Here is a 56874-nt window from a genome sequence, read left to right as displayed (position 1 = left end):
GTTTTGAAACTTTAGGTTCAAAACTAAGTCATGGAACTTCAAATAAGTTCGCTGACGTCCGTACTCACCTAAGGAAAGTTTTAAAGAAGACTTTATATTCAATCTGAAATCCAGCTCAAAAAAACTGGATTTTTTATCGTATTTATAGAGAATATTAATATATTTAAATAAAATAGGTCTAGACCATTTACAAATGCAGTACAAAGGATTATAATGTGTATGAATATATCGGTAGAAAAAGAAAGGAAATCACCATGACAACCTATATACAAGCAGATCAATTCTTTTATCCCCATGGCATTCGTAAGGGAGGATATCTAGAAATTGTCGATGGCAAATTTGGGAAACATGTAGATCAGCTACCAGAGGGAGCTACTGTTTTGGACTATACAGGCTATAGTATTGCTCCTGGTTTGGTCGATACGCACATCCATGGATTTGGTGGAGTTGATGTTATGGACAACAACATCGAGGGAACTCTTCATACTATGAGTGAGGGTCTCTTGAGCACAGGGGTCACTAGCTTTTTGCCAACAACCTTGACCTCTTCTTATGAGCAATTATTGGCAGTAACTGAAAACATTGGAGCACGCTACCAAGAAGCATCTGGTGCTAAGATTCGTGGCATTTACTTTGAAGGACCTTACTTTACAGAGAAGTACAAAGGGGCACAAAATCCAGCCTACATGAAAGATCCTCGAATGGATGAATTCCGTGCATGGCAAAAAGTAGCCAACGGCTTGCTCAATAAAATTGCCCTTGCTCCTGAGCGAGATGGTGTCGAAGACTTTGTCCGCACAGTGACAGGAGAAGGGGTAACGGTTGCGCTTGGTCACTCCAATGCAACCTTTGACGAAGCTAAAAAAGCAGTGGATGCTGGGGCTAGTGTCTGGGTGCATGCCTATAACGGAATGCGCGGTTTGACGCACCGTGAGTTGGGAATGGTTGGGGCTATGTACCAACTTCCTCATACTTATGCAGAGTTAATCTGTGATGGCCATCACGTTGATCCAAAAGCCTGCGACATCCTTCTCAAACAAAAAGGAGTGGAAAATATCGCCTTGATCACCGACTGTATGACAGCTGGTGGCTTGGAAGATGGCGACTACATGTTGGGTGAATTCCCTGTTGTCGTAGAAAATGGAACAGCCCGTTTGAAATCGACAGGGAATCTGGCTGGTTCGATCTTGAAGCTTAAAGATGGATTGAAGAATGTTGTTGAGTGGGGCATTGCCAATCCTCATGAAGCGGTCATGATGGCGAGTCTCAACCCTGCTAAATCTGTCCATATTGATGATGTCTGTGGCCAAATCCGTGAAGGGTATGACGCTGACTTTATTGTATTGGATAAAGATTTAGAGTTGGTAGCAACCTTCTTAGACGGTCAAAAACGATTTGAAGCTTAATGGTGAAAAAGAGGTTCAACTACGAATCGCTTGCTTTCGCCAAACTAAAAATTGAATGTATCCCATAAGCTGAGATGAAAGTCTCAGCTTATTTGAATAGGATTCCTTGATCTAGCCATTTGTCTCTTTGCTCTGATACATGGTATAATGAAAGTAATTGAATCGCGAGGTAGTTTTATGAATAAGATAAACGTACGTTTTTTATTGATGGGCTTGTTTTTCTTTATCTACGGTATGTTGCGCCGTAGTCCCGTCATTTTAGTGGCAGGTAGTGCCTTTTTACTCTATGCCTTTTTTAGTAAATCGATGGTGCAACCGAAGGAAAATATCTTTAAGCCAAAGTTGCGCTTGAATGCGAAGACTTCTAAGTCTGGTGAAAAAACAAAGGAAAGTGACGGGAAATAAGATGAAGAGTTACAAACTAAATGACGGACGCCACATTCCTGTACTTGGTTTTGGTACTTGGAAGGCGAAAGATGGCGAGGAAGCTTATCAAGCAGTAAAAGCAGCCTTAGAAGCGGGCTATCGCCATATTGATACGGCAGCCATCTATCAAAATGAAGAAAGCATCGGAAAGGCTATCAAAGACAGTGGTATTCCAAGAGATGAGCTTTTTGTAACGACCAAGTTGTGGAATAATCGTCACACCTATGAGGATGCTGTCAATGGTCTAGAAGAATCTTTGCACAAATTGGGACTAGATTATATCGATTTGTACCTCATCCACTGGCCGAATCCTGTGACTCACCGAGAAAATGAGGCCTGGAAAGAACGGAATCGTGAGGTTTGGAGAGCCATGGAAGATATGCAGGCAAAAGGAAAGATTCGCTCTATTGGTGTGAGTAACTTCCTGCCCCATCACCTGGATGCTTTGTTGGAGAGTGCAAAAGTTCTTCCGGCAGTCAATCAGATTCGCTTGGCCCCTGGAGTCTATCAAGAGGAAGTAGTCCGTTATTGTCGTGATAAAGGAATTTTATTGGAAGCTTGGGGGCCATTTGGCCAAGGAGAGTTGTTTCAAAATGAGACAGTCCTTACATTGGCTAAACAGTATGACGTGACACCAGCCCAGCTTCTGTTGGCCTGGAGTCTAGCAGAAGGATTTTTACCTCTGCCCAAGTCAGTGACTCCTGAACGCATTGCAAGTAACCTACAATGCTCTGCGATTGCATTATCCCCAGAAGATTGTGACCTTCTTCGGAAGATCCCAGTAGAGGCAGGAGCACCGAATCCAGATACCAAAGACTTTTAGGATTGTTTGTTTTTAATAGACAGTGAGAATTTGCTCTTACTGTCTTTTTTTGTGTAACGAGATGAAAAACGAATGATTTGTTTTAAATATCTAAATATTTGGATATCAAAACCATTAAAAAGCAAACAAAAAACAACTAATTAAAGATATTGTACGGGAATATTACAATTTGATAACAAAGTTAATGTTGAGTGAATTTTCTGAAAAATTAGGAGTATAATAAGAATAATTTAGTATATAGGGGGAATTTTATGAGTAAACAGCGTTTCTCATTGAGAAAATATAAGTTTGGTGTTGCATCGGTGCTGTTAGGATCTGTTCTTGTCTTTGGAGCAGGGAATGTAAGTGCTGATGAAGCGAAACAGCCTGAGACTGCAGTCGTTGCATCTGCAGAAGCAAATCCAATATCGCCAAGTGAGTCTGCGTCTCCTGTAACGAATCAGGCAAGTGAGCAGACTACAGGCTCAGTAGTTGAAAATGGTAAAGTTGTTGACGAGCTAGCTTCCTCAGACAAAGGGGCAACAACTCCATCTGTCGAATCAGACAGCCAAGTCCTTGCGCAGGAAGCAAAAACAGAGGCTCAAGCTACTGAAAAGCAAGCGGAAGTCGTAACTAAAACCGAAGAAAAAACTGCAGAAAAAACATCCGAAGGACAGGAAAAAACAGAAGCAAAACCTTCTTCAACAGAGGAGAAGAGTGAGGCTAAACCTGTAACGGAAGCAAGAACCGAAAAGAAAGCTGAAGATAAACCATTAAGTATTAGCAGCAATACGATTATTAATGTGCCCCAAACTTGGGAAAAAGGGTACAAGGGTGAAGGGACTGTTGTTGCGGTCATTGACTCTGGTTTAGATGTCTACCACGAAGTATTGCGGATTTCAGACCCTACAAAAGGGAAATTCAAAAATCAAACAGAATTAGAAGCTGCCAAAAAAGCAGCGGGAATTGACTACGGAAAATGGTACAACGATAAGGTTGTCTTTGCCTATGATTATATGGATGGAGATGACAATATCAAAGAAAAAGACCATGATTCACACGGTATGCACGTAACAGGGATTGCGACTGGGAACCCTGACAAAAAAGCTGGGGATGGCAACTACGTATATGGAGTTGCTCCAGAAGCCCAAGTGATGTTTATGCGGGTTTTCTCTGATCGTAGTGGATCCACCAGCGATGTTGTCTATGTAAAAGCGATTGATGACGCAGTGGCATTGGGAGCCGATGTCATTAATATGAGTTTAGGATCTGGGACAGGATCTACAGTGAATGCTAGTCCTGCTGTCAGAGAAGCGATTCAACGAGCACGCGCCAAAGGGGTTAGTGTCGTCATCGCGGCAGGTAATAGCAATACTTATGGATATGGTTATAACAACCCAAGTGCTGAAAACCCTGATTATGGTGTCGTGGGTAGTCCTTCAACCGTAGAAGAGTCTATTTCAGTTGCCTCAGTAAACGATTCATTCGTAACAGAAGAAGTCTTTACAGTTCGTGGTTTGGAAGACAATGCTGACTTGGATAAAGGAAAGTTCACCTATACAGCAGCTGAAACAGATGCCAATTTTGAAAATGGGAAAGAATATGACTATGTGGATGCTGGCTTGGGGCGTGAGAGTGATTTAGAGAGTCTCGATTTGACTGGTAAAGTCGCCCTCATCAAACGTGGTGAAATCACCTTCTCAGATAAGGTCGCTAATGTCTATAAAAAAGGAGCGATTGGTGCCCTCATTTACAACAGTGTCGAAGGCGCAAATGTCAAAATGGGTCTAGAAGGTGATGCGAGAAAGATTCCTGCGGTATTTATTTCCAAGCGCTATGGAGAAGCCATCAAAGACAAAGACTACAAGATAGTCTTTGATGGTAGTCTGGATAACCGTCCAAACCCTGACGCTGGGAAGATGTCTGAATTCTCTAGTTGGGGAGTCTCAACGGATGGACAATTAAAACCGGATGTCACAGCACCTGGTGGATCGATCTTCTCTTCACTAAATGATAATAGCTATGGCAGTATCAGCGGAACCAGTATGGCCTCTCCTCATGTGGCTGGGGTATCAGCTTTGGTGAAGGAATACCTTCAAGCTCATCATCCAGAACTTTCACCAGAGGAGCTATCTGCAACGGTTAAGGCCTTGATCATGTCGACTGCAAAACCGCACTTCAACAAAGAAACGGGGGCCTACACTTCGGTACGTCAACAAGGGGCAGGGATTGTAGATACTGCTGCAGCTGTCTCGACAGATTTATATGTAACGAATGAAGATGCTTACCCAAGCGTAACCCTTGGTAATGTAGAAGATCGATTCAGTTTTGATGTGACCGTTCATAATATTTCTGATACTGACAGAGAGTTGAAGATGATTGTGAATACCACTACCGACGATGTAAAAGACGATCACTTTACCTTGAAGCCACGGAAATTAACAGAGACAGTATGGCCAAATGTCACCGTAAAAGCCCATAGTAGTCAGACAGTGACGGTGACTGTCGATGCATCTAAGTTTGCGGAAGAATTGACTAAATTGATGCCGAACGGTTACTTCCTAGAAGGATTTGTTCGCTTTGTGGATCCAGCAGATGATGGCGATGTGGTTAGCATTCCATTTATGGGATTCCGTGGTTCCTTCCAAGATATCCCTGCGGTTGAAAAACCAATCTACAACTTGGTAAGAGAAGGGAAATCAGGATTCTACTATGATGTCCCAGAAACCAAACACGTGCCATCCAATGCGAACGTCACCTCTTTAGTTTCAAACGCGAATGATGTGCTCTATACGACTGCTAAGAAGGAAACAGCAGAACGAAGTCCAATCGTTCTTGGAACAGTGGAAACATCAGAAGGGTTGAATGTCCTTCATTTGGATACTGACGGCAATGTCCGTCTGGCTATTTCTCCAGATGGAGATGGGAACAAAGATTATGTGCAGTATCGTGCAGTCGTCTTGCGAAACCTAAAAAATATGAAAGCAGCTGTCTACAAGGCAGATGATCAAGCATTTGCTAATCCAATTTGGTCAAGTACAGGATCTTTCTCTGCTCGTAAGAATTATTTTGACGGACGTGGGAAACGATCTTATCTAGTCGACAATACGGCTTGGGAAGGAACGGATGCCAAGGGTGAAAAGGTAGCGGATGGTCACTATGTCTATGAAGTTCGCTATACGCCAGCCGTTCCAGGAGCAGAAGAGCAAGTTGTTCGCTTTAATCTCCAAATCGACACCCAAAAACCAGTCTTGACTTCAGGTTATACGACCAAGAAGGATGGGGTAGAAACCTTCTATGCTCGTAAAACAAAAGATATTGGCAATGGTGGAATCTTACGAGAGCAAGTCTTCTATGTCAAAGCCTTTGATGAAGAAGGAACCCTGGTTAAGGAGGGGAAAGACGCCCTAGGGAAGACCAGTCGCTTTGAAAACCGTGTCTATTTAACGGCGAATGAAGATGGTGGCTATACTCTTCCAGAAGGAATCAGTAAAGACTTACTTTACTATGTGGTAGAAGACTACGCTGGAAACCGCGACTTTGCCTCTCTTGCTGATTTTGCTGGTAGTGAAGATAGTGGCCGGATTAAGGTGTCAGTCCTAGATGCCGATACACATAAAGAATTAGATACCGATTTTGTCTACCGTATCAAGGATGATCAAGGACAGTATGTCAACTTAGACAAAGGGAAAGAAATCAATTTCCTTAAGTTTGGTAGCTACGTGGCAGAACTCTTTGCCTATGACAAATCAGATCTGAAACTCGTCAGCGAACGAACTCAGAAATTTGAAATCACTGCAGAGGACAGCTTTAAGACCATCGAATTCTTGGCCAAAGAGATTGTCACTGCACCTTTGAGCCTGGTCTTTGATCAAGCAGTACCAAGAACAACACCAGTTGTCTTGAAAAATCAAGCTGGTGAAACCTTTGTTCTTCCAGTTCAACGCTATGGCAAGAATGCTTTTGGAAAAGATGTCCCAGTTGGAACATACACGATTTCTGTCAGTCTACCAACAGGTTATGAGTTGTTTGAGGATGCACCGACTGTGACCGTTCTAGCAGACCAAAACAATCTCACAAAACTATCTGTTGTCATTAAGACCCAATTGTTGCAATTGTTGGCCCAACAAGCTAACTTGACCAGCACTCCTCAGTACTTTAATGCAACAAGTGAAAAACGTTTAGCCTATGATGCAGCTTATCAAGAAGCTCAGAAAGCTCTTGCGACTAAGTTATCACAAGCAGAAGTTAACCAAATCTTCTCAAATCTTGGATTGGTTACAAGTCAATTAGACGGAAAAGAGTCTGATTTTACAGCGCTAAAATCAGCCATTGCTGCCTATGATGTAACCTCAAAAACAGGTCGCTATGCCAACACTAAGGATTCCGCTCGACGTGCCTTTGACCAAAGCTTTAAGGAATTGGCTCTCTTGCTCGTCCGTGAAGGTGTGACACAAGAGCAAATCAACCAAGCACTTGCGAATTACCAGGCAGCTGATCAACAGTTAAATGGAAAAACAACCGATTTTTCAAGTCTAAAGAAATTGATTGAGGCAGAACTCCAGTTCCAAGCTAAGAACGCTAAGTTTATCTATGCAGCAGATAAGGTGAAGGTAAACTACCTGCAAGCCTTTATCCGCGCTCAAGCTGTATTGGCTAATCCTGGTGCTAGTCAACAGGAAGTCAAGGCGGTATTAGCTGAGGTTAAAGCTGCTAAGAAAAAATTAAATGGGAAAAAACCAAAGATTGTAAAACGCCCATAACAGTCACCTTTCTTTGAAAGGATTTGCAACAAGTCTGAAACACCTGTTTCGGACTTGTTTTTGGTTTACACTAGAGTAGAAATCTGCTATAATACTAGTCAAGAAAGAAAGGCTTATGGCGTTTTTTAAGCGAGCTTGGGATAGTGAAAGCCAAGCAGAACAAGATAAGCAAGTGGCGCTTTCTCTCAGTAAAAAGCTGAGTACAGTAGAATAAAATGAAGTAATAAATTAGGGTGGAACCGCGTTTTTGACGCCCCTAGGTCACTTGACTTAGGAGCAAAGACACGGTTTTTTTGTATCCAAAGTCGCAAGAAATTATAAAAAGGAGAAGAAGATGTCTAAAAAACTAACCTTCCAAGAAATTATTTTGACTTTGCAACAATACTGGAATGACCAGGGTTGTATGCTCATGCAGGCGTATGATAACGAGAAGGGTGCGGGAACCATGAGTCCTTATACCTTCCTTCGTGCCATCGGTCCTGAGCCATGGAATGCGGCTTATGTAGAGCCATCACGTCGTCCAGCTGATGGACGTTACGGGGAAAACCCAAACCGTCTTTACCAACACCACCAATTCCAAGTGGTCATGAAACCATCGCCTTCAAATATCCAAGAACTCTACCTCGAGTCTTTGGAAAAATTGGGCATCAACCCATTGGAACACGATATTCGTTTCGTTGAAGATAACTGGGAAAACCCATCAACTGGTTCAGCTGGTCTTGGTTGGGAAGTTTGGCTTGACGGTATGGAAATCACTCAGTTCACCTACTTCCAACAAGTCGGTGGTTTGGCAACTGGTCCTGTTACCGCTGAGGTCACTTATGGGTTGGAGCGTTTAGCTTCTTATATCCAAGAAGTAGATTCTGTTTACGATATTGAGTGGGCTCCAGGGGTAAAATACGGAGAAATCTTCCTTCAACCAGAATACGAGCACTCAAAATACAGCTTTGAAGTTTCTGACCAAGATATGTTGCTTGAAAACTTTGAGAAATTTGAAAAAGAAGCAGGACGTGCTTTGGAATTGGGCCTTGTTCACCCAGCCTATGACTATGTTTTGAAATGCTCACACACCTTCAACTTGCTAGATGCACGTGGTGCTGTTTCTGTTACAGAACGCGCTGGCTACATTGCACGCATCCGTAACTTGGCCCGTGTTGTAGCCAAAACCTTCGTCGCAGAACGCAAGAAACTCGGTTACCCACTGCTCGACGAAGCCACACGCGCAAAACTCCTAGCAGAAGAGGAAGAATAAAGAGAGCGTATTAGATGGGATTGGATGATAGAGCAATCCTACAGAACCAGTTGCCACAGTGATAAAGGTATCGTTAGAGAAACTAACGATACCAGGCAAAATTGGAGACCTTAGGCTCCAATTTTAGCAATGAAACGACGAAGTCGGTTGCTTGCGTGCCAATCACATAAGCCAAACTGGAAAAAAAGATATTTTTCGGAGAAAAAACATGACAAAAAACTTATTAGTAGAACTTGGACTTGAAGAGTTGCCAGCCTACGTTGTCACACCAAGTGAAAAACAACTCGGTGAGAAAATGGCAGCCTTCTTGGATGACAACCGTCTTTCATATGAAAGCATTCAAACCTTCTCAACACCACGTCGTTTAGCCGTCCGTGTGATTGGTTTGGCGGATCAACAATCTGATTTGACCGAAGATTTTAAAGGACCTTCTAAGAAAATCGCCTTGGATGCTGATGGAAACTTCTCAAAAGCAGCCCAAGGATTTGTTCGTGGAAAGGGCTTGACCGTTGACTATATCGAATTCCGTGAAGTCAAAGGGGAAGAGTACGTTTACGTGACGAAACACGAAGCTGGAAAACCTGCCAAAGAAGTTTTGGCTGGCATTCCAGAAGTGCTTGCTTCATTGACGTTCCCTGTCAGCATGCACTGGGCTAACAACAGCTTTGAATACATTCGCCCTGTTCACACCTTGACCGTCCTTTTGGGAGACGAGGCGCTTGACCTTGATTTCTTGGATATCAAGTCAGGTCGTGTGAGCCGTGGTCACCGTTTCCTCGGACACGAAGTGGAAATCACCAATGCGGATTCTTATGAAGAAGACCTTCGTACCGTTTACGTGATTGCAGATAGCAAAGAACGTGAAAACATGATTCGTGAGCAAATCAAAGCTATCGAAGCAGAACAAGGTGTTCAAGTCCAAATCGAAGAAAGTCTTTTGAATGAAGTCTTGAACTTGGTGGAATACCCAACTGCCTTTATGGGAAGTTTTGATACTAAGTATTTGGATGTTCCAGAAGAAGTTTTGGTGACCTCAATGGAAACGCACCAACGTTACTTTGTCGTACGTGACCTTGATGGTCAGCTGAAACCAAATTTCATTTCCGTCCGGAATGGGAACGCTGAGCACTTGGAAAATGTTATCCGAGGAAATGAAAAAGTCCTGGTGGCCCGTCTTGAAGATGGTGAATTCTTCTGGCGTGAAGACCAAAAACTTAAAATTGAAGACCTCGTGGCTAAATTGGCACACGTGACCTTCCATGAAAAAATCGGTTCTCTCTCAGAACATATGGCCCGTGCTGGTGTCATTGCCGCGTCATTGGCCGAGCAAGCTGGTTTGACTGCTGAAGAAACGGCAGCCGTAGCGCGTGCAGCTGAAATCTATAAATTTGACCTCTTGACGGGTATGGTCGGAGAGTTCGATGAATTGCAAGGAATCATGGGTGAAAAATACGCCCTCCTTGCTGGTGAGGATGCTGCGGTTGCGACAGCTATCCGTGAGCATTACCTTCCTGATGCAGCAGATGGAGCCCTTCCAGAGACTAAGGTTGGTGCTATCCTTGCCCTTGCAGATAAATTGGATACCCTCCTTTCATTCTTCTCAGTAGGCTTGATTCCATCAGGTTCCAATGACCCTTATGCGCTTCGTCGTGCAACACAAGGGATTGTTCGTATCTTGGATGCCTTTGGTTGGTATATCCCGATGGATGAGTTAATCGACAGCCTTTACGGACTTTCATTTGCTAGTCTTTCTTATGACAATCAAGCAGAAGTGCTCAACTTCATCAAGGCGCGTGTGGACAAGATGATGGGACGTACACCAAAAGATATCAAGGAAGCTGTACTTGCTGGTTCAAACTTTGTCGTAGCAGATATGCTTGAAGCAGCAGATGCTCTCTCAGAAGCTGCTAAGACGGATGGCTACAAGGCAGCTGTTGAATCACTCTCACGTGCCTTCAACTTGGCAGAAAAAGCAGATGCTTCAGTAGCAGTCGATGCTAGTCTCTTTGAAAATGATCAAGAAAAGGCCCTTGCTAAGGCGATTGAAGAATTAGAATTGACTGGTTCAGCTAGTGATAAATTGGCACAGCTCTTTGCTCTTAGTCCAGTCATCGATGCCTTCTTTGACAACACGATGGTAATGGCTGAAGATGAGGCTGTTAAAAAAAACCGTTTGGCCCTGCTTGCAGGTCTTGTGTCTAAAGCTAATGCTGTTGCAGCCTTTAATCAATTGAATACAAAATAAGTACCTGTTGACAGGTAGAAAGTAGGTCTGATAATGACACCTGAAAAAATTGCTCGGATCAATGAGCTGGCAAAAAAGAAAAAAACAGAAGGTTTGACTCCTGCTGAAAAGGTAGAGCAAGCCAAACTCCGTGAAGAATATATTGAGGGTTATCGTCGCTCAGTTCGTCACCACATCGAAGGAATTAAAGTGGTTGACGAAGAAGGTAACGATGTGACGCCTGAAAAACTTCGTCAAGTCCAACGAGAAAAAGGCTTGCATGGCCGTAGCCTTGATGATCCCAATTCATAAATAGACAATAGAAAACTCGATCAGATGTTGAACTGATCGAGTTTTCTTGTTCTATATGGGCTACTCTGAATCCTTATCTTTATTTTTGTAGTTTTTCCATTGATTTTTAAATATCCAAATGGAGACGGCAAGAACGAAGGTTGCTGTCCAAAAAATCCAAGGAACAGGGGTGCGTAGGAAAAAGTAGACAGCAATTAGGTCGGCCAATAGCAGACCAAGGAGTTGGTATTTCTTATCTTTCATGGAATTATTGTATCATAATTTGCTTCTCTAGGTCTATTGGTTGATAGGATGAGCTTTTAAAGAATAGGAACTTTTTATCCGAAAATGATGAGTGGATAGAGGAGAGAATCTCAAGTGCATCTTGGTCAGATTTGTGGTAAAATAGATAGGATATGAGTAAAGAATTTCATCATGTAACGGTCTTGCTCCATGAAACGATTGATATGCTGGATGTAAAGCCAGATGGAATCTATGTGGATGCCACTCTAGGTGGAGCTGGCCATAGCGAATATTTATTAAGTCAATTAAGTGAAAAAGGACATTTATATGCCTTTGACCAGGATCAGCATGCGATTGATAATGCGGAGAAACGATTAGCTCCTTATGTTGAAAAAGGCATGGTAACTTTCATCAAAGACAATTTCCGGAATCTTCAAGCGCGTCTCCAAGAATTGGGAGTCAGTGAAATTGATGGTATTTGTTATGACTTGGGAGTCTCTAGTCCTCAGTTAGATGAGCGGTCTCGTGGTTTTTCTTATAAAAAAGACGCTCCCCTTGACATGCGGATGAATCAAGAAGCTTCTTTAACGGCTTATGACGTAGTCAATAACTATGATTACCACGATTTAGTCCGAATCTTTTTCAAGTATGGGGAAGATAAATTCTCCAAACAAATTGCCAGGAAGATTGAACAAGCACGTGCGGTGAAGCCAATTGAAACGACAACGGAATTGGCTGAAATCATCAAATCTGCTAAGCCAGCGAAAGAATTGAAGAAAAAAGGCCATCCAGCCAAACAGATTTTTCAGGCTATTCGAATCGAAGTCAATGATGAATTGGGAGCGGCTGATGAATCAATCCAGCAGGCTATGGATTTATTGGCCGTTGGTGGTCGTATTTCAGTCATTACCTTTCATTCATTGGAAGATCGTTTGACCAAGCAACTATTTAAAGAGGCTTCTACAGTGGAAGTCCCTAAAGGCTTGCCCTTTATCCCAGATGACTTAAAACCAAAGATGGAATTAGTCTCTCGAAAACCGATTCTTCCAAGTCAGGAAGAGTTAGAAAGTAATAATCGAGCGCACTCTGCGAAACTGAGGGTTGCTCGAAAAATTCATAAGTAAGAGGAAACAACGAATGGCAGATCAACCATCACAATCCCGTAGTAATCAACTCCAAGAACGAATTCGTCGCTTTTCAAGAGTGGAAAAAGCATTTTATGGTTCTATTATCCTAACAGCGATTGTTCTGGCGGTTAGTATTATTTTTATGCAAACGCGGATTTTACAAGTTCAAAGTGAATTAACCAACCTCAATACAGAATTAAAAACAAAAGAGACTGAACTAGAAGATATCCGACAAGAAGTCAATGAGTTGACTCGATATGAACGCTTGTCTAAGTTAGCTAGTTCTCAGGGGATGACCCTCCAAAAAGAAAATCGAAAAGTGGTGAGTTCAAGTAGCGATGAGTAAATTAAAGAAGAAAATCATTCGTTATTCCCTTAAAAAAAGGAAACTTCCAGACCAAAATCGTCGGCAAGTAGCTAAGAATTTAAGTTTGCTTTCCATTCTTGTTTTCTTCATATTTCTCATTAATTTTGCAGTTATTATAGGCACAGATAGCAAATTCGGAAAAAATTTATCTGAGTTATCCCATCAAGTCCATCAGAAAACAGAGATTGTTCCAGCCAAACGAGGAACAATTTATGACCGAAATGGAGCTGTTATTGCTGAAGATGCGACGACTTATAATGTTTATGCGATCATCGACAAAACCTATAAATCGGCAAAAGGTGAAGTTTTATACGTTGAAGAAAGTCAATACAACCAAGTAGCAGATGTTTTTAATCGTTATTTGGGCATGGAAAAAGACTATGTCGTCCAACAACTGTCGCAGAAGAAGCTCAACCAGGTTTCTTTTGGTGCAGCGGGGAACGATATTACCTATAGCAATATGGATGCTATCCGGAGTGAACTAGAAGCTGCCAACATTAAAGGTGTTGATTTTACGACGAGTCCAAACCGGAGTTATAAAAATGGGACCTTTGCCTCTCAATTTATCGGTCAAGCTCAATTGATAGAAGATAAAGAAGGCAATAAAACCCTGCAGGGAACAACGGGAATCGAAAAGTCTTTGGATCGCATCCTAGGTGGTCAGGATGGCGTCGTGACCTATGAAAAGGATCGCAACGGAAATATTGTGCCGGGATCAGATAAGGTTGCCGTGAAGACAGAAGATGGGAAGGATGTCTACACAACCCTTTCTGCGGAACTTCAAACCTATCTCGAAACGCGTATGGATGTCTTCCAAGAAAAGGTGAAAGGTAAATATGTCAGTGCGACCCTGGTCAGTGCCAAAACAGGGGAAATCCTTGCAACGACGCAACGTCCAACCTATAATGCAGATACCAAAGAAGGCTTGGATATTAAGAATCTGAGAACCTGGAATACCATCCTTTATCAAGATCAATATGAACCGGGTTCAACGATGAAGGTCATGTTATTAGCTTCGGCGATTGATCATGGAACCTTCCCAGCCTATAATGAGGTATACTACAATAACGAACTACAAGTAAAAGATGCAACGATCCGTGACTGGGATGTCAATAAGGGCTTGTCAGAAGGTCGCTATATGAATATTGCCCAAGGTTTCGCCTATTCAAGTAACATTGGGATGACCAAGCTTGAACAGAAGATGGGCAATAATGTCTGGATGAATTACCTCAAACTCTTTAAGTTCGGACTTCCTACACGTTTTGGAATGGGAGACGAAGGTTTTGGAGGCCTACCAGGAGATAACTATGTCACTCAAGCCATGTCTTCTTTCGGTCAAGGGATTTCGGTGACCCAAACGCAGATGTTGCGTGCATTTTCTGCCATTGCAAATGATGGGGAAATGTTGGAGCCTAAATTTATCAGTGCGATTTACGACGGCAAGCATGAAACTGCTCGTAAATCACAAAGAGAGATTGTCGGCAATCCAGTACCCGCTTCGGTTGCCCAACAGACCCGTAATTACATGATTACGGTAGGGACTGATCCTCAATTTGGTACCCTCTATTCATCGGATGGTCCCATTATCCAAGTAGCTGGACAAAATGTTGCTGTTAAATCGGGGACAGCCCAAATTGCGACGGCTAACGGGTATTTGGATGGAGAAAATAACAATATCAACTCCATTGTAGTCATGACGCCTGCCGAGGATCCAGATTTTATCATGTATGTGACGGTTCAACAACCTGAGATCAGCTTTAGTCCGACCAGTTGGCAAGAACTAGTCAATCCAGTCTTGGAAGATGCGGTTGCTTTGAAGGATGAGTTGAATCTAGTAACGGAAACCAAAGCCTTGGATGGGGTCACGAAAGAGGACACCTATAAGATGCCGTCGGCAGAATCCTTGTCGAAAGAATTGAACTTGAAGCAGACCATCAGCCCAGGTGGCTTCGCAGATGAACTGCGTCGCAATCTGATCCAGCCTGTTGTCCTAGGAACTGGAAAGAATATTAAAAAGATGTCTGTATCAGCAGGAACGAAATTAAAAGCAAATGAGCAAGTGTTATTATTAACAGATGACTTGGATTCAGTTCCGGATATGTATGGATGGACCAAGGAAAATGTTGATAAATTTGCGGAATGGACGGGCATTGAGATCACCTATAAAGGGGAAGGTTCTCGTGTGAGCAAACAAAACGTCAAAGTAGAAACTGCTTTAAAGAAGACGAAGAAAATAACAATTACATTAGGAGATTGATATGTTACTTGCTACCCTAGTAGTATCATTTATTCTAACGGTTATTGGCATTCCTGCCTTTATCCGTTTCTATCAACGGGCCCATATTTCGGGCCAACAAATGCACGAAGATGTGAAGCAACACAAAGCCAAAGCAGGCACTCCAACTATGGGGGGAGTGGTCTTCTTGATCACTTCAGTTTTTGTCACCCTTGTCTTTAGCTTCCTAACTGGGAACTTTACGCGTCCTGTTCAATTGATCCTCTTTATTTTGGTCTTGTATGGAATCGTCGGTTTCTTGGATGACTTCTTAAAGGTCTTTCGTAAGATCAATGAAGGGTTAAATCCCAAGCAAAAATTAGCCTTGCAATTGGTGGGAGGAATCATTTTCTATCTCTTTTCTGAACGCCATGGAGGCGGTAGTCTTCTCAATGTCTTTGGTTGGGATGTCTATTTGGGACATTTCTATATTATCTTTGCCTTGTTCTGGTTGGTTGGTTTTTCAAACGCAGTCAATTTAACGGACGGGATTGATGGCTTGGCAAGCATTTCGGTAACCATCAGCTTGATCGCTTATTCCATCATCGCTGTTTGGCAAAGACGAATCGATATCCTTTTTGTGACCATCAGTATGATTGGAGCTCTATTAGGTTTCTTCGTCTACAACCACAAGCCGGCCAAGATTTTCATGGGAGATGTTGGAAGCCTAGCACTAGGTGGGATGCTTGCGACTCTATCCATGGCTCTCCACGTAGAGTGGACCTTGCTCTTGATTGGGATTGTCTACGTCTTTGAGACTAGCTCTGTCATGCTCCAAGTGTCCTATTTCAAATGGACCAAGAAAAGGACAGGGGAAGGACGCCGAATCTTCCGCATGACGCCTTTCCATCACCATTTAGAATTAGGTGGTCTGTCAGGTAATGGTCCTAAATGGTCTGAGTGGAAGGTCGATGCCTTTCTCTGGAGTGTCGGTGCAGGAATGAGCGCCTTGACCCTCTTGATCTACTATCTGATCAATTCATAAGACATGAATCATAAAAGGTTGGGATTTCTATCTCAGCCTTTTTGGCTGGGGAGGAATTGCTGTCCAAAAGAAGAGCGGGAAGAGGACTTTTCTGATATAATAGTAGAGATGATGAAAGGATAAGAGAATGAAATTTACAGATTTTAAGTTTAAGGACTATATCCAAGAGGCCTTAAAAGAGATTAATTTTATTGAAGCGACAGAAGTTCAAGAAAAACTCATCCCGATTGTTTTAGCAGGTCGAGATTTGGTCGGTGAATCCAAAACAGGATCAGGGAAGACCCATACTTTCCTCTTGCCAATTTTTCAAACCTTAAATGAGGATAGTAGCAATGTCGAAGTGGTCATTACAGCGCCTAGTCGGGAGTTGGCCACACAGATTTACCAAGCGGCTCGTCAGATTGCTAGCCACTGTGAAAAGGAAATTCGGATTGCTAACTATGTTGGCGGAACTGATAAGGCTCGTCAGATTGATAAGCTCCAAGTGGCTCAACCGCATATCGTGATTGGGACACCAGGACGCATCTATGATTTGGTTGCCTCTGGAGATTTAGCCATTCATAAGGCCCATACCTTTGTGGTCGATGAGGCTGATATGACTCTCGATATGGGCTTTTTGACGACGGTAGATAAGATTGCATCCAGTCTTCCCAAACAACTCCAATTCTTGGTCTTCTCTGCTACGATTCCGCAAAAGTTGCAACCTTTCTTGAAGAAATACCTATCCAACCCTGTCATGGAGCAGATCAAAACCAAAACGGTGATCTCGGACACCATTGATAACTGGTTGGTATCGACAAAAGGGCGCGATAAGAATGAGCAAGTCTATCAACTAACCCAGGCTCTTCAACCTTATCTGGCTATGATTTTTGTGAACACCAAGGACAGAGCAGATGACTTGCATGCTTATTTGGTAGAAAAGGGCCTTAAAGTCGCTAAAATCCATGGAGGGGTTCCTCCACGGGAGCGTAAGCGGATTATGAACCAAGTCAAAAACCTGGATTTTGAATATATCGTTGCGACAGATTTGGCAGCGCGTGGTATTGATATTGAAGGGGTCAGTCATGTCATCAACGATGCCATTCCACAAGATTTGTCCTTCTTTGTCCACCGCGTTGGCCGGACTGGTCGGAATGGCCTTCCTGGTACAGCTATTACCCTCTATCAACCGAGTGATGACTCAGACATTCGGGAGCTTGAAAAATTGGGGATTCAATTTGTACCTAAGGTCTTGAAGGGTGGGGCTATCGAGGATACCTATGACCGGGATCGTCGGGCTAATCGTGAAAAACGCCAAGAAAAACTCGATATTGAGATGATTGGCTTGGTCAAGAAGAAAAAGAAAAAAATCAAACCAGGCTACAAGAAAAAAATCAAATGGGCCGTGGACGAGAAACGTCGGAAAGCCAAGCGAGCTGAGAACCGCGCTCGCGGTCGGGCAGAAAGAAAGGCTAAACGCCAAACCTTTTAGTGATAAAGAAATTTAAAGATTTCCATAAAAATTAACTATTTGGTCGCTGATTTATTTTGTGATAGACTATCTATAGATAGTCTATTTTTTGCTTTTGCGGGAGATGCTTGCTTGTTATCACATCAGACCTGAAGCATGATTTACGAACAATCAATAGCAAAACTCAGCATTTTAACTGTAAATATGATAGAATGATTCATTATCGAGGGAGGAAGTAACGAAGATGTTTACAACTACTTATCTGGCATCCGGCTGGTACGAAGAGTTTTTAAAATGGATACCAGAAGGAGAAATCTTTAATCTACGCGTCGTTTTTGAAGCTATTCCCGGAATTTTAAAAGAGCTTCCAAATACGATTTTGTTAACCTTGGCAGGAGCCTTTTTTGGTTTATTGCTAGCCCTATTGTTTGCCATTGTCAAAATCAATCGGGTAAAAATCCTCTACCCTGTCCAAGCCTTGTTTGTGAGTTTTTTAAGAGGAACACCAATTTTGGTCCAGTTGATGCTGACCTACTATGGAATCCCGCTCTTGTTGAAGGCCATTAACCAACAATATGGGACAGCCTTTAATATCAACGATGTGCCAGCCCATTTATTTGTCATTGTAGCCTTTGCCTTCAATGAGGCAGCCTATGCCAGTGAGACCATTCGGGCAGCGATTTTATCTGTTGATGCGGGTGAAATCGAAGCGGCGAAGAGTCTCGGCATGACCAATGCCCAAGTTTATCGTCGAATTATTATTCCAAATGCAGCCGTGGTTGCGACTCCGACCTTGATCAACTCTTTGATTGGTTTGACCAAGGGGACTTCTTTGGCCTTTTATGCAGGAGTTTTGGAAATCTTTGCCCAAGCCAAGATTATGTCGGGGAATGACAGTCGCTATTTCGAGCGCTTTATCTCTGTTTCATTGATCTACTGGGCCATTAATATTTTGATTGAACAATTGGGACGTTGGATCGAACAGGTACTCTCTATCAAAGATCCAAAAATTGTTACCCAAACCTTGCAAGAGGAGGAACGAGCAGCATGATTCGGATTTCACAATTATCAAAATCTTTTTCCGGTCAAGTGGTCCTAGACCATCTCGATTTGGAAGTTCAAAAAGGGGAAGTTGTTGCCTTGATCGGTTCTTCTGGAGCTGGGAAATCAACCTTCTTGAGAAGCTTGAACTATCTGGAAGCTCCGGATAGTGGCAGCATTGAGATCAATGGGGAAAAGGTAGACTTTGAAAACATCAGCAAGGACGAGATCCTGACCCTTCGAAGAAAGCTAGCTATGGTCTTTCAACAGTTTAATCTTTTCAGCCGCAAGACAGGCTTGGACAACGTCAAGGAAGGACTAATCGTCGTCAAAGGCTTATCCGACCAGGAAGCGACCAAGATTGCCAAAGAAGAACTCGCAAAAGTCGGTCTGTCGGACCGCGAAACCCATTACCCTCGTCATTTGTCAGGAGGGCAGAAACAGCGGGTGGCCTTGGCACGTGCCCTAGCCATGAAGCCGGAAGTCCTCTTATTGGATGAGCCAACTTCAGCCCTCGATCCGGAATTGGTCGGAGAGGTAGAAAAAGCTATCGCAGCAGCAGCTCAGGCAGGTCAAACCATGATTCTTGTCAGTCATGATATGAGCTTTGTTTCCCAGGTGGCAGACAAGGTCTTGTTCCTCGACAAGGGGAAAATTATTGAATCTGGGACACCAGAAGAGATAATGAAAGCTCCTAAAGAAGAGCGGACAAAAGAATTCTTTGCTAGTTACAAACGAACATTTGTTTGATATAATATATAAGAGCTCGAGTCTGGAACGCGATGTTTCAGACTCGGATTTTTCTTTGAGTAGGTGCCTCAGGAAAAGATGAATAGTAGTAGTTCATTTTTCCGCGAAGATAGAAGTTTCAAGTTGATTTAATAGTGAACGAAACGAATCGGCATCTCGTCCCCTCATTCCAATCTTGGATACTAAGGAGATCTTATGTTAAACCAATTGCTATCTCTCTATATCGAGAGCCTAATCATCACTTCAATTGGGGTGTTGGTTGCTTCAGCTATTTGGATAGGCTTGCGAGCAGCTCGTAAGACGGATAAAACAGCTAAGGAACGCCAGTTACACCTCTATGATATTTTATTGATTGATATTATGACAATTCCAGTCCTCACCTTTGCAGTCATTGGAGTTCTGTTTATTCTTCGAGCAAGATAATTGCAAAATAGTTCAATTGGAGTTAGAATCAAGATAGTTACAACAAAAGGAGAAGCTTATGTATGATACACTGATTATCGGTGCAGGACCTGCGGGTATGACTGCAGCCTTGTATGCAGCCCGTAGCAATCTAAAGGTTGCCTTGTTAGAAGCTGGAATTCCTGGCGGACAGATGAACAATACATCCGATATCGAGAATTATCCAGGCTATGCCAATATCAGTGGACCTGAATTGGCTGAAAAAATGTTCGAGCCACTAGAAGCCCTAGGTGTGGAACACTTGTTCGGTAGAGCCGAAAATATTGTGGATCAAGGAAGCTACAAGGAAATTACGACAGATGATGGCCTCCTACAAGCTAAGACCGTTATTATTGCGACTGGTTCTAACCATCGCTTGTTGGGAGTTCCAGGTGAAGAAGAATTAAATAGTCGTGGGGTTTCTTATTGCGCCGTCTGTGATGGTGCCTTCTTCCGGGATGAAGACCTCATGGTTGTTGGTGGAGGAGACTCTGCGGTTGAAGAGGCAATCTTCCTGACTCAGTTTGCTAAGTCTGTTACCATTGTTCACCGACGCGATGCCCTACGTGCCCAAAAGGTTCTTCAAGACCGTGCTTTTGCCAATGAAAAGATTCACTTTGCTTGGAATACAGTGGTCGAAGAGATCAAAGGGGACAACCGTGTGACCAGTCTGGTCTTAAAAGATGTTCAAACAGGTGAGGTTCGCGAGCAAGCAGCTGGGGGTGTCTTTATCTATGTGGGCTTGGATCCTGTTAGTGACTTTGCCAAAGACCTCGGTATTCTAGACGACCAAGGTTGGGTGATCACGGATGATCACATGAAGACCTCCGTGCCGGGTGTCTTTGCGGTTGGAGATGTCCGCCAAAAAGATCTTCGTCAGGTCACCACAGCGGTTGGAGACGGAGCTGTCGCCGGTCAAGAAGCTTATAAATATATTACTGAACACGAAGAATAAGAGAGAAGAAAGGGATGTTCGTCTGATGGAAAGAGGCGAAGATCCCTTCTTTTTTACGATAAAAATGAGGCTTAACCCGGATTAAACTCATGTAGTCCTGCTTAAAATGTGCTATAATGTGTTTAAAATTATTTTGGACTGTGCCAGTTGACAGAGCGTGACTGGTGCCATGACGTAAAAAAGAAGAGGGATCAAATATGTACCCAGATGATAGTTTAACTCTCCATACTGATTTGTATCAAATCAATATGATGCAGGTTTACTTTGAGCAAGGCATACACAATAAAAAGGCGGTCTTCGAAGCCTATTTCCGCCAGCAACCCTTCAAAAATGGCTATGCCGTCTTTGCAGGTCTTGAGCGCATTGTCAACTATTTGAAGAATCTACGTTTTTCAGAGTCGGATATTGCCTACTTAGAATCCTTAGGCTACGAAGGAGCCTTCCTGGATTACTTGAAAAATTTCAAAATGGAATTGACTGTTCGTTCTGCCAAAGAAGGGGACCTGGTCTTTGCCAATGAGCCGATTGTCCAAGTAGAAGGACCGCTTGCCCAGTGTCAGTTGGTTGAAACGGCCCTCCTCAATATTGTCAATTTCCAAACCTTGATTGCCACAAAAGCCGCTCGGATCAAGGCTGTGATCGAAGACGAACCTTTGATGGAGTTCGGAACTCGTAGAGCGCACGAAATGGATGCGGCTATTTGGGGAACCCGTGCAGCTGTTATTGGAGGCGCTAGCGGGACCAGTAACGTACGTGCAGGAAAACTCTTTGACATCCCTGTCCTTGGGACCCATGCCCATGCCTTGGTGCAGGTCTATGGCGATGATTATAAAGCCTTCAAGGCCTATGCTGAGACCCATCGCAACTGTGTCTTCCTAGTGGATACCTATGATACGTTACGCATCGGAGTTCCAGCTGCGATTCAGGTGGCGCGTGAGATGGGCGATCGTATCAACTTCTTAGGAGTGCGGATTGACTCTGGAGATATTGCCTACATCTCGAAAAAGGTTCGCCAGCAGTTGGATGAAGCTGGTTTCACAGAAGCGAAGATCTACGCTTCAAATGATTTGGATGAGAACACCATCCTCAACTTGAAGATGCAAAAGGCTAAGATTGATGTCTGGGGTGTCGGAACCAAGTTGATCACAGCTTATGACCAACCAGCGCTCGGAGCAGTCTATAAGATTGTTGCTATCGAAGATGAAAATGGTCAAATGCGAAATACCATCAAACTGTCTAACAATGCTGAAAAAGTTTCAACGCCAGGGAAGAAACAAGTTTGGCGGATTACCAGTCGGGAAAAAGGTAAATCAGAAGGGGATTACATCACTTACGATGGAGTGGATGTCAATGAACTGACAGAAATCAAAATGTTCCATCCGACCTATACCTATATCAAGAAGACAGTTCGTGATTTTGACGCCATCCCGCTCTTGGTCGATATTTTCAAAGATGGGGAACAAGTCTATGAATTGCCAACCTTGATGGATATCCAAGCCTATGCTCGGAAGGAATTCGACAAGCTCTGGGACGAATACAAACGTGTCCTCAATCCACAACATTACCCAGTTGACTTGGCCAAGGACGTATGGCAAGATAAGATGGACCTCATTGATCAAATGCGTCAGAAAGCCTTGGGAGGTGAAGAAGAATGAGCCTACAAGAAGACATTATTGCTCAATTAGGGGTCAAGCCAGTCATTGATCCTCAAGAAGAGATTCGCCGGTCGATTGATTTTTTGAAGGATTACCTGCAAAAACATCCTTTTCTAAAGACCTTTGTCTTGGGAATTTCGGGAGGTCAGGACTCGACCCTAGCGGGTCGCCTGGCTCAATTAGCCATGGAGGAAATGCGTGCAGAGACTGGAGATGCTAGTTATCAGTTTGTTGCTGTCCGCTTGCCCTACGGTGTCCAAGCAGATGAAGCAGATGCCCAAAAGGCCTTGGCCTTCATCCAGCCGGACGTCAGCCTGGTCGTGAACATCAAGGAATCGGTCGATGCCATGGAGCGTGCTGTCGAAGCGACAGGAACAGATGTCTCAGATTTTAACAAGGGCAATATCAAGGCACGGAGTCGGATGGTTGCTCAGTACGCTCTAGCAGGTGCCTATAGCGGAGCCGTCATTGGGACAGACCATGCAGCCGAAAACATCACTGGATTCTTTACCAAGTTTGGAGATGGCGGAGCCGATATCCTTCCTCTCTACCGCCTTAATAAGCGCCAAGGCAAGCAGTTGCTTCAGGCACTGGGAGCTGATCCTGCCTTGTATGAGAAGGTACCGATTGCAGATTTGGAAGAGGAAAAGCCAGGTATCGCTGACGAAGTAGCTCTTGGGGTGACCTATGCAGAAATTGATGACTACCTAGAAGGGAAATCAGTTAGCCCAGAAGCTCAAGCAACTATTGAAAACTGGTGGCACAAAGGCCAACACAAACGTCATCTACCGATTACGGTATTTGATACCTTCTGGCGTTGATAGGAAAGAAAAGTCGGTTGAGCCGACTTTTTTTAAACAGAATAGGAGGAAAGTAGATGAGAAAATTGGGTACTATTGAACTGGAAACCAAGCGTTTATTATTAAGATGCTTTGTTGTAGAGGATGCAAAGGCAATGTTTGAAAATTGGGCATCTGATGCAGATAATCTTAAATATGTGACTTGGGATCCCCATCCAAATCCTCAAGTGACTCGAGCTTCGATCGAAAGATGGCTCCTTCATTACCAAGAGGAAAATACCTACAAATGGGCGATTTGTAAGAAAGATGATCCCGCACAAGTGATAGGTGATATCAGTGTCGTTTCTCAGGATCCACAAAAAGAACTGTGTGAAGTCGGCTATATTCTAGGGAAGAAGTTTTGGGGTCAAGGTCTGATGACAGAAGCTCTCCAGGCTGTTTTACACTTTTTGTTGATAGAGGTGGGATTCAAGGAAGTTCAGGCCAAGTATGTCAGTTTGAACCCTGCTTCGGGAAGTGTTATGGAAAAAGCTGGGATGCAATATCTAGCTACTCTCCCAAATGCTGTTGCCAGAAAAGGCTATGTCGGAGATCAAATAATCTACACTATCCATTCTTCTGACCTTTAAAACAATTTTTACTTGAAGATTTTAGCCAATGGTCTATAATGGTAAGTAGCTTTACAAAGGAGAATTTTATGTCAGAATTAACACAAGAATTTACAGATCAACTCTATGCGAATTACCAAGCAAATGTGAAATTTGCGGCTCTTGAAAATGCCATCACCCACAATGGGATTCATGCAGCTTTAGAGACACGCAAAAGTGCAGTAGAAAACACACCCGTCTTTTCTCTTGATTTGACCAAGGATAAGGTGACGGACCAGAAAGCTTCTGGTCGTTGCTGGATGTTTGCGGCTCTGAATACCTTCCGTCATAAAATGATTGCGAGCTTCCAATTGGAAGACTTTGAGTTGTCTCAAGCTCACACTTTCTTTTGGGACAAGTACGAAAAATCCAACTGGTTCTTGGAACAAATCATTGCGACAGCGGATCAGGATTTAACCAGCCGCAAGGTGGCCTTCCTCCTTCAAACTCCTCAACAAGATGGTGGTCAATGGGATATGGTCGTTTCCCTCTTTGAAAAATATGGGGTCGTCCCTAAGTCTGTCTATCCAGAATCCATCTCATCTAGCAATAGCCGAGAGCTCAATACCTACTTAAATAAATTATTGCGCCAAGATGCTCAGATTCTGCGCGAATTGCTTACGAGTGGAGAAGATCTAGCAACGGTTCAAAGCAAGAAAGAAGAGCTCCTCCAAGAAATCTTTAATTTCTTGGCTATGTCACTGGGCTTGCCCCCACGTATATTTAGTTTCTCTTATCGCGATAAGGACAATAATTTCCACACAGAGTCTGGCTTGACACCTCAAAGCTTTTACAAAAAATATGTGGATCTTCAGTTGGAGGACTACGTTTCTGTTATCAATGCGCCTACGGCCGACAAGCCTTATGGTCAGTCTTACACAGTAGAGATGCTGGGGAATGTGGTCGGTAGCCGTGAAGTCCGATACCTCAACGTTCCGATGGAGCGCTTGAAAGAATTGGCCATTGCCCAAATGAAAGCTGGGGAAACTGTTTGGTTTGGATCGGATGTCGGCCAAGTCAGCAACCGCAAAGCTGGAATCCTGGCAACAGATGTCTATGACTTTGAAGCGGGAATGGATATCCAGCTGACTCAAGATAAGGCAGGGCGTTTGGATTATGCGGAAAGTCTTATGACCCATGCTATGGTCTTGACTGGTGTGGATCTGGATGAAGCTGGACTCCCTCTCAAATGGAAGGTTGAAAATTCTTGGGGAGACAAAGTTGGAACAGATGGCTACTTTGTAGCTTCTGACGCCTGGATGGACGAATACACCTACCAAATCGTTGTCCGCAAGGAACTGTTGACAGCGAAAGAATTGGCTGCTTATGAGGCAGAGCCAATCGTCTTGGCTCCATGGGATCCGATGGGTGCCTTGGCTTTTAAATAAGATACATAAAAAACACGATTGGTTAAGAACAATCGTGTTTTATTAATATAGTGTGGTCTAATTAGTGATTTTGCTCATTCTCTTTAGAAGATGATTCTGTGTGTTCAGAATTCTCTTCTGAGTTAGATGAACTAGAACTTGAACTATCTTCTGTTGCGTCAGTGCTTGGCTCGACACTTGGCTCATAATAGTAATTGTATTTATTGTAGTTATTCTTACCATTATTGAGATAGAGGTAGGAACCGCTACGGTATACGCCACTTGGTTGGGTCCAGTCTTCGCTACCTGATCCGTTTTGCTCATACAAATACAGCATCATTTGTTTGTAGACATCCGTCGCGACTTTGATTCCATCATCTAGGACTGGAGTCAAGCGATTGGTATATCCTGTCCATACAGCCATAGAATATTGCGTGGTGTACCCCACAAACGATTCATCAGGTGTCACAATACTTGAGTAATTGTAGTCCTTGGTCAGTTTTTTTAATTCGTTGTCGTCATAGTTAGAGGTACCTGTTTTACCAGCGTGATAAAGACCAGAGATATTTGCATTGTATCCTATACCAGCTGTGATAACTGATTTCAACATATCTGTCATCATGTAAGCTGTGGCTTCTTTCATCACTCGTGTTCCAGAGGTTTCAAAGTTCTTCGTTGTACCATCGCTAAAGACAACCCGATTCACATATTGAGGCTTGTAATAGGTACCGCCATTTGCGAAGGTTGCATAAGCAGCGGCCATTTTCTCACTGCTAGCCCCGTATTTGTTGCTAGAGTCACTGGTATTACTTGAGATGGCATTTGCATATACCATTTCTGGATAATCAATCCCCATGCTGCTCAAGAATTTCTGAGCCTTCTTCAAACCAACTTTTTCAAGAGCCCGGACCGCAGGAACGTTACGGGATTGTTGGAGAGCATAGACCATGCTGATATTGCCGTAGTACTGTCTATCCCAGTTATAAAATTGCGTATTTGTACCAGGGAAGTTGTAAGGTGTATCAGGAATGGTTACTCCAGTGGAGTTATACTCCTCATATTCAATTGCGGGAGCATAATCTGAGATAGGTTTCATTGAAGATCCCCAATCTCGGTTCGTTTCGACAGCTTGGTTAGTACCGAAGGATACATTAGATGATTGATGACGGGATCCCAACTGAGCAATGACTTTTCCGTTTGTCACGTCGATGATAGTAGAAGCAACTTGCAACTCATTATCTGGATAATTGACATATTCGTCAGAGTTGTATATATCCCACAGACGTTTTTGAGCTGCGGTATCGACGTTGGTGTAGACATCCATACCAGTTGTCAAGACATTGTAGCCTGTCTCTTCTTCGACTTGTTGGATGACTTCTTTGAGGTAGTTATCCATATAAGCAGGATAGTTGCTTGAGCCGGTTAGACTTTGCAAGCCATCGGTAACAGGTGTATTGACGGCACTTTCGTACTGCTCGTTTGTAATGGACTTCATATCCAACATTTCTTTAAGAACCAGATTACGGCGTTGGAGAGCAGCTTCCGGATTGGTATAAGGATCGTATTGGTTCGGTGCTTGAGGCATTCCGGCCAATAGGGCCACTTGTGGCAGAGAAAGGTCCTTCAAGTCTTTTGCATAGTAGCTACGAGCAGCTGTTTGCATTCCGTAGTTTCCGTTAGACATGTAGACTTTGTTGATGTAGTAGGTCAAAATCTCTTGTTTGGTTGCTTTTTGCTCTAATTGAGTAGCAAGCCAAGCTTCTTGGATTTTCCGAGATAGGGTTTGGTCGGACGACGAAGTAGAGAAGTAAGTGAGTTTGATCAACTGTTGTGTAAGAGTAGATCCCCCTTGGCGACCTCCTCGGAGGTTACTGAAGAAGGCTCCTCCAATACGAATAAAGTCGACCCCTCTGTGGTTGAAAAAGCGGTGGTCTTCAATCGCCACAATCGCATTGACCAAGTCTGTTGGGATTTCATTGGTTTTCACATTAATTCGTTTTTCAGCACCCAAATCTGCAATTAGATTGTTTTGATTGTCATAGATTTTACTGGATGTCGTTGCGACGAGGTCTTTCTCAGAAAGAGTCGGTGCTTTTGCGGCATAGTATCCAAATACCAATCCACCCAGAATAAGTAAAAGGAAAAATAAGGAAATAGCCGCAATCGCTGCATATTTTAACCATTGGATAACTGTTTGTTTATTCATTTAATTACCGCCTAGTAGATTCTGTTCGATAATATCGAGATAAGGGACGCTTGGAAGGCGATCTGTCTCGATACGATAACCATTTTCCTGTATAAAGGTTAATGGCATAGATTTACTGCCGTGATCGATGTTGTAAAAGTCGATTAAGGAAGGAGCAGGCAGTAGATAGGTCTCATTGAGCTTTGCAAAATGCAAGAGCACAAAACAAATCCCCCCCTGTTGAACGACTGCAGCCATGTGATCAATCTGGTGCTGGTGAAAGTTTTTCATCGGCATAGATTGTTTCTGCTGAGTCTCTTTTGCTTCAAAATCAATGTAGTGCCCTTTGTAAACACCAGAATAGTCTGTGGTAGACGCCTGGCGAAAATAAGCTTCCACAATCTTTGCCCGACTGCGATGAGGATAGTCTACCTTTACAATCTGGATGGGGGTCGGCTTTTTATGAATAACCGCTAGCCCTCTGGAAAGGTAGTAGTGATTACTCTCATTGATCATTTTTTCAAATGTCATCCCCCGATTGGCAAAGTTTACACGTTGCTTCCTCTGGATGGGCGAAGAAGATTTCTTGCTAAGTTTGTGAGGATAGTTGACCATAATTCTCCTTATTGGTACAATTACATCACTCTATTATATCACAAAATGAAGAAGGGAGGGGAAATAATGAATAGTTTACTGATTACAGGTTACAAGGCATTTGAATTGGGAATTCTGACAGCAAAGGACCCTAGACTTCCCATTATTAAAGAGACGATTCGCAGGGATTTAGTCCGTTTTTTGGAAGAGGGCGTCAAGTGGCTGATTTTTACGGGTAATCTAGGTTTTGAAGCCTGGGCCTTGGAGGTTGCCCAGGAATTAAAAAAAGAATACGAGATACAGTTGGCCACGATTTTTATGTTTGAAAACCAAGGAGAGAACTGGAATGAGGCCAATCAAGAACTCCTTAGTCGCTTTAAGCAGGTTGATTTTGTCAAGTATGCCTATCCCTCTTATAGCCAGCCAGGCCAATTTAAAGAATACAATACATTTTTGTTAGAAAATACAGATGGCGCTTATTTATTTTACGATCCAGAACACGAAACAAATCTCAAATATCTTTACAAAATGATGCTAGAAATGGATCAGTATCATGTCAAAAGATTAAACTTTGATGACTTAAATGAAGTAGCGGAAAAAATTTACGAAAAATAAGTGATTTACCTTGATTTTTGCTCCTCATTTTTTATATAATGATTATGATTAACTAGAACGGAGAGAATGATGGCAAGTATTATTTTTACTGCGAAAGATATTTTTGATCAAGATTTCAAAAAAGAAGTTCGTGGATTTAGTAAAGTTGAGGTAAATGAGTTTTTGGATGATGTCATCAAAGACTATGAAACCTATGCTGCCTTAGTGAAGGAATTGAAAGAAGAAAATGCTCGGCTCCGTGAAGAATTAGCGAAGAAAACGAGCCAAGCAACTCCGAGTCCATCAGTTCCTGAATCTGCTCCAAAGCATGAGTTTCCTCAGGTCACTACTACGACAAACTTCGATATTTTGAAACGCTTAAATCGTCTTGAAAAAGAAGTCTTCGGGAAACAAGTCGTAGATCGTGATTTTTAAGACATAAAAGATGAATCGTGCAATTTTTGGATAATCGCGTGAGAGCTTTCTCTCATGAGGAAAGTCCATGCTAGCACAGGCTGTGATGCCTGTAGTGTTTGTGCTAGGTGAATCCATAAGCCTAGGGACTTGATCTTCAAGTTACGGCGAGCGAACGGGCTAAGTCTTAGGATAAGTTCTACTAGCTCTGAAAGTGCCACAGTGACGTAGTTTTTAGGGAAACCTAAAAAGTGGAACGCGGTAAACCCCTCAAGCTAGCAACCCAAACTTTGGTCGGGGCATGGGATGCATGGAAACGAACATAGCATTCTGACTGGAAACAGTAGACAGATGATTATCGAAGGAAATGGTACCTAGTCATTTCTGGAACAAAACATGGCTTATAGAAAATTGCATATAGGTGGTGAGGGGGAGAGAAATCTCAACCTCCTTTTTTAAACAATGAGGAACAAATGAAAAAACAATTTGAATTAATTGCGACAGCTGCTGCTGGATTAGAAGCAGTGGTTGGGCGTGAATTACGAGAGCTCGGCTACGATTGCCAAGTGGAAAATGGACGAGTCCGTTTCAAAGGCGATGTTCGTGCAATCATCGAAACCAATCTTTGGTTGCGGGCTGCAGACCGAATCAAGATCGTCGTAGGATCCTTTCCTGCCCGTACCTTTGAAGAACTCTTTCAAGGAGTTTTTGCCTTGGATTGGGACCAATACCTCCCTTTAGGAGCGCGTTTCCCTATCTCCAAAGCAAAATGTGTCAAATCCAAACTGCATAACGAACCGAGTGTACAAGCGATTTCGAAAAAGGCAGTTGTCAAAAAGTTGCAAAAACACTATGCCCGACCAGAAGGTGTTCCTCTAATAGAAAATGGAGCAGAGTTCAAGATCGAAGTATCGATCCTTAAAGACCAAGCTACTGTCCTGATTGACACGACTGGTAGTAGCCTCTTCAAACGTGGTTATCGGACGGAAAAAGGGGGAGCTCCTATTAAGGAAAATATGGCGGCAGCCATTCTTCAACTTTCCAATTGGTACCCAGACAAGCCCTTGGTTGATCCGACTTGTGGATCAGGAACCTTCTGTATCGAAGCAGCGATGATGGCTCGCCAGATAGCACCGGGCTTGAGACGGACTTTCTCGTTTGAAGAGTGGAATTGGATCGACAATCGTCTGATTCAAGAAGTTCGCACAGAGGCTAGTAAAAAAATCAATCGGGACCTTGTCCTAGACATCATGGGAACCGATATTGATGCGCGGATGGTTGAGATTGCCAAAGAAAATGCTCAAAAAGCGGGTGTTGCGAGCGACATCACCTTTAAGCAAATGCGGGTGCAAGATCTGCGTTCAGATAAGATTAATGGGGTCATTATCTCCAATCCACCGTATGGTGAACGCTTATCCGATGATGCAGGGGTGACAAAATTGTACGCTGAAATGGGAGAGGTCTTTGAGCCCTTGAAGACTTGGAGCAAATTTATCCTGACCAGCGATGAAAACTTTGAAAAGAAGTTTGGGCGACAAGCGGATAAAAAAAGAAAATTATATAACGGAACCTTAAAGGTTGACTTGTATCAGTTCTTTGGGGAGCGGGTACGTCGACAAGCGACTAGTGAGAAAGGAAACATATGACAAAAGAAGATAAACAGCAGTTGGGCCAAGAGGCAGAGTCAGTTCTTGATTTTAAGGACGCCAAAGAGATGACGATTGGCCAAGCAAACCGCAAAGCTGAAGAAATCGAAGCAGGGGTCAAGGAAACAGATAATGTCCTCGATAAATACATCAAACAGCACCGTGACGAAATCGAAGCTCATAAGTTTGATACCATCGTCATGAAGAAGGAAATGTTGGCTGAGGCAGAGGAAGCAGCCACTGTGGATGCGACGGACCCGATTCCAAGTGAAGAGCCAGTGAAGGAAGTAGCACCGGCTGAAGTAGGTCAAAAAGAAGGCGCGTCTACTCGCATTCCAGATCCAATTCCTGGGGAACGCCCTGCAAAAATTAAGTTTGGTCCAGAGCCAACAGAACCATATGTGGATGAAGAAATTGAGATTCCTGAAGAACCGAAAAAGAGCCGGGTAAAACCAATTCTGTTTTCAGTTTTAGCTCTGACAGCAGTTGCTACGGCTAGTTGGTTGTCTTATCAATGGATCCGTAACCAGTCTAAAGGGGAAACGACAGTCGTCTCTTCTACTAGCTCATCTAGCAAGAAGTCCTCTAGTTCTTCTTCCTCAACGAGCACGAATACAGAGGCTTTGCTGAAGGATTTTAACGATCAGTATGCAGCTTTCTTTACAGATGACACGCAGACGAAGTTGAAAAATGATTCTTTTGGTAATTTGGAAAAACTAAAAGCCAGTTTAGATAAATTGAAAGACACCAAGGAATACGATGCAGCCAAAAGTAAATACGATGAATTGGTGAAGCAGGTTTCTGCTATTCAAACAGTAAACTCTCAGTTTACCAGCCCAGTTATTAAGGATGGGGCCATCGATACCAAGGCGCAGGTAAAGAGTGATGCAGTCTTTTCAGATGTGTCAACATCTAATACACAATTGAACCAATTATTGAAGGATGCAGCTTCTCAAGGACGCTCGCAACAAGTTGCGACTCCAGCACCCGTGACAGATGGTGGTGGCAGTGCTACAGGTGGAAATGCAGTTTCTTCAGGAACGGTAACCAGTCCTGCTCCTACACAAGCCCCAGCTACTGAAGGCAACACGACAGGCGGAGTGAACCCAGGCTATTCTGGCTTTGGTCTTCAAAGTACTGGTGTGCCACTTCAACGAAACTTGAGCCGGGTGCCATACAACCAAGCAACGCTTGACGATGTAAACAATCCTGCATGGACCTTTAACCCTGGTATTTTGGAGAAGATTCTGAAGATTGCCCGGGAACGTGGTCATATCGTTGGGGATCAATACATCTTAGAACGCGTGAATATTATCAACGGCAATGGTTATTACAACCTCTTTAAGCCAGATGGAACATATTTGTTTAGTATCAATGCTAAAACCGGCTACTTTGTCGGAAACGGGAAAGGCCATTCCGATGCATTGGATTATTAAGAATTAAAAAAGACTTCTCTTTGAAAGAGAAGTCTTTTGTTATTTATACGATATGGCGTGTGAATGGATCGTCAGAAATACCTTGTTCGAGAATCAATTTGCACCACTCTTTGGCAGAAAAGAGGCTGTGATCTTTATAGTTTCCGCAAGATTCAATCGTCGTTCCTGGCACGTCTTCCCAGCTTGTTGCTTCAGCAATTTCCTCTAAAGAAGATTTAATCACTTGTGCAATGGTTTTTGGATCGTGCTGACCCCACATAATCATATGAAATCCAGTACGACACCCAAATGGGGAACAATCGATCATCCCATCAATGCGCTTACGGATCAACATAGCTAATAGGTGCTCAATCGTATGTAAACCAGCAGTCGGGATAGAGTCTTCATTTGGTTGAACCAAGCGGATATCATAGTTTGAGATAACATCTCCTTTTGGTCCAGTTTCCTCTCCGATTAGGCGAACGTAAGGGGCTTTTACAGCAGTGTGGTCTAGTTCAAAACTTTCCACAATAACTTCTTTCGTCATGTATCTTCCTCAATTTCTTTTTTCTTGATTATAGCACAATTGGCGCTGGAAGAAAACACAAGAGAAGATAGTGGCAAGTAGCCGTTGAAATAGGATTCAGAAGCTTGTTTTTAGGGTGTTTTCCCGTTAGAATCAAGGGAAAGAAGCATTAGAATGATAGCAGAAATAGATTAGTTTTCGCTAGAAAATTTGTTTGTTAATTTTGTAAAAATATGATAAAATAATAAAGAATTTTTTAATTCAACTATTCATTAGATTAGGGGTAAAAACATGGAATTTGGAATTGCAATTGTTTTTGCCGCAATCATTGGTTTAGTCATTGGATATGTAGGGATCTCAGTCAAGATGAAAGCATCGAAAGAGGCTGCAGAACTTACTCTTTTAAATGCTGAACAAGAAGCAACGAATTTACGTGGACAGGCAGAGCGCGAAGCTGATTTGATTTTGAAAGAAGCTAAGCACGAGTCTAGTTCACTTAAAAAAGAAGCACTTTTGGAGGCAAAGGAAGAAGCCAGAAAATATCGAGAAGAAGTCGATGCTGAGTTTAAATCAGAGCGTCAAGAATTAAAACAATTAGAAACCCGCTTAGCGGAACGTTCGAATAATCTTGATCGCAAAGATGACAATCTTACGAGCAAAGAGCAAGCTCTTGAACAAAAAGAGCAAAGTCTTTCAGATAGAACTAAACACATTGATGCGCGTGAAGAACAATTACATGAGCTAGAAAAGAAGAAAGAAGAAGAATTAGAAAAAATTGCTTCTCTGACTCAATCGGAAGCACGTGATATTATCTTAACGCAAACAGAAGAACGACTTTCCAAAGAGATTGCGACTCGAATTCGAGAAGCAGAAGTGGAAGTGAAAGAACGTTCAGATAAAGTTGCAAAAGATATCCTGGTTCAAGCCATGCAACGGATGGCCGGGGATTTTGTGGCAGAACAGACCAACTCAACGGTTCATTTACCAGATGATGGAATGAAGGGCCGGATTATTGGTCGCGAAGGTCGAAATATCCGAACCTTCGAAAGCTTGACAGGTGTGGATGTGATTATTGATGACACTCCAGAAGTAGTCACCCTGTCTGCATTTGATCCGATTCGTCGGGAAATCGCACGAATGACCATGGAAAGTCTCTTGAAAGATGGTCGCATCCATCCAGCTCGGATTGAAGAGTTGGTAGAGAAGAACCGTTTGGAAATTGACCAACGGATTCGTGAATATGGTGAAGCAGCAGCCTATGAAATTGGCGCACCAAATCTACATCCTGATTTGATGAAGATTATGGGACGCTTGCAATTCAGAACTTCTTATGGACAGAACGTCTTGCGTCACTCCATTGAGGTTGCTAAGTTATCTGGTATTATTGCTAGTGAGCTTGGTGAAAATGCTACCTTGGCTCGTCGAGCTGGTTTCCTTCATGATATTGGTAAAGCCATCGACCGTGAGGTAGAAGGCAACCACGTAGAAATTGGTACTGAATTAGCTCGTAAATACAAAGAGCATCCAGTTGTTGTCAATACGATTGCTAGTCACCATGGTGATGTTGAACCAGAAAGTGTCATCGCAGTTATTGTTGCAGCAGCAGATGCCTTGAGTGCAGCGCGTCCAGGTGCCCGGAGCGAGTCTCTTGAAAGCTACATCAAACGCCTGCAAGATCTTGAAGAAATTGCAAATGGCTTTGAGGGAGTTAAGACCAGCTTTGCCTTGCAAGCAGGTCGTGAAATTCGAATTATGGTCAGCCCTGAAGAAGTCAAGGATGATAAGTTGACCATCTTGGCTCATGATATCCGTGAGAAGATTGAGTCCAACTTGGAGTACCCTGGTAACATCAAGGTAACCGTTATTCGTGAATTACGTGCCATTGATTATGCAAAATAGAGCTTGTTAAAAGCCATATATAAAAAGATAGTCAGCGAAGGTGGAACAACCTTAGTTGGCTATTTTTTGTGAGTCGTGTTAAAAATGGGATAGCACAGATGAGATGGTTCATTGGTAGAGAAGTGGTTAGGGCCTTGCCTCTAGGAAAAATCTATTGAAAAATCTTTCTATTTTTGTTACACTAGATAGAAAGACAGCGAAGGAGATAAAATGGCGGATCGAGGATTATTAATCGTTTTCTCAGGGCCCTCAGGTGTTGGGAAAGGAACGGTTAGACGTGAGATTTTTGAAAGCTCAGATAATCAATTTCAATACTCAGTATCGATGACAACGCGTGCACAACGTCCAGGCGAAGTGGACGGAGTAGATTATTTCTTCCGGACACGTGAAGAATTTGAGGAGTTGATTCGTCAAGGTCAAATGCTCGAATATGCTGAATATGTTGGCAATTACTATGGGACTCCCTTGACCTATGTGAACGAAACCCTCGACAAAGGGATCGATGTCTTCCTTGAAATTGAAGTTCAAGGGGCTTTGCAGGTCAAGAAAAAGGTACCAGATGCCGTCTTCATTTTCCTGACTCCTCCGGATTTGGATGAGTTGCAAGATCGTTTGGTTGGACGTGGCACAGACAGTGCTGAAGTCATTGCCCAGCGGATCGAAAAAGCAAAAGAAGAAATTGCCCTCATGCGTGAGTACGATTATGCCATTGTCAACGATCAAGTACCTTTGGCTGCGGAACGTGTCAAACGTGTGATTGAGGCAGAACATTTCCGTGTTGATCGGGTCATTGGTCACTACCAAGAAATGCTTCCCAAAGCCACTCAAGTGGTACGATAATTAGAATAGGAATTAGGTAAAAAGATTATGATGTTAAAACCATCTATTGACACATTGTTGGATAAAGTACCGTCAAAATACTCTTTGGTTATTCTTGAAGCCAAACGAGCTCATGAGTTAGAGAGTGGTGCAACTCCTACTCAAGAATTTCAATCAGTAAAATCTACCTTGCGTGCCTTGGAAGAGATTGAATCAGGAAATGTGGTGATTCACCCAGATCCAGAAGCTAAGCGTGAAGCGGTTCGTCGTCGAATCGAAGCAGAACGCTTGCGTAAAGAAGAAGAAGAGCGTAAAATTAAAGAACAAATCGCGAAAGAAAAAGAAGATGGTGAAAAAATTTAAGGTTGGGTTCGCTCAATCTTATTTTTTGCTATTTAGCGCTAGGACAGGAAGGAGGTGGAAGCATGCTAGCACAAGTCATCGTTGATGTTCCCTTGATGCAAACAGACAAGCCCTATAGTTACCAGGTACCAGAAGAGTTTTCTCCTTTCTTGGAAAAAGGAATGCGGGTGCATGTTCCCTTTGGAAAGGGAAATAGGCTCATTCAAGGGATTGTGGTTGGCCTTGAAGAGACCACTCTAGCAGTTAAAGATCAAGAATTGAAAAGTATCGTGGAGGTCTTAGACTACCAACCGGTTCTAGGAGAGGAGCAATTTTGGCTAGCAGATCAGTTGCGAAAGACGGTTTTTGCCTACAAAATCACCCTCTTGAAAGCCATGTTACCGAGTGTTTTAAATTCTTCCTATGACAAAATTCTCCATCCGACAGAACTGCTATCGCCAGAAGATAGAGAGGACATTTTTGGAACAGCGACCAGTTTGGCCTTTTCTTCTTTGGATATTGATGCTCAAGCACGAATGATGCGACTGACTCGTAAGGGAGAGTTGGAAGTAGAATACCAAGCAGTGGATCGTAAACATATCAAAACAGAAAAATGGTATCGGGTAAATCATCACCTACTTGAAAATTTGGAAATCGCCAAGAATGCCAAAAAGCGCTTGGCCCTGCGTGAATTCGTCCAAGGTCAAGAAGTGGAAGCACCTTTGAGTGACTTATTGGCTGAATTCTCTCGTCCTGTTGTGAACTATTTCATTGACCAGGGAGCCTTGCTTATTTTTGAAAAAGAAGTCAATCGTGCGGCTGCCTACTTTAAGGACAAGGAGTCGACGGAGGCCTTGGTTTTAAATGCTGAACAAGAAAGAGCGGTTCAAGCGGTGACCAGCAAAATTGGGCAACTTTCCAAACCTTTCTTACTTGAAGGAGTGACAGGAAGTGGGAAGACGGAGGTTTATCTCCAAATCATCCAGGAGGTGCTAGAAAAGGGAAAAACAGCTATTATGTTGGTTCCCGAAATTTCCTTGACGCCTCAAGTGACGGATCGCTTTATTTCTCGTTTTGGGGATCGGGTGGCCATCCTCCATTCGGGCCTATCCAACGGTGAAAAATACGACGAGTGGAGACGTGTTGAGCGAGGGGAGGCCCAAGTAGTTGTTGGAGCACGGTCTGCTATCTTTGCTCCTCTGAAGAACCTAGGAGCTATCATTATCGATGAAGAACATGAAGCAACCTATAAACAAGATAGCAATCCCCGCTACCATGCGCGTGAAGTAGCTTTACTTCGGGCTCAGTATCACCAGGCTGTTTTGGTCTTGGGGTCGGCGACACCTAGTCTAGAAACACGAGCCCGTGCAGGAAAAGGTGTCTATGGCTTTCTTCAATTGACCCAACGAGCCAATCCTCTTGCCCGTATTCCAGAGGTGGAAGTGATTGATTTCAGAGATTATATTGGCCAGCAAGAATCCGGAACCTATACACCTAAGTTGCTAGAAGCGATAGCAGAACGTCTGCAGCGAAAAGAGCAAGTTGTTCTCATGCTCAATCGCCGGGGTTATTCCAGCTTTGTGATGTGTCGGGAGTGTGGTCAGGTAGATACCTGTCCGAATTGTGATATATCCTTGACCCTTCACATGGATACCAAGACGATGGATTGCCATTATTGTAATTACCATAAGGCCATTCCAACAGTCTGCCCTAATTGTCAAAGTCAATCGATTCGTTATTACGGGACGGGGACCCAGAAGGCCTACGATGAGCTACAAGCAATTTTCCCAGAGGCTCGTATTCTGCGGATGGACGTTGATACTACTCGGAAAAAAGGGAGTCACGAGGCTTTGTTGGATCAGTTTGGTCAAGGACAAGCGGATATTTTGCTCGGGACCCAAATGATTGCCAAGGGCTTGGATTTCCCCAATGTAACGCTAGTCGGTGTCCTCAATGCTGATACAGCTCTAAATTTGCCTGATTTTCGCTCGTCAGAGCGGACTTTCCAACTGTTAACCCAGGTGGCAGGGCGGGCTGGTCGTGCGGATAAAGAAGGACAGGTTCTGATCCAGACCTATAATCCTCATCATTATGCCATTGAATATGCGAAACGCCAAGATTATGAAGGGTTTTATGCCTATGAAATGAAGGTGCGCCACCAGTTAGGTTATCCACCTTATTATTACACGGTAGGTTTGACCCTCTCTCACAAACAAGAAGAGGTCGTGGTTAAAAAAGCTTATCAGGTGATGGATCTGTTGAAAGCAGGTCTATCGGACCAAGTCCAAATATTAGGACCAACGCCAAGACCGATTGCTCGCACGCATAATTTATTCCATTACCAGATTCTGTTGAAGTACCGGTTTGAAGACCACTTACCACAGGTTTTAAATCAGATTTTGGACTATACTCAAGAGCGGGAAAATCAAGATCTTCGAGTCAGCATTGACAATGAACCGCAAAGTTTTATGTAGAAGGAGAAAAAATGACAAAAATATTATTTATGGGAACGCCTGATTTCTCAGCTACAGTCTTAAAAGGCTTGATTTCTGATGAATGCTATGAGATTCTAGCCGTTGTGACCCAACCAGATCGGGCAGTTGGCCGGAAAAAAGAAATCCGAATGACGCCAGTAAAAGAAGCGGCTTTAGAAGCAGGCTTGCCAATCTATCAGCCGGAGAAACTATCTGGAAGCCCAGAACTAGAAGATTTATTGGCTTTGGGAGCAGACGGGATCGTCACAGCAGCCTTTGGACAGTTTTTGCCGAGTCGTTTGTTAGAGGCGATGAAGTTTTCTGTCAACGTGCACGCTTCTCTTCTTCCAAAATACCGTGGTGGAGCGCCTATTCATTATGCCATCATGAATGGGGATAAAGAAGCTGGTGTGACCATCATGGAAATGGTCAAAGAGATGGATGCTGGAGATATGATTTCTTCTCGCGCCATCCCTATTTTAGAGGAAGACAATGTGGGAACCCTATTTGAGAAATTGGCTCTTGTCGGTCGGGATCTTCTTTTAGAAACTCTGCCAGCTTACCTTGCGGGAGAGCTTAAGCCCCAACCGCAGGATCCCCAACAAGTCACCTTCTCTCCAAATATCAAGCCAGAAGAAGAACGCCTGGATTGGACACGAACCAACCGTGAACTCTTTAACCAAGTTCGAGGCATGTATCCTTGGCCAGTTGCCCATACCTTATGGAAGGGTGAACGCTTTAAGATTTACCAAGCAAAACCGTGTGAAGGTCAAGGAAAGCCAGGAGAAATTTTAGCTCTCCATAAAAATGAAATCGTTGTTGCGACGGGTGAGGGAGCCTTAGCTTTGACCCTTGTTCAGCCAGCCGGTAAACCCAAAATGCCTGTCGGAGATTTCTTAAATGGTTTAGGACGACAACTGCAAGTAGGTGATCAATTTGGTAAATAAGATGCAGACTGCACGAGGGGTGGCCCTATCTACTCTAGGAGAGATTTTCCAGGACGGTGCTTTTTCAAATATCGCTCTCAAAAAATCCTTGGGCAAGGCAACCTTGTCAGATGTGGATAAAAGTCTAGTAACCGAAATCGTCTATGGGACGGTTTCACGCAAACTAACCTTGGAATGGTATCTATCGCACTTTGTCGCTGATCGGGACCAGGTAGATCCCTGGATCTATCATCTTTTATTGATGAGCCTCTATCAGTTCGTCTATCTGGAGAAGATTCCTCCCCATGCTGTTGTCCATGAAACAGTAGAGCTTGCTAAGCAACGGAAAAAGGGGAGCGAAAAATATGTCAATGCTCTCTTACGGAAAATGCTACGAGAGGAGCTTCCATCAATTGAGCAGATTAAACGAATCAACAAACGACTTTCAATCCGCTATTCTCTTCCGGTTTGGTTGGTGAAAAAGTTGATGGACGAGTATGGTGAACAGCGGGCCATTGCGATTTTTGAGAGTCTCTATGTTCGCAACAAGGCCAGTGTTCGTGTTGTCGATCTGGATAAAAAAGAAGACATCAAGGAGCAATTGCAGGCTTCGGATTCTTTATTGGCTTCAACTGCCCTCGTAAAGGAGAATGGCTATTTTGCGGGCTCTGATTACTTCAAACAAGGGAAATTAACCATTCAAGATGAGACCAGTCAATTGGTCGCTCCGGCTTTAGAGGTCCAACCATCAGACCAGGTCTTGGATGCCTGTGCAGCACCTGGGGGCAAGACCACCCATCTAGCTTCTTATCTAGTTGATGGGCAGGTTACAGCTTTGGACTTGTACGATCATAAGCTCCAATTAATTCAGGAAAATGCGGAACGTCTGGGAGTTGCAGATAAAATCCAGACAAAAAAACTGGATGCCAGCAAGGTGTTTGAAGCTTTTGGAGCGGATGCCTTCGATAAAATCTTGGTAGACGCCCCTTGTTCTGGGATTGGTTTGATCCGCCGTAAGCCAGACATCAAGTACAATAAAGACAATGCTGATTTTGCGTCTCTACAGGCAATTCAATTGGAAATATTGGATGGAGTTTGTCAAAGTGTGCGGAAAGATGGTATAATAGTCTATAGTACATGCACAATTATAGGAGAAGAGAATTTTGATGTGGTTGACCAGTTTTTAGAAACCCATCCAAATTTTGAACTCGTGCCATTAGATCATGAACGAAAAGATATTCTGAAAGATGGCTGTATTTTAATTACACCAGAATTGTATGGAAGCGACGGTTTCTTTATTAGTCGTTTTCGAAGAATATCGTAATCTCAGGAGGATACGGACAGTATGGAAATTTCTATCTTAACCGATGTGGGTCAAAGACGGACAAATAACCAAGACTATGCAAATCAATATAAAAATAAAGCGGGAAAATCCATGGTTTTTCTAGCTGACGGGATGGGGGGGCATCGTGCTGGTAATATTGCTAGCGAGATGGCTGTTACCGATCTCGGCGCTGCTTGGGTAGCGACCGAAATCAGCACCATTAACGAAGTCAGAGAGTGGTTTGCGGAGTATCTGGAAAAAGAAAACCAGCAGATCCATCGCATTGGTCAAGATGAAGAACATAAAGGAATGGGAACAACTCTCGAAGCTGTTGCCGTTATTGATGACCAAGTCTTATTTGCGCATGTAGGGGATTCCCGAATTGGACTCGTGCGTAATGGGGAATACCATCAATTGACCAGTGACCATTCTTTAGTAAACGCCTTGCTCAAGGCAGGACAGATTACGGAAGAAGAGGCAGCTCATCATCCCCAACGCAATATCATCACCCAATCCATTGGACAAAAAGATGAATTGCAGCCGGATTTTGGTATGGTTACGGTTGAAGCGGGAGATTTCATTGTTATCAATAGTGATGGATTAACCAATATGATCTCTGGCGATGAAATCCGTGATATCGTTGTCAGTGATTTATCGATTGAAGAAAAGGCAAAAACCTTGATTCGCTTTGCGAATAATGCTGGCGGTTTGGACAATATTACAGTTGTACTGATTCGCTTTGCTGAGGAGGATATGGCATGATTCAAATCGGCAAAATTTTTGCCGGACGATATAAGATAATCCGCCAAATCGGGCGTGGAGGAATGGCAGATGTCTACCTCGCTCGGGATTTAATCTTAGATGGTGAAGAAGTTGCAGTTAAAGTACTGAGGACCAATTACCAAACAGATCCAATTGCAGTTGCTCGCTTCCAACGAGAGGCCAAAGCGATGGCAGATTTGGATCATCCAAATATCGTTCGGATCACGGATATCGGTGAAGAAGATGGCCAACAATACTTGGCGATGGAATATGTCGCTGGTTTGGACTTGAAACGCTATATCAAAGAAAATGCTCCTCTCTCAAATGAAGAAGCTGTTCGCTTGATGGGGCAAATCCTTCTTGCTATGCGCTTGGCGCACACGCAAGGCATTATTCACCGTGATTTGAAACCTCAAAATGTCCTTTTAACATCGGACGGAAATGCCAAGGTTTCTGACTTTGGGATTGCAGTAGCCTTTGCAGAGACCAGTCTCACCCAGACCAACTCTATGTTGGGTTCGGTTCATTATTTATCACCAGAGCAAGCCAGAGGATCGAAGGCTTCTATTCAAAGTGATATCTATGCAATGGGGATCATTTTCTACGAAATGCTGACGGGTCATATCCCTTATGATGGGGATAGTGCAGTGACCATTGCGCTCCAACATTTCCAAAAACCACTTCCATCCATCATCGAAGAGAACAAAAATGTTCCGCAGGCTTTGGAAAATGTGGTGATTAAGGCCACAGCAAAGAAACTATCCGATCGCTATAAGTCGGTAGCTGAAATGTATGTCGACTTGTCAAGTTGTCTATCTTATGAACGCCGTAATGAGAAAAAATTAATCTTTGATGATGCTTCAAAAGCAGATACCAAGACCCTACCAAAGGTGAACGTGGTTCCAAAACCGGCTCCACTTCCAACATCAGATGTTCGTCCAACAGCTCATGAGGACCGACCAGTGGCTTCAGAGGATCGAACAGCTCCAGTTTCTCCAAAAAATAAGCCACGTCGTCGTTTGCGGACGCGCTACAAGGTCTTGTTTGTCGCCCTAGCTTTGGTACTAGCTGCCTTTGCCTTTCTTCTTTATATGAGTCCAGCCAACAAAACAGTGCCGGATGTATCTGGAAAAACGGTAGCGGAAGCGCGTGCTATCATTGAAGATCAGGATCTTCAAGTGGGAGACGAAAAAGAAGAATACAGTGATTCGGTGCTGGAGGGCTATGTAATCCGTACCAATCCAAATGCAGGAGCTCAGAAAAAGGAAAATAGCAAGGTTGATTTGGTTGTATCGAAAGGACCAAGCACCTTTGTCATGCCGGACTATACAAGAAGGTCTAGAGAAGATGCTGAAAATGACCTGAAAAATAACTATAAGCTGTCTAGCAAGCTCATTTCGATTGAAGAAGTCGAGACCATTTATGTGGAACCAGGAATCGTTATGGAGCAATCTCCTACCGCTGGTCAAAAATATGATTTGACTTCTAATACCAAGGTTGTTCTGAAAGTATCGAAGGGAATTAATTTCATCGAGTTACCAAGTTATGTCGGTTCTGATTATGAGTTTGCTGTCTCCAATCTCGTTCAATACGGGGTGAAGGAAGCAAATATTGAACGGAAGACCACATCGCATCTTCCGGATGGTGTAGAAGTCCTACCAGGTCAAATTGTGAGTCAGACTCCAGAAGCTCAATCGAGCATCGATATTAAAAAGACTCGTATTGTCTTGACTGTATACGAACCGAAGACGGAACCATCAAGTAGCACGAAAGCTTCAAGCAGTTCATCAGAAAGTTCTACCTCTACAACAGTAGAATCCCATTCCAATACGGAACCTTCGGCTTCTACTGAACCAGAATCTTAACATGATGACCTTATAAAACCAGACCGATTAGTCTGGTTTTTTTAGTACAGAGAGAGTTGGATGAATCCTTCTAGAGTCTGAAGCGAATCCCTTGGAATTTTGATAAAATAGAATGGAGAGGTTCAATTATGTGGAAGATTCAATTGTTTGTGTTTGTTGAAGCTTTGTTACTCACCATGGCTGCAATCACTATTTTGGCGGGAAATATATCTCGTATCGTCCTAATCGTGGTTCTGTGCTTGCTCCTATTGTATTATTACATTGGAAAACAGCGGAGTAATTTTCTTTTAGTGGCATCCAGCATTCTGCTGTTTTTTATTGTCATGTTAAATCCTTATGTCATTGCTGCGCTTTTGTTTGCTGTTGTCTATGCCATGCTGGTGGCTTATCCCTATTTTTACCGTGAAAACGAAGAAGTGAAGATAGATTATGAGGAAGATGTAGAAATCCGACAAGAGAAAACGCCTTGGATTGGGGATCTGCATCATTTTTCAAAGGTAAACTGCCATTTTCGTGATTTAACGATTACTCGTTTAGTGGGGCGGGATACGATCCATTTAGACGAAGTGATTGTTGTGAATCATGACAATGTCATCATCATGAGAAAGATGTTTGGCAATACGAAAATTATTTTACCGGTGGATGTGGAGCTGAGCTTGCAGGTGAATACCTTATATGGAGAATTGCGTCTCTTCTCTCAAAAACCTAGAAAATTGAGAAATGAGACAGTAAGCATGGAGACACCGAATTATCGAAGTTCCCATCGAACAGTGAAGCTTGTTATTGCGGGGATTGTAGGAGATGTGGAGGTCGTCAGAGGATGAAACGAACAGACTATCTTTTAATCTTCCTTTATACGGTTTTAATTCTAGCTGTTATTATCCATTCAATCTTTGGGCTCTTTGACTTTCAGTGGACTTATCTATTGGAAGATTTATCCAAACTGCGTGCTTTTCTGTTTATTGGTTTTGGTTTGACGGTTGCTCTGACTATTTTGATGATTCTATTGATTAAATTGATTCAATTTACAATCATGAATACCGTCCAAAAAAACCTGAGAAACTTGCTCGAAGGCAAGAAGCTAAAACTCGGAGAAAACAAAGAGATTAATGAAGAGTTTCAACGCTTGGATCGTAAGCTCAAACGCCTGACAGAAAATTTGCAACGAACAGAAAATCGGGTCATGCAAAATGAAGAAGAGATTGTAGAAAGAGAACGACGGCGAATTGCCCGAGATCTCCATGATACAGTGAGTCAAGAATTATTTGCAGCTAATATGATTTTGTCTGGTGTAGCCAGTCAGGATCAAGTTCTTCAACTGCCTAAAGTAGGGCAACAGTTGAAGGGGGTCACAGAAATTCTAAACACCGCTCAAAATGATTTGCGGATTCTCTTATTACACTTGCGGCCGACAGAATTAGAAGGTCGAAACTTGGTAGAAGGTCTCCAGGTGATTTTTAGAGAACTACAAGAAAAGAGCAATTTAGAAGTATACTTTGAACACAATGTTCAAAGACTCCCTAAAACAATTGAAGAGCATATTTTTCGTATTGTGCAAGAAGTAGTGAGCAATACACTGAAACATGCCGCCCATGCGAAGCGCTTGGATGTTTATCTGTTGCAAACAGAACAATCTCTCCATCTGAAATTAGCAGATGATGGAGTGGGATTTGATCCAGAATCTTTGGGTGAACTAAGTTACGGTATGAAGAATATTCAGGATCGAGTAGATGACATGGCAGGAAGGATTAAGATTTTGACCAGTCCCAAAAAGGGAGTGGCTATTGATATTAAAGTGCCGTTAGTAGAAGGAGAAGATGATGAAATTATTACTAGTAGATGATCATGAAATGGTCCGATTAGGATTGAAAAGTTATTTAAGTATGCAAGACGGGATTGATCAAGTCTTAGAGGCCAGTGATGGTCAAGAGGGTGTTGAGTTAGCCTTAAAGGAGCGACCAGATGTCATCATTATGGATATTGTCATGCCCCATATGACTGGGATTGAAGCGACACTCGCAATCCTAAAGGAGTGGCCAGATGCAAAAATATTGATCCTGACCTCCTATTTGGACAATGAAAAAATCTATCCTGTCTTGGATGCGGGTGCCAAGGGCTACATGCTCAAAACGTCCAGTGCAGAGGAAATTTTACGGGCTATTCGCAAGGTGGAACAGGGAGAGTTGGCAATTGAGACGGAGGTCAGCCAAAAAGTAGAGTATCGGAAAAACCACGTGGAACTCCATGATGACTTGACCGCGCGTGAACGAGATATCTTGGCTTTGCTAACCAAGGGATATGAAAATCAACGGATTGCCGATGAGTTATTCATTTCATTAAAAACGGTCAAGACCCATGTGTCGAATATTTTGTCAAAATTAGAAGTGAGCGACCGTACTCAGGCAGTGGTCTATGCCTTCCAGCATCACTTGGTTTCTCAGGAAGATTTTTAGTCAAAAACATGCTATAATAGACAGCATACTGAATGGAGACCCACATGGATGCAAAAACACGCTACAAAGCAAAAAAGATTAAAATAGTATTTTTTGATATTGACGATACCTTACGAAATGTTGAGACCGGCTATGTTCCGGCTTCGGTCACCAGAGTATTCTCTCAATTACGAGAAAAAGGAATTTACACAGCCATTGCTAGTGGAAGAGGGATTTTTGGAGTTCCAGAAGAAATCAAGGCTCTCCAACCCGATTTCTATGTCACTCTGAATGGTTCCTACGTGATTGATCGTAAGGAGCATGTCATTTATGAAGAAAGGGTACCAAATCCACTTGTTCAGGACTTTATTGCGTGGGCTAAGCAGGTAGGGATTCATTATGGTTTGGTTGGGAGTCATCAAGCAGCTCTTTCGACTCGGACAGAAGAGATAAGTCGGGCTATTGACCCCATTTATCCAAAGCTACCAGTAGATCTTGATTTTGCTGCCAAACATCCCATCTATCAGATGTGGACTTTCGAGACTGGTAAAACAGTTGATGCCCTACCTGAGAATTTGGAGCAAAAATTGCGTTTGGTTCGCTGGCACCCAATCTCATCAGATGTTGTCTTGGATCAGCAATCAAAAGCTCATGGTGTCTCAAAAGTAGTCGAAAAATTGGGATTCAAACCAGAAAATGTCTTAACATTTGGGGATGGATTGAACGACTTAGAACTATTTGACTATGCTGGTTTAGCGATTGCCATGGGGAATGCCCAGGATGCATTAAAAGCTAAAGCAGATTATGTCACAAAAAATTTAGAAGAAGATGGCATCTTACATGCCTTAGAGGAGTTAAAAATGGTTGAAAAAGAATTGCATTTACCACAAACAAAAATGGATCAAGAAACAGGACCAATTGCGACGATTCATACCAACTATGGAGATCTGAAGATTCGTCTCTTCCCTGAACAAGCTCCGAAAACAGTGGCAAATTTTATTGCACTTGCAAAAGATGGCTACTACAATGGAGTGATTTTCCACCGCATCATTAAAGATTTCATGATCCAAGGTGGGGACCCAACTGGAACAGGTATGGGTGGAGAATCCATCTATGGAGAGTCTTTTGAAGATGAATTCTCAGAAGAGTTGTACAATATCCGTGGTGCGTTATCCATGGCCAATGCCGGTCCAAATACCAACGGTAGTCAATTCTTCATCGTTCAAAACCAACACCTTCCTTATTCTAAAAAGGAAATTGCCCGTGGTGGTTGGCCTGAAGCTATTGCAGAAATTTACGCAGAAGAAGGAGGGACTCCTCATTTGGACCGTCGTCACACAGTTTTCGGTCAGTTGATGGATGAAGCTTCTTATCAAGTATTGGATACAATTGCGGCAGTTGAGACAGGTGCCATGGACAAACCTAAAGAAGACGTGGTCATGGAATCGATTGACATTGAGGGAGAGGCATGAGAATCGGGGATAAACTCAAGGGTGTTGTGACAGGCTTGCAACCTTATGGAGCCTTTGTTGAATTAGAGACAGGGGTAACCGGTTTGATCCATATTTCTGAAATCCGCAGTGGATATATCGACAACATTCATGATATCTTAAAAATTGGGGATCAAGTTTGTACTCAGGTTATTGATATAGATGAATACTCTGGGAAGGCTAGCTTGTCCCTTCGAGCCTTAGAAGCTGGGAACAGAAAGCATTTTCGCCATCATCGTTTTTCAAATGATCGCCATAAGATTGGTTTTACTCCTTTAGCCAAACAATTACCGATTTGGATTAAAGAAAGTAAAGAATTTTTGAGTGACACTAGTCAAGGAAAATAAAAATTTATTTCTGCAGATAGAAAGAAAAGAGGCTACATCGTAGCCTCTTTCTTATTCTTGATCAAAATCGTAAAGGGTAGTTGAAAGGTAACGTTCCCCATTATCCGGTGCCAAAGCCAAGACTTTTTTACCAGCTCCAAGCTCTTTAGCGACTTCAATTGCTGCATAGATAGCGGCGGCAGATGAAATTCCAACTAAGAATCCTTCTTTTCCACCAATGTAGCGACCTAATTCTAAAGCTTGTTCAGAAGTGACGCGGATTACGCCATCATAAGAATTGGTATCCAACGTTTCTGGAATGAAACCTGCTGACAATCCTTGGATTTTATGTGGTCCAGGTTTTTCACCAGAAAGAATCGCTGATTCATCTGCTTCGACTGCATAGACTTGGACAGCTGGGTTAACTTTTTTCAAGGCATGAGAAACACCTGAAATAGTTCCACCAGTTCCAACACCACTGACGTAAGCATCCAATCCATTTGGTCCGAAAGCTTCTAAAATTTCTTGTCCTGTTGTTGCTTCATGGACTTCTGGGTTGGCGCTATTGTTAAATTGGAGGGGAAGGAAACCGTTTCGTTCTGCAGCGATTTCTTCTGCTTTAGCAATAGCTCCTTTCATTCCTTCACTACCTGGAGTTAAGACAAGTTCTGCTCCATAAGCTTGAATGATTTTTCGACGTTCAACACTCATGGTTTCAGGCATGACGATAACGACTTTATACCCTTTGGCAGCCCCGACCCATGACAAACCAATTCCTGTATTTCCGCTGGTTGCTTCAACGATAGTAGAACCAGGCTGAAGAAGTCCATCTCGTTCTGCTTTTTCAATCATGCTAAGAGCAATCCGGTCTTTAACAGATGACCCAGGGTTGAAGGCTTCTAATTTAACATAGACATCAGCAACCCCTTCAGGTACTAGGTGATTCAATTTTACAATAGGTGTTTTTCCGATTAATTCTGTAATATTTTGATAGATTGGCATACGATATACACTCCTTTGTTAGTGTATCTAGTATACCGCCAGTAAGAAGGTTTGTAAAATATAAAAAAGCTATCGATGCGATAGCCTTTTTTTATAACGGGATAGGAACTTCCACTTCCTTTAATCCCTGATCACTAATCTCAACTTTTCCATGGTAAAAATCAATCAGGTCCGCAATCACATCCTCTTTTTGCTCTTTATCTACATAGATCAGACTAAAGACAGCATCGGTGAAGTCTGTCTGGTATTCTGTTAATTGGTGAGCGGATAAAAAGTTCGCAAACTCTTGGTATTGGGGATAAGTCAAGCTAATCCCTAGACCAACCTGCTCTTTGATCTCAACGAGACCGATTTCTTTCACCGCTTGTGCGACACTGCCAGCATAAGCGCGAATGAGTCCACCGGCTCCAAGCTTGATGCCTCCAAAATAACGAGTGACAACGCAACAGACATTGGTCAGTTCGTGGTTCTCTAAAACACCAAGCATGGGCACGCCAGCAGTCCCACTAGGTTCGCCATCGTCACTAGTCCGTTTAATTTCAAATTGCTCTCCAATGACAAAAGCAGAACAATTGTGAGTTGCCTTATAATGTTCCTTCTTGATAGCGGCTATAAAGTCGCGAGCTTCCTCTTCAGTATAAACTCGTTTAACATGGCAAAGAAAGCGGGATTTTTTAATTTCTTCTTGGACGAGACCGTCCTCTTTAAAAGTCTTGTATTCCATACATTTATTTTACAAAAAAACTCTTAAAACTGCGAGCTTTTACGAATATATAAGTATGAAACTTGAAGATTGTTATGGACGTTTGTTCACCCAAGACCAACTGGAGGATGACCTGCTTGAGCAGGCTCAGCAACTACCAGCTATAGTGCAGGAAAAGACGGCGTTGATTTGTAATCGGTGCGGAACCCAGATTGATAAGGCTAGATGGAAACTACAGATAGGAAGCTACTATTGTAGAACCTGTATTCAATTAGGAAGAGTTAGGAGTGACCAAGCACTCTACTACTTTCCCCAACAAGCCTTTCCGCAAGAAGAAGTCTTAAGATGGCAGGGCACCTTAACTCCCTTTCAAAGTCGGGTTTCCCAGGAGTTGGTTCAATCCTTGACAGAAAGCAAGCCAATGATGGTACACGCGGTAACAGGAGCAGGTAAAACGGAAATGATGTACCAAGTGGTGGCGGAAATGATTAAAAAAGGGACATGTGTATGCATTGCTACACCAAGGATTGACGTGTGTATTGAATTGTATAAACGGATGACGCTGGACTTTTCCTGTCCCATCTCCTTGTTGCACGGTGATTCAGATCCTTATTTTCGAACGCCTCTTGTCATATCCACTACTCATCAACTACTAAAATTTTATCAAGCTTTCGATCTCCTCATAATCGATGAAGTCGATGCCTTTCCTTTTGTTGACAACCCCGTTCTCTATCATGCAGTTTCAAATGCCGTAACCAAGAATGGGAAGCTCATTTATTTGACGGCTACCTCCACAGAAGAATTGGATAAAAAGGTCAAAAAACAGGAGATAAAACGCGTTAGTCTACCTAGACGCTTTCATGGTAATCCCCTTGTGGTCCCTAAAAAAGTATGGTTAAAAGATCTACGTAAAAAAATAGAAAAGAAACAAGTGCCAACGAAGTTGCTCAAGCTAATAAAAGAACAACGGAAAACCTCCTTTCCCCTGATCCTATTTGTATCAGAAATCGAATTAGGAGAAAAAATCCTCAGTCTATTAAGAAGGGCCTTCAAGAATGAGATCATCGAACTGGTAACCTCAAAAACGGATAATAGGTTGGAACTGGTAGAAAAATTTCGCAATCAAGAAATCACTATACTTGTGTCAACGACCATTCTCGAACGGGGGGTCACCTTCCCTAAAGTAGACGTGTTTGTGATTGAGGCCAACCATCGATTGTTTACCAAGAGCGCTCTGGTTCAAATCGCAGGTCGTGTGGGAAGAAGTATGGAAAGACCCACAGGGGAATTACTATACTTGGCAGAAGGTAGTAGCAAAGAGATGACGCAAGCTATTAAAGAAATAAAAGAAATGAATCGGGAGGCAGGTTTTTGAGTAATTGTTTGCTATGTGATGAAGAGATTTCCAATCAAGAATCCTTAAAGAGCCTGATCCTAATGAAAAAGGATAATCCAACAATGTGTGACAACTGTAAAAACAAGTTTGACCCAATTAGTGAAGCTAGTTGCAAGACTTGTTGTAAAAAAAGCACAGAGACTTTTTGTGAAGATTGCCAAGAGTGGAAACGAAAAGGAAAGAAGGTAAACCATAGAGCGCTTTACTATTATAATGAAGAAATGAAGGAATATTTTCAAAGGTACAAATTTCAAGGTGACCAATTGTTAGCTTGTCTCTTTGCTGAAGAAATGAAGGCAGAGCTAAAAAAATATAAAGGCTATACCATAGTTCCCATACCTTTGAGCGATGAGAGAAAAGAGAAGAGAGGCTTTAATCAAGTAACAGCCATATTAGAATATGCAGGGATTCACTATCAAGACCTATTGAGAAAAAAGGATACAAAGGCCCAATCACAAAAAAATAAAAAGGAAAGATTGAAAGCAGAACAAGCCTTTGAACGAATAGAGCCAGAAAATCAAAGCTGGCCTGAGAATATAGTGATAGTGGATGATATCTATACAACAGGAGCAACCATCGAAAGAGCCAAAGAAATGTTAATTGTAAATGGGGTGAAAGAAATAAGATCTTTTTCATTAGCAAGATAGAATAATCAAAAATATATTTGCAAAAACAAAATGAAAGCGTTATAATATAGATATAAAAAGAAAAACGTTTAGAAAGAAGGTACTTATATGATTAAATATAGTATCCGTGGTGAAAACCTAGAAGTAACAGAAGCCATTCACGACTACGTCGTTTCTAAACTCGAAAAAATTGAAAAATATTTTCAAGCAGAGCAAGAATTGGATGCCCGCGTAAACCTAAAAGTTTATCGTGAAAAAACTGCAAAAGTTGAGGTCACGATTCCACTTGGTTCCATTACACTTCGTGCAGAAGATGTTTCTCAAGATATGTATGGATCAATCGACTTGGTAGTTGATAAGATTGAACGTCAAATTCGAAAGAATAAAACAAAAATTGAAAAGAAAAATCGTAGCAAATCTGCAACCAGCAAAATCTTTACAGACGCTCTGGTTGAGGAAAGCGTTGCTCTTGAAAAAGTTGTCCGCACAAAAACGATTGACATTGAACCAATGGAACTAGATGAAGCCATTCTACAAATGGAACTATTGGGACATGATTTCTTCATCTACAAAGATGTGGAAGATAATACAACAAATGTTATTTATCGTCGCGAAGATGGAGATGTAGGACTTCTTGAAGTCAAAGAAAAATAAGCTAATACACTAAGAAAGCTCCTGTAGAACATACAGGAGCTTTCCTATGTTAAAGGAAGATAAAGTTTCTAAATAAAAAAACAACAAAAAATTTAAAAAAATAGAAAAAAGATATTGACAAGTTTTCATGGTCGTGATATACTAATATAGTTGTCGCGCGAGAGCGACAAAGACCTTTGAAAACTGAACAAGACGAACCAATGTGCAGGGCGCTACAACTAAGGTTGTAGTACTGAACAATGAAAAAAACAATAAATCTGTCAGTGACAGAATGAGTTTAAGACAAACAATTATTTTAATGAGAGTTTGATCCTGGCTCAGGATGAACGCTGGCGGCGTGCCTAATACATGCAAGTAGAACGCTGAAGGAAGGAGCTTGCTCTTTCCGGATGAGTTGCGAACGGGTGAGTAACGCGTAGGTAACCTGCCTGGTAGCGGGGGATAACTATTGGAAACGATAGCTAATACCGCATAACAGTAGATGTTGCATGATATCTGCTTGAAAGGTGCAATTGCATCACTACCAGATGGACCTGCGTTGTATTAGCTAGTTGGTGAGGTAACGGCTCACCAAGGCGACGATACATAGCCGACCTGAGAGGGTGATCGGCCACACTGGGACTGAGACACGGCCCAGACTCCTACGGGAGGCAGCAGTAGGGAATCTTCGGCAATGGACGGAAGTCTGACCGAGCAACGCCGCGTGAGTGAAGAAGGTTTTCGGATCGTAAAGCTCTGTTGTAAGAGAAGAACGAGTGTGAGAGTGGAAAGTTCACACTGTGACGGTATCTTACCAGAAAGGGACGGCTAACTACGTGCCAGCAGCCGCGGTAATACGTAGGTCCCGAGCGTTATCCGGATTTATTGGGCGTAAAGCGAGCGCAGGCGGTTAGATAAGTCTGAAGTTAAAGGCTGTGGCTTAACCATAGTACGCTTTGGAAACTGTTTAACTTGAGTGCAAGAGGGGAGAGTGGAATTCCATGTGTAGCGGTGAAATGCGTAGATATATGGAGGAACACCGGTGGCGAAAGCGGCTCTCTGGCTTGTAACTGACGCTGAGGCTCGAAAGCGTGGGGAGCAAACAGGATTAGATACCCTGGTAGTCCACGCCGTAAACGATGAGTGCTAGGTGTTGGGTCCTTTCCGGGACTCAGTGCCGCAGCTAACGCATTAAGCACTCCGCCTGGGGAGTACGACCGCAAGGTTGAAACTCAAAGGAATTGACGGGGGCCCGCACAAGCGGTGGAGCATGTGGTTTAATTCGAAGCAACGCGAAGAACCTTACCAGGTCTTGACATCCCTCTGACCGCTCTAGAGATAGAGCTTTCCTTCGGGACAGAGGTGACAGGTGGTGCATGGTTGTCGTCAGCTCGTGTCGTGAGATGTTGGGTTAAGTCCCGCAACGAGCGCAACCCCTATTGTTAGTTGCCATCATTCAGTTGGGCACTCTAGCGAGACTGCCGGTAATAAACCGGAGGAAGGTGGGGATGACGTCAAATCATCATGCCCCTTATGACCTGGGCTACACACGTGCTACAATGGCTGGTACAACGAGTCGCAAGTCGGTGACGGCAAGCTAATCTCTTAAAGCCAGTCTCAGTTCGGATTGTAGGCTGCAACTCGCCTACATGAAGTCGGAATCGCTAGTAATCGCGGATCAGCACGCCGCGGTGAATACGTTCCCGGGCCTTGTACACACCGCCCGTCACACCACGAGAGTTTGTAACACCCGAAGTCGGTGAGGTAACCTTTTAGGAGCCAGCCGCCTAAGGTGGGATAGATGATTGGGGTGAAGTCGTAACAAGGTAGCCGTATCGGAAGGTGCGGCTGGATCACCTCCTTTCTAAGGATAAGGAAACCTGCACGTTCGTCTTGTTTAGTTTTGAGAGGTCTTGTGGGGCCTTAGCTCAGCTGGGAGAGCGCCTGCTTTGCACGCAGGAGGTCAGCGGTTCGATCCCGCTAGGCTCCATTGGTGAGAGATCACCAAGGATGAACATTGAAAATTGAATATCTATATCAAATAGTAACAAGAAAATAAACCGAAAACGCTGTGAATATTTAATGAGTTTTCTAATTTTTTAAGAAATTAGGTTAATAAGGTTAAGTTAATAAGGGCGCACGGTGGATGCCTTGGCACTAGGAGCCGAAGAAGGACGTGACAAACGACGAAATGCCTCGGGGAGCTGTAAGTAAGCTTAGATCCGGGGATGTCCGAATGGGGGAACCCAGCAGGTGATACCTGTTACCCATATCTGTTAAGGATATGAGGAGGAAGACGCAGTGAACTGAAACATCTAAGTAGCTGCAGGAAGAGAAAGCAAAAGCGATTGCCTTAGTAGCGGCGAGCGAAACGGCAGGAGGGCAAACCGAAGAGTTTACTCTTCGGGGTTGTAGGACTGCAATGTGGACTTAAAGATTATAGAAGAACTACCTGGGAAGGTAGGCCAAAGAGAGTAATAGCCTCGTATTTAAAATAGTCTTTATACCTAGCAGTATCCTGAGTACGGCGAGACACGTGGAATCTCGTCGGAATCTGGGAGGACCATCTCCCAACCCTAAATACTCCCTAGTGACCGATAGTGAACCAGTACCGTGAGGGAAAGGTGAAAAGCACCCCGGGAGGGGAGTGAAATAGAACCTGAAACCGTGTGCCTACAACAAGTTCGAGCCCGTTAATGGGTGAGAGCGTGCCTTTTGTAGAATGAACCGGCGAGTTACGATATGATGCGAGGTTAAGTTGAAGAGACGGAGCCGTAGGGAAACCGAGTCTGAATAGGGCGTCTTAGTATTATGTCGTAGACCCGAAACCATGTGACCTACCCATGAGCAGGTTGAAGGTGCGGTAAAACGCACTGGAGGACCGAACCAGGGCACGTTGAAAAGTGCTTGGATGACTTGTGGGTAGCGGAGAAATTCCAAACGAACTTGGAGATAGCTGGTTCTCTCCGAAATAGCTTTAGGGCTAGCGTCGACATTAAGATTCTTGGAGGTAGAGCACTGTTTGGGTGAGGGGTCCATCCCGGATTACCAATCTCAGATAAACTCCGAATGCCAATGAATTATGGTCGGCAGTCAGACTGCGAGTGCTAAGATCCGTAGTCGAAAGGGAAACAGCCCAGACCACCAGCTAAGGTCCCAAAATAATTGTTAAGTGGAAAAGGATGTGGGGTTGCACAGACAACTAGGATGTTAGCTTAGAAGCAGCTATTCATTCAAAGAGTGCGTAATAGCTCACTAGTCGAGTGACCCTGCGCCGAAAATGTACCGGGGCTAAAACAATTTACCGAAGCTGTGGATACCTTTAATGGTATGGTAGGAGAGCGTTCTATGTGTGAAGAAGGTATACCGTGAGGAGTGCTGGAACGCATAGAAGTGAGAATGCCGGTATGAGTAGCGAAAGACAGGTGAGAATCCTGTCCACCGTAAGACTAAGGTTTCCAGGGGAAGGCTCGTCCGCCCTGGGTTAGTCGGGACCTAAGGAGAGACCGAAAGGTGTATCCGATGGACAACAGGTTGATATTCCTGTACTAGAGTATGTAGTGATGGAGGGACGCAGTAGGCTAACTAAAGCGTGCGATTGGAAGTGCACGTCTAAGCAGTGAGGTGTGAATTGAGTTAAATGCTTAGTTCTATAACATTGAGCTGTGATGGGGAGCGAAGTTTAGTAGCGAAGTTAGTGATGTCACACTGCCAAGAAAAGCTTCTAGCGTTAAACATACTCTACCCGTACCGCAAACCGACACAGGTAGTCGAGGCGAGTAGCCTCAGGTGAGCGAGAGAACTCTCGTTAAGGAACTCGGCAAAATGACCCCGTAACTTCGGGAGAAGGGGTGCTGACTTCGGTCAGCCGCAGTGAATAGGCCCAAGCAACTGTTTATCAAAAACACAGCTCTCTGCTAAATCGTAAGATGATGTATAGGGGGTGACGCCTGCCCGGTGCTGGAAGGTTAAGAGGAGTGCTTAGCGTAAGCGAAGGTATGAATTGAAGCCCCAGTAAACGGCGGCCGTAACTATAACGGTCCTAAGGTAGCGAAATTCCTTGTCGGGTAAGTTCCGACCCGCACGAAAGGCGTAATGATTTGGGCACTGTCTCAACGAGAGACTCGGTGAAATTTTAGTACCTGTGAAGATGCAGGTTACCCGCGACAGGACGGAAAGACCCCATGGAGCTTTACTGCAGTTTGATATTGAGTGTCTGTGCCACATGTACAGGATAGGTAGGAGCCATAGAGATCGGGACGCCAGTTTCGATGGAGGCGATGTTGGGATACTACCCTTGTGTTATGGCCACTCTAACCCGGATAGGTGATCCCTATCGGAGACAGTGTCTGACGGGCAGTTTGACTGGGGCGGTCGCCTCCTAAAAGGTAACGGAGGCGCCCAAAGGTTCCCTCAGAATGGTTGGAAATCATTCGCAGAGTGTAAAGGTATAAGGGAGCTTGACTGCGAGAGCTACAACTCGAGCAGGGACGAAAGTCGGGCTTAGTGATCCGGTGGTTCCGTATGGAAGGGCCATCGCTCAACGGATAAAAGCTACCCTGGGGATAACAGGCTTATCTCCCCCAAGAGTTCACATCGACGGGGAGGTTTGGCACCTCGATGTCGGCTCGTCGCATCCTGGGGCTGTAGTCGGTCCCAAGGGTTGGGCTGTTCGCCCATTAAAGCGGCACGCGAGCTGGGTTCAGAACGTCGTGAGACAGTTCGGTCCCTATCCGTCGCGGGCGTAGGAAATTTGAGAGGATCTGCTCCTAGTACGAGAGGACCAGAGTGGACTTACCGCTGGTGTACCAGTTGTCTCGCCAGAGGCATCGCTGGGTAGCTATGTAGGGAAGGGATAAACGCTGAAAGCATCTAAGTGTGAAACCCACCTCAAGATGAGATTTCCCATAACTATATGTTAGTAAGAGCCCTGAGAGAAGATCAGGTAGATAGGTTAGGAGTGGAAGTTGTGTGAGCAATGGAGCGGACTAATACTAATAGCTCGAGGACTTATCCAAAAAGTAACTGAGGATATTTACAGCTGGTTAGATTTTTGTTAGAATATAGGTATTCAATTTTGAATGTTCATCATTCAGAGTTAAGTGACGATAGCCTAGGAGATACACCTGTACCCATGCCGAACACAGAAGTTAAGCCCTAGAACGCCGGAAGTAGTTGGGGGTTGCCCCCTGTGAGATATGGTAGTCGCTTAGC

General features: G+C 43.3%; 46 protein-coding genes, 1 tRNA gene, 3 rRNA genes and 1 other RNA gene. 45 read left to right on the top strand and 6 right to left on the bottom strand.

What is annotated here, in order from left to right; all coding sequences use genetic code 11:
• Nucleotides 1–254 precede the first annotated feature (254 nt).
• The 7 genes from nagA to ADF75_RS05765 all read left to right on the top strand — a co-directional run bounded on the left by nagA (nt 255) and on the right by ADF75_RS05765 (nt 11185).
• A complete protein-coding gene (nagA, locus tag ADF75_RS05795) occupies nt 255–1406 on the top strand; it encodes an N-acetylglucosamine-6-phosphate deacetylase (RefSeq protein ID WP_048789459.1) in 1152 nt (383 codons plus the stop codon).
• 177 nt (nt 1407–1583) lie between these two features.
• A complete protein-coding gene (locus ADF75_RS05790) occupies nt 1584–1811 on the top strand; it encodes a hypothetical protein (RefSeq protein ID WP_006597076.1) in 228 nt (75 codons plus the stop codon).
• 1 nt (nt 1812) lies between these two features.
• Complete coding sequence (locus tag ADF75_RS05785) at nt 1813–2655, top strand: aldo/keto reductase (RefSeq protein ID WP_048789458.1); 843 nt, start codon at nt 1813–1815, stop codon at nt 2653–2655.
• 251 nt (nt 2656–2906) lie between these two features.
• Nucleotides 2907–7397, top strand: a complete 4491-nt coding sequence (locus ADF75_RS05780; RefSeq protein WP_048789457.1) for a S8 family serine peptidase — start codon at nt 2907–2909, stop codon at nt 7395–7397.
• Between the two features lie 334 nt (nt 7398–7731).
• Entirely contained in the window at nt 7732–8649 is a 918-nt protein-coding gene (gene glyQ / locus ADF75_RS05775; protein WP_000038760.1) for a glycine--tRNA ligase subunit alpha, read from the top strand.
• Nucleotides 8650–8857: 208 nt separating this feature from the next.
• A complete protein-coding gene (gene glyS / locus ADF75_RS05770) occupies nt 8858–10894 on the top strand; it encodes a glycine--tRNA ligase subunit beta (protein WP_048789456.1) in 2037 nt (678 codons plus the stop codon).
• A 33-nt stretch (nt 10895–10927) separates the two neighbouring features.
• Nucleotides 10928–11185, top strand: coding sequence for a DUF896 family protein (locus tag ADF75_RS05765; RefSeq protein ID WP_048789455.1), 258 nt, complete (start codon nt 10928–10930; stop codon nt 11183–11185).
• 60 nt (nt 11186–11245) lie between these two features.
• Here ADF75_RS05765 and ADF75_RS05760 read toward each other — a convergent pair whose 3' ends face one another.
• The gene (locus tag ADF75_RS05760; RefSeq protein WP_048789454.1) at nt 11246–11428 is read right to left on the bottom strand and encodes a hypothetical protein; all 183 of its coding nucleotides are present in this window, start codon (nt 11426–11428) and stop codon (nt 11246–11248) included.
• 152 nt (nt 11429–11580) lie between these two features.
• Here ADF75_RS05760 and rsmH point away from each other — a divergent pair, with 152 nt between their 5' ends.
• From rsmH to pepC, 13 genes are all read left to right on the top strand, one after another.
• Complete coding sequence (rsmH, locus tag ADF75_RS05755; RefSeq protein WP_048789453.1) at nt 11581–12531, top strand: 16S rRNA (cytosine(1402)-N(4))-methyltransferase RsmH; 951 nt, start codon at nt 11581–11583, stop codon at nt 12529–12531.
• Between the two features lie 13 nt (nt 12532–12544).
• Nucleotides 12545–12880, top strand: coding sequence for a cell division protein FtsL (gene ftsL, locus ADF75_RS05750; protein WP_048789452.1), 336 nt, complete (start codon nt 12545–12547; stop codon nt 12878–12880).
• Nucleotides 12873–15158, top strand: a complete 2286-nt coding sequence (gene pbp2X / locus ADF75_RS05745) for a penicillin-binding protein PBP2X (RefSeq protein WP_048789451.1) — start codon at nt 12873–12875, stop codon at nt 15156–15158. Before ftsL ends, pbp2X begins: the two co-directional genes overlap by 8 nt.
• Before the next feature lies 1 nt (nt 15159).
• Nucleotides 15160–16161, top strand: coding sequence for a phospho-N-acetylmuramoyl-pentapeptide-transferase (mraY, locus tag ADF75_RS05740; RefSeq protein ID WP_048789450.1), 1002 nt, complete (start codon nt 15160–15162; stop codon nt 16159–16161).
• Between the two features lie 127 nt (nt 16162–16288).
• Nucleotides 16289–17632, top strand: a complete 1344-nt coding sequence (locus tag ADF75_RS05735) for a DEAD/DEAH box helicase (RefSeq protein ID WP_048789449.1) — start codon at nt 16289–16291, stop codon at nt 17630–17632.
• A gap of 223 nt (nt 17633–17855) precedes the next feature.
• Complete coding sequence (locus ADF75_RS05730) at nt 17856–18662, top strand: amino acid ABC transporter permease (RefSeq protein WP_048789448.1); 807 nt, start codon at nt 17856–17858, stop codon at nt 18660–18662.
• Nucleotides 18659–19402, top strand: coding sequence for an amino acid ABC transporter ATP-binding protein (locus tag ADF75_RS05725; protein WP_006596861.1), 744 nt, complete (start codon nt 18659–18661; stop codon nt 19400–19402). The genes ADF75_RS05730 and ADF75_RS05725 overlap by 4 nt, the downstream gene beginning before the upstream one ends.
• A gap of 195 nt (nt 19403–19597) precedes the next feature.
• Nucleotides 19598–19825: a DUF4059 family protein gene (locus ADF75_RS05720; protein ID WP_006596860.1), complete on the top strand. Its 228-nt coding sequence runs from the start codon at nt 19598–19600 to the stop codon at nt 19823–19825.
• A gap of 58 nt (nt 19826–19883) precedes the next feature.
• Entirely contained in the window at nt 19884–20798 is a 915-nt protein-coding gene (gene trxB / locus ADF75_RS05715) for a thioredoxin-disulfide reductase (RefSeq protein ID WP_023027724.1), read from the top strand.
• A 197-nt stretch (nt 20799–20995) separates the two neighbouring features.
• A complete protein-coding gene (locus ADF75_RS05710; RefSeq protein ID WP_048789447.1) occupies nt 20996–22453 on the top strand; it encodes a nicotinate phosphoribosyltransferase in 1458 nt (485 codons plus the stop codon).
• The gene (gene nadE / locus ADF75_RS05705) at nt 22450–23274 is read left to right on the top strand and encodes an ammonia-dependent NAD(+) synthetase (RefSeq protein WP_006596857.1); all 825 of its coding nucleotides are present in this window, start codon (nt 22450–22452) and stop codon (nt 23272–23274) included. Before ADF75_RS05710 ends, nadE begins: the two co-directional genes overlap by 4 nt.
• A 56-nt stretch (nt 23275–23330) precedes the next feature.
• Nucleotides 23331–23882, top strand: a complete 552-nt coding sequence (locus tag ADF75_RS05700) for a GNAT family N-acetyltransferase (RefSeq protein WP_048789446.1) — start codon at nt 23331–23333, stop codon at nt 23880–23882.
• Between the two features lie 68 nt (nt 23883–23950).
• Entirely contained in the window at nt 23951–25288 is a 1338-nt protein-coding gene (gene pepC / locus ADF75_RS05695) for an aminopeptidase C (protein WP_048789445.1), read from the top strand.
• 61 nt (nt 25289–25349) lie between these two features.
• Here the strand turns inward: pepC and pbp1a are convergent, their stop codons facing one another.
• Nucleotides 25350–27473: a penicillin-binding protein PBP1A gene (pbp1a, locus tag ADF75_RS05690; protein ID WP_048789444.1), complete on the bottom strand. Its 2124-nt coding sequence runs from the start codon at nt 27471–27473 to the stop codon at nt 25350–25352.
• A complete protein-coding gene (gene recU, locus ADF75_RS05685; protein WP_048789443.1) occupies nt 27474–28067 on the bottom strand; it encodes a Holliday junction resolvase RecU in 594 nt (197 codons plus the stop codon). It lies immediately after the preceding gene.
• Nucleotides 28068–28133: 66 nt separating this feature from the next.
• Here recU and ADF75_RS05680 point away from each other — a divergent pair, with 66 nt between their 5' ends.
• The 5 genes from ADF75_RS05680 (at nt 28134) to ADF75_RS05665 (ending at nt 32136) form a co-directional block, all read left to right on the top strand.
• Entirely contained in the window at nt 28134–28661 is a 528-nt protein-coding gene (locus ADF75_RS05680; RefSeq protein ID WP_048789442.1) for a DUF1273 domain-containing protein, read from the top strand.
• Between the two features lie 69 nt (nt 28662–28730).
• A complete protein-coding gene (gene gpsB, locus ADF75_RS05675) occupies nt 28731–29075 on the top strand; it encodes a cell division regulator GpsB (protein ID WP_006597079.1) in 345 nt (114 codons plus the stop codon).
• A gap of 22 nt (nt 29076–29097) precedes the next feature.
• Nucleotides 29098–29463: RNase P RNA component class B (rnpB, locus tag ADF75_RS10045), an RNA gene on the top strand.
• Between the two features lie 64 nt (nt 29464–29527).
• Nucleotides 29528–30700: a THUMP domain-containing class I SAM-dependent RNA methyltransferase gene (locus ADF75_RS05670; RefSeq protein ID WP_048789441.1), complete on the top strand. Its 1173-nt coding sequence runs from the start codon at nt 29528–29530 to the stop codon at nt 30698–30700.
• The gene (locus ADF75_RS05665) at nt 30697–32136 is read left to right on the top strand and encodes a cell division site-positioning protein MapZ family protein (RefSeq protein ID WP_048789440.1); all 1440 of its coding nucleotides are present in this window, start codon (nt 30697–30699) and stop codon (nt 32134–32136) included. The genes ADF75_RS05670 and ADF75_RS05665 overlap by 4 nt, the downstream gene beginning before the upstream one ends.
• 43 nt (nt 32137–32179) lie before the next feature.
• Here ADF75_RS05665 and ADF75_RS05660 read toward each other — a convergent pair whose 3' ends face one another.
• Nucleotides 32180–32662 carry an S-ribosylhomocysteine lyase gene (locus ADF75_RS05660; protein ID WP_006596848.1) on the bottom strand — a complete coding sequence of 161 codons (483 nt, stop codon included), beginning with the start codon at nt 32660–32662 and terminating at the stop codon, nt 32180–32182.
• A gap of 270 nt (nt 32663–32932) precedes the next feature.
• Here ADF75_RS05660 and ADF75_RS05655 point away from each other — a divergent pair, with 270 nt between their 5' ends.
• The 13 genes from ADF75_RS05655 (at nt 32933) to ADF75_RS05595 (ending at nt 47321) form a co-directional block, all read left to right on the top strand.
• Nucleotides 32933–34540 carry a ribonuclease Y gene (locus ADF75_RS05655; protein ID WP_048789439.1) on the top strand — a complete coding sequence of 536 codons (1608 nt, stop codon included), beginning with the start codon at nt 32933–32935 and terminating at the stop codon, nt 34538–34540.
• Nucleotides 34541–34750: 210 nt separating this feature from the next.
• Entirely contained in the window at nt 34751–35380 is a 630-nt protein-coding gene (gene gmk / locus ADF75_RS05650) for a guanylate kinase (protein ID WP_006596846.1), read from the top strand.
• 27 nt (nt 35381–35407) lie between these two features.
• The gene (gene rpoZ / locus ADF75_RS05645) at nt 35408–35722 is read left to right on the top strand and encodes a DNA-directed RNA polymerase subunit omega (RefSeq protein ID WP_006596845.1); all 315 of its coding nucleotides are present in this window, start codon (nt 35408–35410) and stop codon (nt 35720–35722) included.
• Nucleotides 35723–35784: 62 nt separating this feature from the next.
• Nucleotides 35785–38175, top strand: a complete 2391-nt coding sequence (locus tag ADF75_RS05640; RefSeq protein WP_048789438.1) for a primosomal protein N' — start codon at nt 35785–35787, stop codon at nt 38173–38175.
• Nucleotides 38176–38186: 11 nt separating this feature from the next.
• Entirely contained in the window at nt 38187–39122 is a 936-nt protein-coding gene (fmt, locus tag ADF75_RS05635) for a methionyl-tRNA formyltransferase (RefSeq protein WP_048789437.1), read from the top strand.
• Nucleotides 39112–40425: a 16S rRNA (cytosine(967)-C(5))-methyltransferase RsmB gene (gene rsmB / locus ADF75_RS05630; RefSeq protein ID WP_048789436.1), complete on the top strand. Its 1314-nt coding sequence runs from the start codon at nt 39112–39114 to the stop codon at nt 40423–40425. The genes fmt and rsmB overlap by 11 nt, the downstream gene beginning before the upstream one ends.
• A gap of 21 nt (nt 40426–40446) precedes the next feature.
• The gene (locus tag ADF75_RS05625; RefSeq protein WP_048691932.1) at nt 40447–41187 is read left to right on the top strand and encodes a Stp1/IreP family PP2C-type Ser/Thr phosphatase; all 741 of its coding nucleotides are present in this window, start codon (nt 40447–40449) and stop codon (nt 41185–41187) included.
• Complete coding sequence (gene pknB / locus ADF75_RS05620) at nt 41184–43052, top strand: Stk1 family PASTA domain-containing Ser/Thr kinase (protein ID WP_048789435.1); 1869 nt, start codon at nt 41184–41186, stop codon at nt 43050–43052. Before ADF75_RS05625 ends, pknB begins: the two co-directional genes overlap by 4 nt.
• Nucleotides 43053–43180: 128 nt before the next feature.
• Nucleotides 43181–43876 (top strand): cell wall-active antibiotics response protein LiaF, encoded by a 696-nt coding sequence (gene liaF, locus ADF75_RS05615; RefSeq protein ID WP_048691924.1) that lies wholly within the window; start codon nt 43181–43183, stop codon nt 43874–43876.
• Entirely contained in the window at nt 43873–44895 is a 1023-nt protein-coding gene (locus ADF75_RS05610; protein ID WP_048789434.1) for a sensor histidine kinase, read from the top strand. The genes liaF and ADF75_RS05610 overlap by 4 nt, the downstream gene beginning before the upstream one ends.
• Nucleotides 44873–45505 (top strand): response regulator transcription factor, encoded by a 633-nt coding sequence (locus ADF75_RS05605; protein WP_048789433.1) that lies wholly within the window; start codon nt 44873–44875, stop codon nt 45503–45505. The genes ADF75_RS05610 and ADF75_RS05605 overlap by 23 nt, the downstream gene beginning before the upstream one ends.
• A 44-nt stretch (nt 45506–45549) precedes the next feature.
• Nucleotides 45550–46956 carry a bifunctional Cof-type HAD-IIB family hydrolase/peptidylprolyl isomerase gene (locus ADF75_RS05600; protein WP_048789432.1) on the top strand — a complete coding sequence of 469 codons (1407 nt, stop codon included), beginning with the start codon at nt 45550–45552 and terminating at the stop codon, nt 46954–46956.
• Nucleotides 46953–47321, top strand: coding sequence for a S1 RNA-binding domain-containing protein (locus ADF75_RS05595; RefSeq protein ID WP_048715304.1), 369 nt, complete (start codon nt 46953–46955; stop codon nt 47319–47321). The genes ADF75_RS05600 and ADF75_RS05595 overlap by 4 nt, the downstream gene beginning before the upstream one ends.
• Before the next feature lie 51 nt (nt 47322–47372).
• On the opposite strand, the gene cysK is transcribed toward ADF75_RS05595, so the two are convergent.
• The gene (gene cysK / locus ADF75_RS05590; protein ID WP_048789431.1) at nt 47373–48302 is read right to left on the bottom strand and encodes a cysteine synthase A; all 930 of its coding nucleotides are present in this window, start codon (nt 48300–48302) and stop codon (nt 47373–47375) included.
• Nucleotides 48303–48393: 91 nt separating this feature from the next.
• On the bottom strand, nt 48394–49026 hold the full coding sequence (locus tag ADF75_RS05585) for a YigZ family protein (RefSeq protein WP_048789430.1): 633 nt from the start codon (nt 49024–49026) through the stop codon (nt 48394–48396).
• Nucleotides 49027–49081: 55 nt separating this feature from the next.
• Between ADF75_RS05585 and ADF75_RS05580 the strand changes: the two genes are divergently transcribed.
• From ADF75_RS05580 to rrf, 7 genes are all read left to right on the top strand, one after another.
• Nucleotides 49082–50380, top strand: a complete 1299-nt coding sequence (locus tag ADF75_RS05580) for a DEAD/DEAH box helicase (protein ID WP_048789429.1) — start codon at nt 49082–49084, stop codon at nt 50378–50380.
• A complete protein-coding gene (locus ADF75_RS05575; RefSeq protein ID WP_048789428.1) occupies nt 50377–51048 on the top strand; it encodes a ComF family protein in 672 nt (223 codons plus the stop codon). The genes ADF75_RS05580 and ADF75_RS05575 overlap by 4 nt, the downstream gene beginning before the upstream one ends.
• 87 nt (nt 51049–51135) lie before the next feature.
• The gene (gene hpf, locus ADF75_RS05570; protein ID WP_006596830.1) at nt 51136–51681 is read left to right on the top strand and encodes a ribosome hibernation-promoting factor, HPF/YfiA family; all 546 of its coding nucleotides are present in this window, start codon (nt 51136–51138) and stop codon (nt 51679–51681) included.
• 294 nt (nt 51682–51975) lie between these two features.
• Nucleotides 51976–53524, top strand: a 16S ribosomal RNA gene (locus tag ADF75_RS05565).
• Nucleotides 53525–53577: 53 nt separating this feature from the next.
• Nucleotides 53578–53650: transfer RNA gene (locus ADF75_RS05560), tRNA-Ala, on the top strand.
• Nucleotides 53651–53779: 129 nt separating this feature from the next.
• Nucleotides 53780–56678, top strand: a 23S ribosomal RNA gene (locus ADF75_RS05555).
• A gap of 80 nt (nt 56679–56758) precedes the next feature.
• Nucleotides 56759–56874, top strand: a 5S ribosomal RNA gene (rrf, locus tag ADF75_RS05550).
• The 16S, 23S and 5S rRNA genes sit together here with 1 tRNA gene alongside, the layout of an rRNA operon.

The sequence above is a fragment of the Streptococcus sp. 1171_SSPC genome, assembly GCF_001069335.1.
Classification (GTDB): Bacteria; Bacillota; Bacilli; order Lactobacillales; family Streptococcaceae; genus Streptococcus; species Streptococcus xiaochunlingii.
Note: the sequence above shows the minus strand (reverse complement) of the source record. Positions and strands in the feature narration are given on the sequence as shown.

Excerpts from the sequence above, each read along its gene's own strand:
- nagA (WP_048789459.1), top strand. The coding sequence starts at position 255 with ATGACAACCTATATACAAGCAGATCAATTCTTTTATCCCCATGGCATT.
- ADF75_RS05790 (WP_006597076.1), top strand. The coding sequence starts at position 1,584 with ATGAATAAGATAAACGTACGTTTTTTATTGATGGGCTTGTTTTTCTTT.
- ADF75_RS05785 (WP_048789458.1), top strand. The coding sequence starts at position 1,813 with ATGAAGAGTTACAAACTAAATGACGGACGCCACATTCCTGTACTTGGT.
- ADF75_RS05780 (WP_048789457.1), top strand. The coding sequence starts at position 2,907 with ATGAGTAAACAGCGTTTCTCATTGAGAAAATATAAGTTTGGTGTTGCA.
- glyQ (WP_000038760.1), top strand. The coding sequence starts at position 7,732 with ATGTCTAAAAAACTAACCTTCCAAGAAATTATTTTGACTTTGCAACAA.
- glyS (WP_048789456.1), top strand. The coding sequence starts at position 8,858 with ATGACAAAAAACTTATTAGTAGAACTTGGACTTGAAGAGTTGCCAGCC.
- ADF75_RS05765 (WP_048789455.1), top strand. The coding sequence starts at position 10,928 with ATGACACCTGAAAAAATTGCTCGGATCAATGAGCTGGCAAAAAAGAAA.
- ADF75_RS05760 (WP_048789454.1), bottom strand. The coding sequence starts at position 11,428 with ATGAAAGATAAGAAATACCAACTCCTTGGTCTGCTATTGGCCGACCTA.
- rsmH (WP_048789453.1), top strand. The coding sequence starts at position 11,581 with ATGAGTAAAGAATTTCATCATGTAACGGTCTTGCTCCATGAAACGATT.
- ftsL (WP_048789452.1), top strand. The coding sequence starts at position 12,545 with ATGGCAGATCAACCATCACAATCCCGTAGTAATCAACTCCAAGAACGA.
- pbp2X (WP_048789451.1), top strand. The coding sequence starts at position 12,873 with ATGAGTAAATTAAAGAAGAAAATCATTCGTTATTCCCTTAAAAAAAGG.
- mraY (WP_048789450.1), top strand. The coding sequence starts at position 15,160 with ATGTTACTTGCTACCCTAGTAGTATCATTTATTCTAACGGTTATTGGC.
- ADF75_RS05735 (WP_048789449.1), top strand. The coding sequence starts at position 16,289 with ATGAAATTTACAGATTTTAAGTTTAAGGACTATATCCAAGAGGCCTTA.
- ADF75_RS05730 (WP_048789448.1), top strand. The coding sequence starts at position 17,856 with ATGTTTACAACTACTTATCTGGCATCCGGCTGGTACGAAGAGTTTTTA.
- ADF75_RS05725 (WP_006596861.1), top strand. The coding sequence starts at position 18,659 with ATGATTCGGATTTCACAATTATCAAAATCTTTTTCCGGTCAAGTGGTC.
- ADF75_RS05720 (WP_006596860.1), top strand. The coding sequence starts at position 19,598 with ATGTTAAACCAATTGCTATCTCTCTATATCGAGAGCCTAATCATCACT.
- trxB (WP_023027724.1), top strand. The coding sequence starts at position 19,884 with ATGTATGATACACTGATTATCGGTGCAGGACCTGCGGGTATGACTGCA.
- ADF75_RS05710 (WP_048789447.1), top strand. The coding sequence starts at position 20,996 with ATGTACCCAGATGATAGTTTAACTCTCCATACTGATTTGTATCAAATC.
- nadE (WP_006596857.1), top strand. The coding sequence starts at position 22,450 with ATGAGCCTACAAGAAGACATTATTGCTCAATTAGGGGTCAAGCCAGTC.
- ADF75_RS05700 (WP_048789446.1), top strand. The coding sequence starts at position 23,331 with ATGAGAAAATTGGGTACTATTGAACTGGAAACCAAGCGTTTATTATTA.
- pepC (WP_048789445.1), top strand. The coding sequence starts at position 23,951 with ATGTCAGAATTAACACAAGAATTTACAGATCAACTCTATGCGAATTAC.
- pbp1a (WP_048789444.1), bottom strand. The coding sequence starts at position 27,473 with ATGAATAAACAAACAGTTATCCAATGGTTAAAATATGCAGCGATTGCG.
- recU (WP_048789443.1), bottom strand. The coding sequence starts at position 28,067 with ATGGTCAACTATCCTCACAAACTTAGCAAGAAATCTTCTTCGCCCATC.
- ADF75_RS05680 (WP_048789442.1), top strand. The coding sequence starts at position 28,134 with ATGAATAGTTTACTGATTACAGGTTACAAGGCATTTGAATTGGGAATT.
- gpsB (WP_006597079.1), top strand. The coding sequence starts at position 28,731 with ATGGCAAGTATTATTTTTACTGCGAAAGATATTTTTGATCAAGATTTC.
- ADF75_RS05670 (WP_048789441.1), top strand. The coding sequence starts at position 29,528 with ATGAAAAAACAATTTGAATTAATTGCGACAGCTGCTGCTGGATTAGAA.
- ADF75_RS05665 (WP_048789440.1), top strand. The coding sequence starts at position 30,697 with ATGACAAAAGAAGATAAACAGCAGTTGGGCCAAGAGGCAGAGTCAGTT.
- ADF75_RS05660 (WP_006596848.1), bottom strand. The coding sequence starts at position 32,662 with ATGACGAAAGAAGTTATTGTGGAAAGTTTTGAACTAGACCACACTGCT.
- ADF75_RS05655 (WP_048789439.1), top strand. The coding sequence starts at position 32,933 with ATGGAATTTGGAATTGCAATTGTTTTTGCCGCAATCATTGGTTTAGTC.
- gmk (WP_006596846.1), top strand. The coding sequence starts at position 34,751 with ATGGCGGATCGAGGATTATTAATCGTTTTCTCAGGGCCCTCAGGTGTT.
- rpoZ (WP_006596845.1), top strand. The coding sequence starts at position 35,408 with ATGATGTTAAAACCATCTATTGACACATTGTTGGATAAAGTACCGTCA.
- ADF75_RS05640 (WP_048789438.1), top strand. The coding sequence starts at position 35,785 with ATGCTAGCACAAGTCATCGTTGATGTTCCCTTGATGCAAACAGACAAG.
- fmt (WP_048789437.1), top strand. The coding sequence starts at position 38,187 with ATGACAAAAATATTATTTATGGGAACGCCTGATTTCTCAGCTACAGTC.
- ADF75_RS05625 (WP_048691932.1), top strand. The coding sequence starts at position 40,447 with ATGGAAATTTCTATCTTAACCGATGTGGGTCAAAGACGGACAAATAAC.
- pknB (WP_048789435.1), top strand. The coding sequence starts at position 41,184 with ATGATTCAAATCGGCAAAATTTTTGCCGGACGATATAAGATAATCCGC.
- liaF (WP_048691924.1), top strand. The coding sequence starts at position 43,181 with ATGTGGAAGATTCAATTGTTTGTGTTTGTTGAAGCTTTGTTACTCACC.
- ADF75_RS05610 (WP_048789434.1), top strand. The coding sequence starts at position 43,873 with ATGAAACGAACAGACTATCTTTTAATCTTCCTTTATACGGTTTTAATT.
- ADF75_RS05605 (WP_048789433.1), top strand. The coding sequence starts at position 44,873 with ATGAAATTATTACTAGTAGATGATCATGAAATGGTCCGATTAGGATTG.
- ADF75_RS05600 (WP_048789432.1), top strand. The coding sequence starts at position 45,550 with ATGGATGCAAAAACACGCTACAAAGCAAAAAAGATTAAAATAGTATTT.
- ADF75_RS05595 (WP_048715304.1), top strand. The coding sequence starts at position 46,953 with ATGAGAATCGGGGATAAACTCAAGGGTGTTGTGACAGGCTTGCAACCT.
- cysK (WP_048789431.1), bottom strand. The coding sequence starts at position 48,302 with ATGCCAATCTATCAAAATATTACAGAATTAATCGGAAAAACACCTATT.
- ADF75_RS05585 (WP_048789430.1), bottom strand. The coding sequence starts at position 49,026 with ATGGAATACAAGACTTTTAAAGAGGACGGTCTCGTCCAAGAAGAAATT.
- ADF75_RS05580 (WP_048789429.1), top strand. The coding sequence starts at position 49,082 with ATGAAACTTGAAGATTGTTATGGACGTTTGTTCACCCAAGACCAACTG.
- hpf (WP_006596830.1), top strand. The coding sequence starts at position 51,136 with ATGATTAAATATAGTATCCGTGGTGAAAACCTAGAAGTAACAGAAGCC.